44 protein-coding genes, 1 tRNA gene and 1 pseudogene (2 of these 46 running past the window's edge) are annotated in these 57671 nt (G+C 44.7%); 15 read left to right on the top strand and 31 right to left on the bottom strand.

Annotation, left to right across the window (positions count from 1 at the left end; genetic code table 11):
• The 4 genes from ACYX4M_RS09060 to ACYX4M_RS09045 all read right to left on the bottom strand — a co-directional run.
• Positions 1-714, bottom strand: the 5' portion of a protein-coding gene (locus ACYX4M_RS09060; RefSeq protein WP_476082740.1) for an energy transducer TonB. It extends 486 nt beyond the left edge of the window; only the first 714 of its 1200 coding nucleotides appear in the window; the start codon lies at positions 712-714; its stop codon lies off the left edge, out of view.
• A 45-nt stretch (positions 715-759) separates the two neighbouring features.
• The gene (locus ACYX4M_RS09055) at positions 760-1842 is read right to left on the bottom strand and encodes a CNNM domain-containing protein (protein ID WP_476082739.1); all 1083 of its coding nucleotides are present in this window, start codon (positions 1840-1842) and stop codon (positions 760-762) included.
• Between the two features lie 148 nt (positions 1843-1990).
• Positions 1991-3151, bottom strand: coding sequence for an SO_0444 family Cu/Zn efflux transporter (locus ACYX4M_RS09050; protein ID WP_476082738.1), 1161 nt, complete (start codon positions 3149-3151; stop codon positions 1991-1993).
• 269 nt (positions 3152-3420) lie between these two features.
• Entirely contained in the window at positions 3421-5106 is a 1686-nt protein-coding gene (locus ACYX4M_RS09045) for a carbon starvation CstA family protein (RefSeq protein ID WP_476082737.1), read from the bottom strand.
• 312 nt (positions 5107-5418) lie between these two features.
• Between ACYX4M_RS09045 and ACYX4M_RS09040 the strand changes: the two genes are divergently transcribed.
• Positions 5419-5937 carry a hypothetical protein gene (locus ACYX4M_RS09040; protein WP_476082736.1) on the top strand — a complete coding sequence of 173 codons (519 nt, stop codon included), beginning with the start codon at positions 5419-5421 and terminating at the stop codon, positions 5935-5937.
• A 70-nt stretch (positions 5938-6007) separates the two neighbouring features.
• On the opposite strand, the gene ACYX4M_RS09035 is transcribed toward ACYX4M_RS09040, so the two are convergent.
• Positions 6008-7048, bottom strand: a complete 1041-nt coding sequence (locus ACYX4M_RS09035; RefSeq protein WP_476082735.1) for an alpha/beta hydrolase — start codon at positions 7046-7048, stop codon at positions 6008-6010.
• A gap of 318 nt (positions 7049-7366) precedes the next feature.
• Between ACYX4M_RS09035 and ACYX4M_RS09030 the strand changes: the two genes are divergently transcribed.
• A complete protein-coding gene (locus ACYX4M_RS09030; protein ID WP_476082734.1) occupies positions 7367-8254 on the top strand; it encodes a TraB/GumN family protein in 888 nt (295 codons plus the stop codon).
• Between the two features lie 172 nt (positions 8255-8426).
• Positions 8427-8897 carry a type II secretion system protein gene (locus ACYX4M_RS09025; RefSeq protein WP_476082733.1) on the top strand — a complete coding sequence of 157 codons (471 nt, stop codon included), beginning with the start codon at positions 8427-8429 and terminating at the stop codon, positions 8895-8897.
• A gap of 527 nt (positions 8898-9424) precedes the next feature.
• On the opposite strand, the gene tuf is transcribed toward ACYX4M_RS09025, so the two are convergent.
• The 10 genes and pseudogenes from tuf to rplK all read right to left on the bottom strand — a co-directional run bounded on the left by tuf (position 9425) and on the right by rplK (position 25032).
• The gene (tuf, locus tag ACYX4M_RS09020) at positions 9425-10609 is read right to left on the bottom strand and encodes an elongation factor Tu (RefSeq protein WP_012519826.1); all 1185 of its coding nucleotides are present in this window, start codon (positions 10607-10609) and stop codon (positions 9425-9427) included.
• 63 nt (positions 10610-10672) lie between these two features.
• Positions 10673-12775: an elongation factor G gene (gene fusA, locus ACYX4M_RS09015; protein ID WP_334060627.1), complete on the bottom strand. Its 2103-nt coding sequence runs from the start codon at positions 12773-12775 to the stop codon at positions 10673-10675.
• A gap of 27 nt (positions 12776-12802) precedes the next feature.
• The gene (gene rpsG / locus ACYX4M_RS09010; protein WP_014980519.1) at positions 12803-13273 is read right to left on the bottom strand and encodes a 30S ribosomal protein S7; all 471 of its coding nucleotides are present in this window, start codon (positions 13271-13273) and stop codon (positions 12803-12805) included.
• A 75-nt stretch (positions 13274-13348) separates the two neighbouring features.
• On the bottom strand, positions 13349-13723 hold the full coding sequence (rpsL, locus tag ACYX4M_RS09005) for a 30S ribosomal protein S12 (RefSeq protein WP_025257518.1): 375 nt from the start codon (positions 13721-13723) through the stop codon (positions 13349-13351).
• Positions 13724-14032: 309 nt separating this feature from the next.
• A pseudogene (gene rpoC, locus ACYX4M_RS09000) lies at positions 14033-18208 on the bottom strand (DNA-directed RNA polymerase subunit beta').
• Between the two features lie 81 nt (positions 18209-18289).
• Complete coding sequence (rpoB, locus tag ACYX4M_RS08995; RefSeq protein ID WP_474872384.1) at positions 18290-22318, bottom strand: DNA-directed RNA polymerase subunit beta; 4029 nt, start codon at positions 22316-22318, stop codon at positions 18290-18292.
• Between the two features lie 325 nt (positions 22319-22643).
• Positions 22644-23021 carry a 50S ribosomal protein L7/L12 gene (gene rplL, locus ACYX4M_RS08990; RefSeq protein WP_015068303.1) on the bottom strand — a complete coding sequence of 126 codons (378 nt, stop codon included), beginning with the start codon at positions 23019-23021 and terminating at the stop codon, positions 22644-22646.
• 57 nt (positions 23022-23078) lie between these two features.
• The gene (rplJ, locus tag ACYX4M_RS08985) at positions 23079-23597 is read right to left on the bottom strand and encodes a 50S ribosomal protein L10 (protein ID WP_014951041.1); all 519 of its coding nucleotides are present in this window, start codon (positions 23595-23597) and stop codon (positions 23079-23081) included.
• Positions 23598-23903: 306 nt separating this feature from the next.
• Entirely contained in the window at positions 23904-24599 is a 696-nt protein-coding gene (gene rplA, locus ACYX4M_RS08980; protein ID WP_020744434.1) for a 50S ribosomal protein L1, read from the bottom strand.
• 4 nt (positions 24600-24603) lie between these two features.
• On the bottom strand, positions 24604-25032 hold the full coding sequence (gene rplK, locus ACYX4M_RS08975; protein ID WP_014951043.1) for a 50S ribosomal protein L11: 429 nt from the start codon (positions 25030-25032) through the stop codon (positions 24604-24606).
• Positions 25033-25495: 463 nt separating this feature from the next.
• On the opposite strand from rplK, the gene ACYX4M_RS08970 reads away from it, so the two are divergent.
• Complete coding sequence (locus ACYX4M_RS08970) at positions 25496-26023, top strand: methanogen output domain 1-containing protein (RefSeq protein WP_476082732.1); 528 nt, start codon at positions 25496-25498, stop codon at positions 26021-26023.
• On the top strand, positions 26007-27044 hold the full coding sequence (locus ACYX4M_RS08965; protein WP_476082731.1) for a GGDEF domain-containing protein: 1038 nt from the start codon (positions 26007-26009) through the stop codon (positions 27042-27044). Before ACYX4M_RS08970 ends, ACYX4M_RS08965 begins: the two co-directional genes overlap by 17 nt.
• 234 nt (positions 27045-27278) lie before the next feature.
• On the opposite strand, the gene nusG is transcribed toward ACYX4M_RS08965, so the two are convergent.
• The 4 genes from nusG to ACYX4M_RS08945 form a co-directional block, all read right to left on the bottom strand.
• Entirely contained in the window at positions 27279-27830 is a 552-nt protein-coding gene (nusG, locus tag ACYX4M_RS08960; RefSeq protein WP_179984807.1) for a transcription termination/antitermination protein NusG, read from the bottom strand.
• Between the two features lie 4 nt (positions 27831-27834).
• Positions 27835-28212, bottom strand: coding sequence for a preprotein translocase subunit SecE (secE, locus tag ACYX4M_RS08955; RefSeq protein ID WP_014951045.1), 378 nt, complete (start codon positions 28210-28212; stop codon positions 27835-27837).
• Positions 28213-28293: 81 nt separating this feature from the next.
• Positions 28294-28370 (bottom strand) — tRNA-Trp (locus tag ACYX4M_RS08950).
• Between the two features lie 167 nt (positions 28371-28537).
• Complete coding sequence (locus tag ACYX4M_RS08945; RefSeq protein ID WP_476082730.1) at positions 28538-30379, bottom strand: ABC transporter ATP-binding protein; 1842 nt, start codon at positions 30377-30379, stop codon at positions 28538-28540.
• Between the two features lie 356 nt (positions 30380-30735).
• On the opposite strand from ACYX4M_RS08945, the gene ACYX4M_RS08940 reads away from it, so the two are divergent.
• On the top strand, positions 30736-33201 hold the full coding sequence (locus tag ACYX4M_RS08940) for a carbohydrate binding family 9 domain-containing protein (protein ID WP_476082729.1): 2466 nt from the start codon (positions 30736-30738) through the stop codon (positions 33199-33201).
• A gap of 11 nt (positions 33202-33212) precedes the next feature.
• On the opposite strand, the gene ACYX4M_RS08935 is transcribed toward ACYX4M_RS08940, so the two are convergent.
• Entirely contained in the window at positions 33213-33836 is a 624-nt protein-coding gene (locus ACYX4M_RS08935) for an RraA family protein (protein ID WP_476082728.1), read from the bottom strand.
• Between the two features lie 261 nt (positions 33837-34097).
• Here ACYX4M_RS08935 and ACYX4M_RS08930 point away from each other — a divergent pair, with 261 nt between their 5' ends.
• Both ACYX4M_RS08930 and ACYX4M_RS08925 read left to right on the top strand, forming a co-directional pair.
• On the top strand, positions 34098-36164 hold the full coding sequence (locus ACYX4M_RS08930) for a M13 family metallopeptidase (protein WP_476082727.1): 2067 nt from the start codon (positions 34098-34100) through the stop codon (positions 36162-36164).
• A gap of 137 nt (positions 36165-36301) precedes the next feature.
• Positions 36302-36970, top strand: a complete 669-nt coding sequence (locus ACYX4M_RS08925; protein ID WP_476082726.1) for a lysoplasmalogenase — start codon at positions 36302-36304, stop codon at positions 36968-36970.
• Positions 36971-36991: 21 nt separating this feature from the next.
• Here ACYX4M_RS08925 and ACYX4M_RS08920 read toward each other — a convergent pair whose 3' ends face one another.
• The 5 genes from ACYX4M_RS08920 to ACYX4M_RS08900 form a co-directional block, all read right to left on the bottom strand.
• Positions 36992-37390, bottom strand: a complete 399-nt coding sequence (locus ACYX4M_RS08920) for an ACT domain-containing protein (protein WP_476082725.1) — start codon at positions 37388-37390, stop codon at positions 36992-36994.
• Positions 37391-37427: 37 nt separating this feature from the next.
• On the bottom strand, positions 37428-38807 hold the full coding sequence (gene dbpA / locus ACYX4M_RS08915; RefSeq protein ID WP_476082724.1) for an ATP-dependent RNA helicase DbpA: 1380 nt from the start codon (positions 38805-38807) through the stop codon (positions 37428-37430).
• Entirely contained in the window at positions 38807-40117 is a 1311-nt protein-coding gene (locus ACYX4M_RS08910) for a substrate-binding periplasmic protein (protein ID WP_476082723.1), read from the bottom strand. The genes dbpA and ACYX4M_RS08910 overlap by 1 nt, the downstream gene beginning before the upstream one ends.
• The gene (gene pyrC / locus ACYX4M_RS08905; protein ID WP_476082722.1) at positions 40087-41133 is read right to left on the bottom strand and encodes a dihydroorotase; all 1047 of its coding nucleotides are present in this window, start codon (positions 41131-41133) and stop codon (positions 40087-40089) included. Before pyrC ends, ACYX4M_RS08910 begins: the two co-directional genes overlap by 31 nt.
• Positions 41134-41228: 95 nt before the next feature.
• On the bottom strand, positions 41229-41771 hold the full coding sequence (locus ACYX4M_RS08900) for a lipocalin family protein (protein ID WP_476082721.1): 543 nt from the start codon (positions 41769-41771) through the stop codon (positions 41229-41231).
• Positions 41772-42048: 277 nt separating this feature from the next.
• On the opposite strand from ACYX4M_RS08900, the gene ACYX4M_RS08895 reads away from it, so the two are divergent.
• Both ACYX4M_RS08895 and gloA2 read left to right on the top strand, forming a co-directional pair.
• Positions 42049-42999, top strand: coding sequence for an aldo/keto reductase (locus ACYX4M_RS08895; RefSeq protein WP_476082720.1), 951 nt, complete (start codon positions 42049-42051; stop codon positions 42997-42999).
• A 19-nt stretch (positions 43000-43018) separates the two neighbouring features.
• A complete protein-coding gene (gene gloA2, locus ACYX4M_RS08890) occupies positions 43019-43402 on the top strand; it encodes an SMU1112c/YaeR family gloxylase I-like metalloprotein (protein WP_476082719.1) in 384 nt (127 codons plus the stop codon).
• Between the two features lie 69 nt (positions 43403-43471).
• On the opposite strand, the gene ACYX4M_RS08885 is transcribed toward gloA2, so the two are convergent.
• Both ACYX4M_RS08885 and ACYX4M_RS08880 read right to left on the bottom strand, forming a co-directional pair.
• A complete protein-coding gene (locus ACYX4M_RS08885; RefSeq protein WP_476082718.1) occupies positions 43472-44287 on the bottom strand; it encodes a mechanosensitive ion channel family protein in 816 nt (271 codons plus the stop codon).
• Between the two features lie 409 nt (positions 44288-44696).
• Positions 44697-45914 (bottom strand): MFS transporter, encoded by a 1218-nt coding sequence (locus ACYX4M_RS08880; RefSeq protein ID WP_476082717.1) that lies wholly within the window; start codon positions 45912-45914, stop codon positions 44697-44699.
• Positions 45915-46269: 355 nt separating this feature from the next.
• Here ACYX4M_RS08880 and ACYX4M_RS08875 point away from each other — a divergent pair, with 355 nt between their 5' ends.
• Positions 46270-48219: an alpha-amylase family glycosyl hydrolase gene (locus ACYX4M_RS08875; RefSeq protein WP_476082716.1), complete on the top strand. Its 1950-nt coding sequence runs from the start codon at positions 46270-46272 to the stop codon at positions 48217-48219.
• Positions 48220-48889: 670 nt separating this feature from the next.
• Here the strand turns inward: ACYX4M_RS08875 and folE are convergent.
• Complete coding sequence (gene folE, locus ACYX4M_RS08870) at positions 48890-49573, bottom strand: GTP cyclohydrolase I FolE (protein ID WP_334060657.1); 684 nt, start codon at positions 49571-49573, stop codon at positions 48890-48892.
• Positions 49574-49734: 161 nt separating this feature from the next.
• On the opposite strand from folE, the gene folM reads away from it, so the two are divergent.
• The 3 genes from folM (at position 49735) to ACYX4M_RS08855 (ending at position 52527) form a co-directional block, all read left to right on the top strand.
• Positions 49735-50442 (top strand): dihydromonapterin reductase, encoded by a 708-nt coding sequence (folM, locus tag ACYX4M_RS08865; RefSeq protein WP_476082715.1) that lies wholly within the window; start codon positions 49735-49737, stop codon positions 50440-50442.
• A gap of 140 nt (positions 50443-50582) precedes the next feature.
• Positions 50583-51647 carry an agmatine deiminase family protein gene (locus ACYX4M_RS08860; RefSeq protein ID WP_476082714.1) on the top strand — a complete coding sequence of 355 codons (1065 nt, stop codon included), beginning with the start codon at positions 50583-50585 and terminating at the stop codon, positions 51645-51647.
• Positions 51634-52527 (top strand): carbon-nitrogen hydrolase, encoded by an 894-nt coding sequence (locus ACYX4M_RS08855; RefSeq protein ID WP_476082713.1) that lies wholly within the window; start codon positions 51634-51636, stop codon positions 52525-52527. The genes ACYX4M_RS08860 and ACYX4M_RS08855 overlap by 14 nt, the downstream gene beginning before the upstream one ends.
• A 107-nt stretch (positions 52528-52634) precedes the next feature.
• Here ACYX4M_RS08855 and ACYX4M_RS08850 read toward each other — a convergent pair whose 3' ends face one another.
• From ACYX4M_RS08850 to ACYX4M_RS08840, 3 genes are all read right to left on the bottom strand, one after another.
• Positions 52635-53684: a Gfo/Idh/MocA family protein gene (locus ACYX4M_RS08850; RefSeq protein WP_476082712.1), complete on the bottom strand. Its 1050-nt coding sequence runs from the start codon at positions 53682-53684 to the stop codon at positions 52635-52637.
• A gap of 127 nt (positions 53685-53811) precedes the next feature.
• Positions 53812-54516: a ligase-associated DNA damage response endonuclease PdeM gene (gene pdeM / locus ACYX4M_RS08845; protein ID WP_476082711.1), complete on the bottom strand. Its 705-nt coding sequence runs from the start codon at positions 54514-54516 to the stop codon at positions 53812-53814.
• Between the two features lie 187 nt (positions 54517-54703).
• The gene (locus ACYX4M_RS08840) at positions 54704-57214 is read right to left on the bottom strand and encodes a ligase-associated DNA damage response DEXH box helicase (RefSeq protein ID WP_476082710.1); all 2511 of its coding nucleotides are present in this window, start codon (positions 57212-57214) and stop codon (positions 54704-54706) included.
• Between the two features lie 255 nt (positions 57215-57469).
• On the opposite strand from ACYX4M_RS08840, the gene ACYX4M_RS08835 reads away from it, so the two are divergent.
• Positions 57470-57671, top strand: partial view of a DUF418 domain-containing protein gene (locus tag ACYX4M_RS08835; protein WP_476082709.1) — the 5' portion only. It continues 977 nt past the right edge of the window; 202 of the gene's 1179 nt are visible here — the first part of the coding sequence; its start codon is at positions 57470-57472; its stop codon lies off the right edge, out of view.

The following is a 57671-nucleotide window of genomic DNA, read 5'->3' as shown; positions in this document are numbered from 1 at the left end:
CGTTAGGCTTCTCGCTTCTCTTTCAATGTCGCCTTGTGCTCCTGCAATCTGTGACTCCAAGTTGAGCAACCAAGTATTCTCGTAACGATTTAGCGTATCCCAACTTGATAGCTCTTTGAAAGCTTCGTCTGCCGCTTCAACATTACCCGCTTTAAATATCTCATCTACGTTTTTATACGCTTTGATAAACTTCCGGGTGGCGCCAGTTTTTCCGCCCATGGAAAAATCCATTTGAACAGCTTGGTGACATTGCTGAGTTGGTTCACCGTCTTTTATTGCTGGGTCATACTGCCATTTTTTAACGGCTGATAGGGCACTGCGTTTGAAAGAAGAGCTTCCGAAAAAATCCTCTACCACAGGATCTTTCACTCTACCTTCTTCATCAATAACGTAGCTCAGCCTAACCCAGCCTTCACGGCCTTTTCTCGCCGCTAGAGATGGGTAAATAGGGTCAACGCGATCTAACGGGGTTGCAGGCTTGAATGCACTTATCCGCGTAACTTCATTGGCTTTCGCCTCTGCTAGGGCTTTCTCTTCAGCTTCATCGCAGGGAATGCTTAATTCTTGCGCCGCTGCCCCAATGGTATAGCCAGAAGTAAGTAACACGGATAAAGCTAATGCCAGCGTCTTTTGCTTAGCTCTTTGACCGTGTAATTCTTGGTGTATTTTTCGAGCCTTATTCCATTTCTCTGTTTTCGATGTTGTATTAATCATCACGATCATCCTTAATAACGTTGCAGCCTACTGCTGGAATATAGGTTATTTTTTTCTCGATGAGTTTTCAAGCGATGCATCAGGCACATTTTTGATCATCATCTGCTCTTTGCGCTTTGTCATCATTCTAGCCAGCCTGCGCATGCTCACTGTTGTATCCTTTTCGTCCACTATATCGACGCCCAATAAGCGTTCCAGCAAATCTTCTAAAGTCAAAACGCCTTCTAAGCCACCATACTCATCTACTACCAGCAACATGTGTACATGCTTATTGATAAAGTGCTCAAAAGTAACCGATAAAGGCATGGTGTTTAATACTGTGACCATGTCTTTGGCATACTCAGAAAGTGGCTTGTCGGTGTTTCCTCTCGCCTGCGCGACCAACAAGTCAGAGCGCATAACATAGCCGGTAATATTCTCAGAATCACTCTCTTCAAACACAGGTATACGTGAAAACTCAATATTGGCGTGCTTATGGAAAAACGCCTCCACCGTCATCGACTCTGATACTTTAAACAGCGCTGTGCGGTGGGTAATTGCATCTTTTACTTTAAGTTCGTGCAAACTCAATAAGCTTTGCAAAAACGCCGCTTCATGATTAGCTAACTGCCCTTCTTGGCCTGACAATTCAGCCATAGCGTGAAGTTCACTGCGGCTCAGTCCGCGAAGTGGGCTGTCTTCCTTAAATCCCTTAGTCATGAGTTCAGACATTTTTACGAACGGCAGAAGTACGATTGAAAGGTATTTAAGAAAGTATGCCGTTGCAGGGGCAAGTGTGCGCCAATAGGTAGCACCAAGTGTCTTTGGAATAATTTCTGAAAAAATAAGAATAAGCAGAGTAAGGACTGCTGAAATAATACCTAAATAGGCATCACCGAATACGGCCGCCGCTTGCGCACCTGCGCCTGCAGCCCCCATAGTATGGGCAATCGTGTTAAGCGTTAAGATAGCAGATAGCGGTGTATTAATGTTGTCGGTTTGCTTACGAAGCAATGCACCGCTGGCTTTACCATCTTTTTCCAATACTGAAATATACGCAGACGAAACACTCAGAATGACAGCCTCGGCAATGGAGCACAAAAATGAAAAGCCCAGTGCTATGAAGATGTACACAATAAGTAAAAGCATGTAATTATTCCAAGCGTCCCTGTAGGTTTAAACGCGTTTTAATTTAAAAAAGTTGAGCGACTATTATGGATAATAGAGCGGGAGATACAAGCGCTCTGTAAATATCATTTGAGCGCTTAAGTAAGGAAAAGCAATCGCAGAGTTACAGTTAACCACAGCATGCCGAATGCTGCTCGTGGTTGTCGCGATAGTGCTGCAGCTTTTTCACGCCCAACCTCACCATTAGTCCAGCCAACAGGATTGCACATAATCCGTAAATTATCTGAACACCTGCGCCGTGCTCATGAACATGGCTCGTGGTTTTTATCATTGAAGATAATGAAAACGAGGACACTAAGTAGTTTAGTGCGTAACCAAAACCAATACTTGCAGAGATAACGCTGAACAAATACAGCGCAAGAGTTCGAACACCCATTTCTTGTTTTATCATGCCCATGGTCGACACATTAGTGGCAGGCCCTGCCATCAAAAATACTAGCACGGCACCCGGTGATAGCCCGGTAGCCAGAAAGCCGACCGCTAGCGGTGTAGACGCGGTGGCACATATATACATAGGAATGCCTATAAGTGCCATAACAAGCATGGCGACGACTCCATCACCCCATTGGGTAAGAAAGTCGGTAGGCACCCAGGTTTTAATGGCGGCGGCGAGCGCTAAACCAATTAGTAGCCACACCACAATATCTTCGAGCAGCTTGCCACTTGCATAAGACAATACCTTAGCCACCTGAGATGATTTACGCGGTAGATTGTGATCATGCTGATGTGTAGAGTCGCTGTCACAGCATTGCGGTTTATCCTCTGATGTCATCGCAGCCTCTGGCTTTGCCTTGTTGCTGCAACACGACGATGCAGCTGAGGCAGGTAAAGATTCACTCTGTACCGCTGGACCGTTGCGCTCTGCAAAAAAACGCACCATCAAACCTGCGTAGATTGCACTTATCACAGCTGCAATAGGTCTCACGATAGCATACAAAGGTCCTAACAAAGCGTAAGAAACTGACACACTATCTACACCCGTCTCCGGTGTAGACACTAAAAAAGATATCGTTGAAGACTTAGAAGCACCACTTCGGCGCAAACCGAGCGCGGCAGGAATAACGCCACATGAACAAAGTGGCAAAGGCGCGCCGATAATAGCAGCTTTGCTAATAGAGCCAAATGATGCGCTACCCATATGCTTTTCAAGAAAAGAGACAGGCACTAGCTCATGCATCACTCCTGCGACGAGTAAACCCAATAGCAGCCATGGCGCTGACTCCATGAACAGCGCTAAAAAGTTTTGCCCTAGTAAAATGATATCTGACACATAGCCTCTCTTGTAACCGTGCTTCAAGCTTCAATGCTCGTAGACATGCTCTGCTTGCAGACAAAGTTACGTTATCTTAAACACTACAGATACTAACAGATATAAGGTATGACAGAAAATCAACAAAACTGATTAGATCAATTGAAGAGGCATAAAAATGGCCAGTACAAATGTACTGGCCGAATGTTGACTATCTCGAGAGTGTGCTTTTTACGCTCAGAGGCCAACCATGAAAAATCGAATCCGTGCTCATTTAACGAATGAGCCGCTTATTCTTGTGTGGCTTTGTGTTGCGACTCCTTTTTAAGCTTAGACACCACAGAGAAAGCCTCTAGCATTACGAGCACTGAAACCACCAGCACTACCGCGTCTAAAAAGACCAGCAAATAATTTCCTTCTACGTAGTACTCTTTAAGCTTTATCAGCCCAGCAAAGAAAGCCATAATCAACACAAAGACCATGGGTATTAGCGTATACCTTGCAGGTCGGCCTAGCTTTATCAACATAACCGATATAACTAACAAAGTAAGGCTAGCTAAGATTTGGTTAGTCGAACCAAATAGCGGCCAGATGATCATACCGCCACTACCTGACGCTCCGCCTGCACCAAACGCAAGTAGTAAACAGCAGCCAACCGCAACAAGCGTCGCTATTACGCCGTTTTTCAGTGCACCGATAGAATAAATATCGCCCCACTCTTGTATGATGTAGCGCTGAAGACGTACACCAGAGTCCATAGTTGTACCTGCAAACAGTACAACCATTACCGCAAGAATCGTTGAAGAGAAATCTACCGGCAATCCCCAACCTTGCTGAATTAGGTTCGCACCACCTGTGATAAATGCACCCACGCTACCCGCACCCAAGTGGCTGTAGACTTCGTGCCATTCTTCAGGTGAAGCAGCAAACGCGACGCCGCTTACTGCGACTATGGTAATAAGCGCAAGTGAACCTTCACCAATTGCACCTAAGTAACCTACAAAGCGCGCGTCTGTTTCTTTGTCGAGTTGCTTAGAGCTTGTACCCGATGAAACTATGCCGTGGAAGCCAGAAACCGCACCACACGCAATAGTAACGAACAGCAATGGGATAAGGCTTGGTGAATCTACCGCAGTTTGCGTGTTAAATGCTGGCGCTGTGATATCAGGCATAGCAAAGAAGACAGCACCGTAAAGCAAGAATAAACCAACAAGCAACTGCATACCGTTAATGAAATCACGAGGCTGTAGCAACATCCAAACCGGTAGCAGTGATGCAATGGCAGCATAAACAAAAAGAATAATTATCCAATTCGCTTTATCGGCCAATCCAAACATGGTTTCTGGCAAGCTCAGTGGAATATAGCTGCCCGCATATACCGAGGCGTAAAGCACGATGATGCCGACAAGACACAAAGGAATAAGACTAAAGTTACGCTTTAACAGCTGTCCGATAATGAGTGCAACAGCAATTGCCATCCATGCAGGAAAAACCGCATTAGGCTGAGAAACAAAAGAGTTTGCGATAACCACGCCGAAGACAGCATTAACCATCAAGAGTACAAGGAAGATCACTATCATGAAGAGAGAGCGAGAACGTTTACCGATGACACTCTCAGAAAGTGCGCCCATAGATTTCCCTTTATGACGAGCACTCGCCCACAAGGCTCCCATATCGTGCACACCAGCAAACAGAATAGTGCCGAATACAACCCACAGAACAGCGGGAACCCAGCCCCAGTAAACGGCAATTGCGGGGCCTACTATCGGTGCAGCACCGGCTACCGAGGTAAAATGGTGACCCCATAACACTACCTTGTTGGTAGGAACAAAATCGACACCATCTTGCATGGTATGGGCCGGGGTTACAAAACTATCATCCAACTTGAATATGCGGTTCGCAATAAACTTCGAATATACGAACCAACCGAGCAACATTCCAATGATGCCCAGTATCACTATGGCAATAGACTGCATTTTATTATCCTAATATTTTTTTAAGGCCTTTAAAATTTTAACGTTTATTAAAGATTAGAAGACCCTAGTCTGTCTTTTAACATTAAACCATTTGTCGCCATGGTTTAGCGCTATTGTAAGACTAAAGTCTAACTCGGACGTAGTTTTTTCCGACTCTTCATACCACTTAGCGTTTATTGACTATACGAAGCCTGTACAAAAGAGAGAAATAATGCTGTTAATCTCAAATTTTCTAGCAAACAATAAGACAGCACTTTAAATAAGATGCATTCTCGTTTATAAATACGCCTCTTTTTATTAGCAGGCAAAACAATGGCATCACCTAAATTCCACATGGCGTTTCGTAAATATCACCGCTGGCTTGGATTTTTTCTCGCGGGCATTATGGGCGTATATGCTATAAGTGGCATTCTTTTAATATTTCGCCCTACCGATATTTTGAAGTATGAGCAAACCCACACTAAGCAACTTGAGGCGAACTTAACAAAAGAAGAACTGCTGCCCTTGCTAAAAATGAGAGGGAGTAAAGTGACAAGCGAAAACGCAGATGAAATTGTGCTTAATGTAGGAAACTACGATAAAGCTACGGGCGAAGCGACTGTCACGAAGAAAGACTACCCAATCGTTTTGTCTAAAATGGTGAAGCTTCACAAAGCGACCAATAACAGCCCTCTATTTTGGCTTAACATAAGCTTTGGCATAGGCTTGCTGTTTTTTGTGATTTCCGCGTTTTTGATGTTTGTTCCCAAACTACCCATGTACAAAAACGGACTTAAAATTGCTGGTATCGGAGCCATCGTTACCGTGTTGACCGTAATTTTCGGTTCGTAATTTTTGCTTAGATAGGTCTGTGTTATGATGTTCTTAGTACGCATACTAAATTGTATGCGTACTAGGCCAATTAAATGGTAGAAAGGAAAAAGGATTTCATCGACCTATAGGTGGTTTCCGACTCTGGCGTTTTATAAAAAATCAAATATTCGGCATGAGATAGTCCTTCAAAAATCTCTATCTGCGTAACCCCGCCGCTATCGCGTATTGCACGACTTACTCTTACCGTGTCGCTTAAAAACATATCTCGCGTCCCTGTTACCAATAAAGTTGGTGGGAATGCTTCGAATGCTCCATAAAGTGGCGATATAGCCGGGTCTGTTAGTGCTTTTTTGCCAGCATACAGTTTGGCGGATGCTTCAAGCATCCCATCGTAGGTCACCAACACTTCGTCTATATTCTCGTTTGTATAAAGACTGTCACCGGTTTTAGTAAGGTCGGCCCAAGGCGTACCTGCATACACCCCTTTGGGTAAAGGACTTTTACTGCTGATAAGAGACTGGACTAGTGAAAGCACCAAACCACCGCCTGCCGATGTCCCTCCTACAAATATATTTCCTTCACCAGCTTGGTCAAGTAGAGCATTGTAAACTGCAACTACGTCATTCAGTGCTGCGGGAAAAGGAAACGTTGGTGGCATTCTGTAGTCGACACTGTATACCACAATGCCCAACCTTTCTGCGACAAGCAGCCCTTCTTCTATGCTAGGCAGACCTCCAAAAAGAACGAACGCCCCACCATGAATATCAAGATAAACCATGTCCTTAAATTCAGGGGTAATCTTTTTAGGTGTCAACTTGCGCACTACCACATCATTTAAATTAATAAGCTCAACATCCACGTTAAACTCTTTCTTCATCTTTTTGATTTTTTTCTTTTGCTCGCTATTTCTAGCGTGAACATAGTTTCTCCACGCTTCATTGGTACGAGGCGTACTCGCTATCACATCTTCTTTGGTGAAGTGGGGAAATGTTGAAATGCTCGCTATCAACGCCTCACTGGCTGCTTGGGGTAATGGGGGATTATTATTGTGCATAGGGCTTGTAGTAGCTAATGTAGTAGGAGTAAATAACAATGCAAGTACGTACATCAGTAGGTATATTAATTTCATATGAATAAACGCCTTACGTAAATGTGTAGCTTTCTATAAGAGTTAAGGTACGTGAACAAAGCTGTAATACCAATCCGCATAAATGTAAAGCTTAGTCTGATTTGCGGCTTCAATTGCTAGCATTCACCTAGACCTAGATGCGCCTTTTCTAGGTAGTCTGAAAAACTGCACTAAGTACAAGTTATATCTAGATTGCATTTTGCTATGCTAGCTTATAATTTACTCACTACCGTTGAAATAATTACGACTTTTTAAAAGCGAAAGGATACTAGATCGCACGCTTTTACTGAAAATAAGTACATAACCTTAAGGATGAAGATGAAAAGCTTTTCTATACATAAATTACTGTTCTCATTAGGGCTCGCTGTATCTACAGTAACAACTGCTATTGCCGACGATGATAGCCAAACGTCAGTTTGGAAAGTGTCGAAAGGCGATGATGCGGTTTATGTGGGTGGTACGATACATATTCTGCCAATCTCTGAATTTCCGTTGCCTGCTACGTTCACTGAAACCTATGAAAAAAGTGACACATTAGTTTTTGAAGTAAAAATGCCAGATCCCACAGACATTGAAGGTCAACAGAAAATGATGGCAGGGCTCGCGTATGCAGAAGGCAAGTCGCTTAAAGATGATGTATCAGAAGAAACCTATCAAGCCCTTAATGCTTATTTAGCTAACTTCGGCGCTACTGCTGATCAGTTAGCTCGATTTAAGCCGGGTATGGTTGCATCAATGCTAGTTGCTATGGAAGCACAGCGCTCTCAAATGGCTGGGCAAGGGGTAGATGCCTATTTTATGCAGTTAGCTGTACGTGACGGTAAAACAAGTGAATACTTAGAATCACTAGATTTTCAAATCAACATGCTTGCGAACATGGGCGCGGGTGAAGAAGATCGCCTTATTTCTGAAACGTTAGAAACCTTACCAGAGCTAAAAGACATGCTACAAAGCACTATTAAAGCATGGAGAAACGGTGACACTGATCAAATTGATGAGTTGGTGGTAGACACATTCAAACGTGAATCTCCCGCTTCGTACGACGATGTTTTTACTAAGCGCAACCAAAACTGGTTACCTCAAATCGAAGCCATGTTTGGCGATGATGACCAAGAGTTTGTTTTAGTGGGTGCAGGACATTTAGTGGGTGATGACAGCGTGATTGCCCTATTAGAAGCTAAAGGTTACAAAATAGAACAAATGTAATTCGCCTTTGGCACAGAGTTAACAAAGCTAAAGCTAGGCAAATGCCTAGCTTTTTTATATCAACATTTGGTTAAAACTAGACTTAGGCTTATGTCTAAATTGAAACGTCTATTCAATGGTATACACTTAAACTAGATCGCAAACGGTTTTAGGCTTCCAAGTACAGTAAGGTATGCACGTCAAGAATAAAGGCTTCACTTTAATAGAGCTAATTGTAGTAATCGTTGTGCTTGGCATACTAGCTGTCACTGCTGCGCCTAAGCTTCTAAACATTCAAAAAGACGCGCAAGTGGGCGCGCTTCAGGGCTTAAAATCTGCCCTAGTCGCTTCTTCAGATGTTGTCTATGCAAAATCACTCCTTGAGGGTGTTGAAGGCAGCGCTGATACCACCCTAACTTCAGGTATTCGTGTACGCTATGGCTACCCTTACGCAACACAAACAAATTTAAAACTCGTAGCAGACTTCACCGAGGACGATTGGAAATTAACAGGCTCGGCCCCTGAAGTTATCTTCACTCTAGAAAGAAAAACTAGCGGCTTTAGCAATGACGAGATTGAAGAAGACGACGTATGTAAGCTTACCTATCGTCATCCCAATCAAGGTGACAAACCCACTATAACCGTCAATAACTGTAATGCCTAACACAACCTTCGCGCAGTAATAGCAGAAACTTCTCGCGCTTGCACACTCTCTTCTAGAAGCTTTCATTTCACGCAGAATAACGGACGTGAGTGAATGCTCTCTGCCCGCCGGCATCGCAGGAATGTGGTGTCGTACCTCTTACTTAAAGCCGGAATGGGTTCACGGCGAGCTTTCTCCTCACCCCAAAGCTTTCTGCTTTGCAAATTGTGAAGGAAGTGAAGCCCCATCGAAAACTGATCGTAGCAGGGAGGCTGCTGAGAAGCCGCTATGAATGGTTTTACGGCGTGTTCCCCTTCCTCCTCTCAAGCTATTTACTATGCCGATTAAGGAGGGAGTGAAGCCCCATCAAACACTGATCGCAGCAGGGACGCTGCTGCGAAGCCGCCATGGATGGTTTTACGGCGTATCCCCCTCTCCTACAAAGTCTTATTTAAAGCATAGTAAGGGCATACGCTCACGCACTTTCCAAAAGGCATAAAAAAAGCGCACCTAAGTGCGCTTTTTTGGCTTCTGTTGCTAAGTCTAGATTAGTCTAGGATCTTAGATACAACACCAGCACCTACTGTACGACCACCTTCACGGATTGCGAAACGAAGACCTTCTTCCATCGCAATCGGAGCAATTAGCTCAACTTTGAATTTAAGGTTGTCACCAGGCATTACCATTTCTACGCCTTCTGGAAGCTCTACAGCACCAGTTACGTCAGTTGTACGGAAGTAGAACTGTGGACGGTAGCCTTTGAAGAATGGAGTATGACGACCACCTTCATCTTTAGACAGTACGTATACTTCTGCTTCGAAGTTAACGTGCGGAGTGATTGAACCAGGCTTAGCTAGTACTTGACCACGTTCAACTTCATCACGCTTAGTACCACGTAGAAGAACACCAACGTTCTCACCCGCGCGGCCTTCGTCAAGAAGCTTACGGAACATCTCAACACCAGTACAAGTAGTCTTAGTAGTGTCTTTGATACCTACGATTTCTACTTCTTCACCAACCTTGATGATACCTTGCTCAACACGACCTGTTACAACAGTACCACGGCCTGAGATTGAGAATACGTCTTCGATTGGAAGGATGAACGGCTTGTCGATTGCACGCTCTGGCTCTGGGATGTATGAATCAAGCGCTTCACCAAGCTCGATGATTTTCTTTTCCCACTCTGCGTCGCCTTCAAGCGCTTTAAGAGCTGAACCTTGGATAACTGGTAGGTCATCACCTGGGAATTCGTATTCGTTAAGAAGTTCACGAACTTCCATTTCTACTAGCTCTAGAAGCTCTTCATCATCAACCATGTCACACTTGTTCATGAATACGATGATGTAAGGAATACCAACCTGACGACCAAGTAGGATGTGCTCACGAGTCTGTGGCATAGGGCCATCAGTCGCAGCTACTACTAGGATACCACCGTCCATCTGAGCAGCACCAGTGATCATGTTTTTAACGTAATCAGCGTGTCCTGGGCAGTCTACGTGTGCGTAGTGACGAGTAGGAGTGTCATATTCTACGTGTGAAGTAGAAATGGTGATACCACGAGCTTTCTCTTCAGGCGCGTTATCGATTTGATCGAAAGCCTGAGCAGAACCGCCGTAAGTTTTAGAAAGAACTGTAGTGATAGCTGCAGTTAGGGTAGTTTTACCGTGGTCAACGTGGCCGATTGTACCCACGTTTACGTGGGGTTTCGTACGTTCAAACTTTTCTTTTGCCATTTTTCTCGTTTCCTAAGTTAAAAGTCCGACCCACCAATAGACCGGACCGAACCTTCATTTAGATTAAATTCTAGATTCAATAATAGCCTGCGCCACATTGTTCGGCGCCTCAGAATAATTGAAGAACTCCATTGAGTATGAAGCACGACCTTGTGTTTGTGAACGCAAATCAGTTGCGTAGCCAAACATTTCTGAAAGCGGCACTTTTGCACGTATTATTTTAACACCTGCTACGCCATCTTCCATACCTTCGATCATGCCGCGGCGACGATTAATGTCACCAACTACATCACCCATCCAGTCTTCTGGAGTAGTCACTTCAACTTTCATTGTGGGTTCAAGCAACACCGGATTTGCTTCTGCGGCGCCTTTTTTGAAACCCATAGAGCCGGCGATCTTAAACGCCATTTCAGAAGAGTCAACATCGTGGTACGAACCATCAAACAAAGTAACCTTTACATCTAGTACCGGGAACCCTGCAAGAACACCACTTCGCATCTGCTCCTGAATTCCTTTATCGACCGCTGGAATGAACTCTTTTGGTACAACACCACCGACGATTTCGTTCACAAATTCGTAGCCTGAACCTTCTTCCTGAGGCTCAATGCGCAGCCATACATGACCAAATTGGCCGCGGCCGCCTGACTGACGAACGAACTTCCCTTCCACTTCAACAGATTTACGAAGGGTTTCGCGATAAGCAACCTGTGGGTTACCTACGTTACATTCAACTTTAAATTCGCGCTTCATGCGGTCGACAATGATATCAAGGTGTAGTTCACCCATACCTGAGATAATTGTCTGCCCCGTCTCGTCATCAGTTTTAACTTTAAACGACGGATCTTCTGCCGCAAGCTTGCTAAGGGCAATGCCCATTTTCTCTTGGTCAGCCTGAGATTTAGGCTCAACCGCTATTGAAATAACAGGGTCGGGGAATTCCATACGCTCTAACGTGATAACGTTATTAGGATCGCAAAGCGTATCACCCGTGGTTACATCTTTAAGGCCGATAGCAGCGGCAATGTCACCTGCGCGTACTTCTTTAAGCTCTTCGCGGTCTTTCGCGTGCATTTGCACGATACGCCCGAATCGCTCACGTTTACCCTTAACAGGGTTGTAAACCGTATCACCCGTGTTTACTACACCAGAGTAACAACGGAAGAAGGTTAGCGTACCCACAAATGGGTCGGTCGCTATTTTAAATGCTAGCGCTGAGAACGGCTCATCGTCGCTTGAATGACGCTCTGCTTCTGTCTCGTCTTTGTCGTCAAGTACACCTGTGATGGCCTTAACTTCTGTTGGAGACGGAAGATAATGAATAACAGAGTCTAGTACTGCCTGAACACCTTTGTTTTTGAAGGCACTGCCACAAGTGGCAAGAACAATTTCGTTGTTCAGTGTACGCGTACGAAGGCCTAAACGGATTTCTTCTTCAGTAAGCTCTTCGCCTTCTAAATACTTATCCATCAGCTCATCAGACGCTTCTGCAGCCGCTTCGATCATTTCGGTGCGGTACTGCTCAGCGGTATCAAGATATTCAGCTGGAATGTCTTCATAGGTAAATGTCATACCCATGTCGTCTTCATTCCAGTTAATGGCTTTCATCTTCACAAGGTCGATGACGCCATGGAAATTCTCTTCAGCGCCCATGTTGATTTGAATCGGAACACAGTTTGCGCCTAAACGCTTGCGGATTTGCCCCACAACGCGCTCAAAATCAGCGCCAGCCCGGTCCATTTTATTAACGAACACTAGGCGTGGCACTTGATATTTGTCAGCCTGTCGCCAGACTGTCTCTGATTGAGGTTCTACCCCAGAAGACCCACAGAACACAACTACTGCACCGTCTAGTACACGTAATGAACGCTCTACTTCTATAGTAAAGTCTACGTGTCCAGGGGTGTCGATGATGTTAATTCTGTGCTGATCGAACTGTTGCTCCATACCAGACCAGAAGCAAGTCGTTGCAGCAGACGTGATAGTAATACCACGCTCCTGCTCTTGCTCCATCCAGTCCATGGTAGCAGCACCATCGTGCACTTCACCGATTTTGTGAGACAGTCCTGTATAAAACAGGACTCGCTCTGTGGTCGTGGTTTTACCCGCGTCCACGTGAGCCACAATACCAATATTGCGATAACGCTCAATCGAGGTCTTACGAGGCATAAATCTCTCTCAGTTAAATAACGTTGATTACCAACGGTAGTGAGCAAACGCTTTGTTTGCTTCGGCCATACGGTGAACGTCTTCACGTTTCTTAACCGCTGAACCTTTATTATCTGCTGCGTCTAGCATTTCAGCCGCTAGGCGTTGTGCCATAGACTTTTCGCCACGTTTACGTGCAGCTTCTACCATCCAACGCATACCTAGCGCGTTACGACGAACTGGACGTACTTCAACTGGAACCTGATAAGTTGAACCACCAACACGACGAGACTTAACCTCTACTGTTGGGCGGATGTTATCAAGCGCTTCCTCGAAGATATCTAGGTGTGCTTTGCCGGTTTTTTCAGCAACAATATCAAGCGCACCGTAAACGATTCTTTCAGCGACTGACTTTTTGCCGTCGAGCATTACGACATTCATGAATTTCGCAAGCAGTTGTGAACCAAATTTTGGCTCTGGTAGGATTTTACGTTGACCTACGACTCTTCTTCTTGGCATTTTCTATTCTCCGTATGAATTCAGGGAAAACCCAAAACTCTTAAACTTCAGTTTGGCCTTACTAACGGAGAACCGTTAAGATTTAGGCTTCTTCGCGCCGTACTTAGAACGGGCTTGTCTACGATCGTTTACACCTGCGCAGTCAAGAGTACCGCGAACTGTGTGATAACGAACACCTGGTAGATCTTTAACACGACCACCACGGATAAGTACTACACTGTGCTCTTGTAGGTTGTGACCTTCACCACCGATGTATGAAGAAACTTCAAAACCGTTAGTTAGACGTACACGACATACTTTACGTAGTGCAGAGTTTGGTTTCTTAGGCGTAGTAGTATATACACGAGTACATACACCACGTCTTTGTGGACAAGCTTGTAGAGCAGCTACGTTGCTTTTTTCAACGGGCTTTCTACGCGGCTTGCGCACTAACTGGTTAACTGTTGCCATTAACTAGCTCCTGATTAAAAACTACGAAAACCCAATCACTGTGATTGGGTCCATATTAATGCGATTAATTGTTTAATCGCGCTTGTTTGTGAACATTGTGCTCGTCAATATTCACTGAGCGCTGATACGAAAAACCGCGACCGTTTATCGAGCCATTTGATGGCTATCCAAAATCGGGTCGCGGAATATTAAAGATCATCGCTCTGACTGTCAAGGTGTACAAAGCTTAAGCAGTTAATTTATCTGCAATCTGTACAACTTGACTGCCAAATTGTTAGGAGTACGTTAACGTACTCCTATGATCATGCCTTATTCGGCAGTATCTTCGTCTGCACCTGCATTAAGCGCTTCGGTTAGTGCCTGTTCTGCTTCAGCAGCAGATACTGACATTTCTTCGATTTGCTCTTTGCGTTTTTGTGCACGGCGTTCATGGTAAGCGAAACCGGTACCCGCTGGAATTAGACGACCAACGATTACGTTTTCTTTCAGACCGCGTAGGTCATCTTCTTTACCTTGAACCGCAGCTTCAGTTAGAACACGTGTTGTTTCTTGGAACGATGCAGCTGAGATAAATGACTCAGTAGACAGTGACGCTTTAGTGATACCAAGCAGTTGTGTTTCGTACTGCGCTGGGATCTTTCCGTGTTTTTCAATTTCACGGTTAGCCACTTTAACGTTCGATACTTCAACCTGTTCGCCTTCAAGGAACTGCGTATCGCCTGGATTAGTGATAATGCACTTACGTAGCATCTGACGGATAACTACTTCGATGTGCTTATCGTTAATCTTAACACCCTGTAGACGGTATACTTCCTGAACTTCGTTCACGATGTAGTTTGCCACTGCTGAGATACCACGTAGACGTAGGATATCGTGCGGAGACTCTGGACCATCAGCGATAACTTCGCCTTTTTCCACTTTCTCACCTTCGAACACGTTAAGCTGACGCCACTTAGGAATCATCTCTTCGTATGCGTCACCCTCAGCAGGCGTAATTACAAGACGCTTCTTACCTTTGGTCTCTTTACCGAAGCCGATAGTACCTGAGATTTCTGCAAGAATTGCAGGCTCTTTAGGCTTACGTGCTTCAAATAGGTCCGCAACGCGCGGTAGACCACCGGTGATATCACGAGTCTTCGAGCTTTCCTGAGGAATACGTGCTAACACGTCACCTTCGTTAGCCACTTTACCTTCTTTCGCTTCGATTGTGGTGAAGCTTGGAAGACGAATTTCTTGAAGACCGAACTCGTCGCTTTCAAGAATTAGCTTAGGCTCTTTCGCGTTAACTTTCGCAAGGTCTTTAACAACGATACGTGTTAGACCAGTAAGCTCGTCTTGCTGCATTTCGGTGTTAGAGTCATCAATGTCTGCGAAGCTTAATCTTAGCTGCACGTTCAGTGATGATTGGGTGACTATGCGGGTCCCAGTTAGCAACAATGTCGCCAGCTGCAATCGTTGCGCCGTCATCCACGCTAAGTACAGCACCGTAAGGTACTTTATAGCGCTCTTTCTCACGGCCTTGCTCGTCGATAACAGTAAGTTCTGTTGAACGAGAAACGATAACCACTTTGCCGTCAGAGTTACGTACGAATTTCGCGTTGTGTAGCTTAAGGCTACCCGCCGTCTTAACTTGTACGCTGTTCTCAGCAGATGCTCGTGATGCCGCACCACCGATGTGGAACGTACGCATGGTAAGCTGTGTACCTGGCTCACCGATTGACTGTGCTGCAATAACACCAACAGATTCACCGCTACCCACCATGTGACCACGTGCAAGGTCACGACCGTAACACTTAGCACAAACACCGAAGTCGTTGTCACAAGTGATTACCGAGCGAACCATGATTTGGTCAACTGAGTTAGCTTCAAGCATGTCTACTAACGCTTCGTCTAGAAGAACGTTACGCTCTACTAGTACTTCGTTAGTACCTGGCTTAAGTACATCTTCTGCTACCACACGACCTAGTACGCGCTCGCGTAGTGGCTCAACTACGTCACCACCTTCGATTAGTGGTGTCATTTGAACACCTTCGAATGTGCCACAGTCGTCGTTAGTGATTACCAAGTCTTGTGCAACGTCTACTAGACGACGCGTTAGGTAACCCGAGTTAGCTGTCTTAAGTGCGGTATCCGCTAGACCTTTACGAGCACCGTGAGTTGAGATGAAGTACTGTAGTACGTTCAGACCTTCACGGAAGTTCGCCGTAATTGGGGTTTCGATGATTGAGCCATCTGGCTTAGCCATGAGACCACGCATACCTGCTAGCTGACGAATCTGAGCGGCACTACCACGAGCACCCGAGTCGGCCATCATGTAAACAGAGTTAAATGATGATTGCTCTTCTTCTTCGCCATCGCGGTTAATTACGATGTCAGTCTTAAGGTTATCCATCATGGCCTTAGCAACTTTTTCGTTGGCATTTGACCAGATATCGATAACTTTGTTGTAACGCTCACCCGCGGTAACAAGACCGTTTTGGAACTGTTCCTGAATTTCAATAACTTCTGCTTCCGCTGCATCGATGATGTCTTTCTTCGCAGCAGGAATAACCATATCGTCGATACCAACAGACGCACCCGCGATCATCGCGTAGTGGAAACCGGTATACATGATTTGGTCAGCAGCAATTACTGTATCTTTCAGACCTAGCGTACGGTAACAAGCATTCAATAGTTTTGAAATTTAGCTTCTTGCCCATTGCTTGGTTGATGATTTCAAACGGCAGACCCTTTGGAAGGATCAATGAGAAAATTGCACGACCAACAGTAGTGTCAGTTAGCGTTACTTTCTCAGTTTTATTGCCATCTTCATCGATGTCATATTCAGTAATACGTACTTTAACGCGAGAGTGAAGCTCAGCATTACCTGTACGGTACGCTTTTTCTGCTTCATTCGGGCTGGTAAATACCATGCCTTCGCCTAAGCCGTTTACTTTGTCACGCGTTAGGTAATAAAGACCTAATACAACGTCCTGTGAAGGTACGATGATTGGCTCACCGTTCGCTGGAGACAGGATGTTATTCGTTGACATCATAAGTGCACGCGCTTCTAGCTGTGCTTCGATTGTCAACGGTACGTGTACCGCCATTTGGTCACCATCGAAGTCGGCGTTGTACGCTGCACACACTAGCGGGTGAAGCTGAATCGCTTTACCTTCGATTAGTGTAGGTTCGAATGCTTGGATACCCAAACGGTGAAGTGTAGGTGCACGGTTAAGTAGTACCGGGTGTTCGCGGATAACGTCGTCTAGTACGTCCCAAACCTCTGGTGCTTCGCGCTCTACTAAGCTTCTTAGCTGCTTTAATTGTTGTCGCAAGACCACGACCTTCAAGCTTACCGTAGATAAACGGCTTAAATAGCTCAAGTGCCATCTTTTTAGGAAGACCACACTGGTGAAGACGTAGCGTTGGACCAACGGTAATTACAGAACGGCCTGAGTAGTCAACACGCTTACCAAGAAGGTTTTGACGGAAACGACCTTGCTTACCTTTGATCATGTCTGCAAGCGACTTAAGTGGACGCTTGTTAGAACCGGTAATTGCACGACCACGACGTCCGTTATCTAGAAGCGCATCAACAGACTCTTGAAGCATACGCTTTTCGTTGCGTACGATAATGTCTGGAGCAGCTAGGTCTAGAAGACGCTTAAGACGGTTGTTACGGTTAATTACACGACGGTATAGGTCGTTAAGGTCAGACGTTGCAAAACGGCCGCCATCTAGTGGTACTAGAGGACGTAAATCTGGTGGAAGTACCGGAAGAACCGTCATGATCATCCACTCTGGCTTGTTGCCAGACTGTTGGAATGACTCAAGTAACTTAAGACGCTTAGTAATTTTCTTACGCTTAGTTTCAGAGTTGATTGAAGGCAGTTCTTCACGCATAGCCGCTACATCTGCGTCTACGTCAAGTACCGTTAGAAGATCGAATACTGCTTCAGCACCCATCTTCGCATCAAACTCGTCACCGTGCTCTTCAAGTGCATCCAAATACTCTTCTTCGTTAAGAAGTTGGCTGCGCTCAAGTGTAGTCATACCTGGCTCTGTAACCACGTATGATTCAAAGTAAAGTACACGTTCAATATCACGAAGTGTCATATCAAGCATAAGGCCGATACGAGACGGTAGTGATTTAAGGAACCAGATGTGTGCAACCGGGCTAGCTAGCTCGATGTGACCCATACGCTCACGGCGTACTTTAGTCAGTGTAACTTCAACGCCACACTTTTCACAGATAACACCACGGTGCTTAAGGCGCTTGTACTTACCGCAAAGACATTCATAGTCTTTAACCGGACCAAAGATACGCGCACAGAACAGACCGTCACGCTCAGGCTTGAACGTACGGTAGTTAATTGTTTCAGGCTTTTTAACTTCACCAAATGACCATGAACGGATCATGTCAGGTGAAGACAGACCAATTCGAATATTATCGAATTCTTCGGTCTTGTTTTGTTGCTTTAGAAACTTTAATAAGTCTTTCACATTACTCTCCCAGCGGAGTCAGTCTCTAGAACCCGGCGCAAGCGCCGGGCCATCTCATAACATTACGCGGCGATTGCCGTATTACTTTTCTTCAAGCTCGATGTTGATACCCAACGAGCGAATTTCTTTAAGTAGTACGTTGAATGATTCTGGCATGCCAGGTTCCATTCTGTGGTCGCCATCGACGATGTTCTTGTACATCTTGGTACGGCCGTTAACGTCATCTGACTTAACAGTAAGCATTTCCTGAAGGGTATATGCTGCACCGTATGCTTCAAGTGCCCACACTTCCATCTCACCGAAGCGCTGACCACCAAACTGTGCTTTACCACCAAGAGGCTGCTGTGTAACAAGGCTGTAAGAACCAGTAGAACGCGCGTGCATCTTGTCGTCTACTAAGTGGTTCAGTTTCAGCATGTACATGTAACCAACCGTAACTGGACGCTCAAACTCGCGACCTGTACGACCGTCGAACAATGAAATCTGACCGCTTTCTGGAATATCAGCAAGCTTCAGCATTTCTTTGATTTCAGATTCACGAGCACCATCGAACACAGGCGTTGCAATTGGAACACCCTTACGAAGGTTTTCCGCTAAGCGACGTACTTCGTGGTCTGTGAAGTTATCGATGTCAACTTCTTGGTGATTTTCACCAAGCTCGTACACCTTCTTCAAGAACTCACGCAGTTCAGCCAGCTCACGCTGCTCTTTAATCATGCGATCTATCTTCACACCAAGACCGTGTGCAGCCATACCCAAGTGAGTTTCTAGGATCTGACCGATGTTCATACGAGACGGTACACCTAGTGGGTTAAGAACGATATCTACCGGCGTACCGTTAGCATCGTATGGCATGTCTTCTACAGGCTGGATAGTCGAGATAACACCTTTGTTACCGTGACGTCCGGCCATCTTGTCACCCGGTTGGATGTGACGCTTAACCGCAAGGTAAACCTTAACAATCTTAAGTACGCCAGGCGCTAGGTCATCGCCTTGTGTGATCTTACGACGCTTAGTTTCAAACTTCTTATCGAAGTCTAATTTGATTTCAGCATGTTGATCAGCGATTTGGTCAAGCTCTAGCTGTGCATCTTCACTGTTAAGTGCGATTTCAAACCACTTTTCACGCGGCAGGCTGTCAAGCTTAGCTTGGTCAACACCAGCACGTAGAAGTGCAGTTTGTGCACGGGCAAAGATACCGTCTGCAAGAATTTCGAATTCGTCAGTAAGGTCTTTCTTAACCTGACGTAGCTGCATATCTTCAATTTCTAGCGCGCGCTTGTCTTTCTCTACACCGTCACGGGTAAATACTTGAACGTCGATTACGGTACCGTGAACAGAGTTAGGTACACGTAGAGACGTATCTTTAACGTCAGACGCTTTTTCACCGAAGATTGCACGTAGTAGTTTCTCTTCTGGCGTAAGCTGAGTTTCACCTTTAGGCGTTACTTTACCTACTAGGATGTCACCGCCTTTCACTTCCGCACCAATGTAAACAACACCTGATTCATCAAGTTTGCTTAGTGCAGATTCACCCACGTTCGGGATATCAGAAGAAATCTCTTCTGGCCCAAGCTTAGTATCACGAGCGATACAGCTAAGCTCTTGAATGTGGATTGTAGTGAAACGGTCTTCCTGCGCTACACGCTCAGAAATAAGGATTGAATCCTCGAAGTTGTAACCATTCCACGGCATGAACGCAATACGCATGTTCTGACCAAGTGCAAGGTCACCTAGGTCTGTTGAAGGACCGTCAGCTAGCACGTCACCAGTAACAATCGGGTCACCAACGCTACAGGTAGGCTTCTGATTGATACAAGTGTTCTGGTTAGAACGCGTGTATTTAGTCAGGTTATAGATATCGATACCCGCTTCACCTGGAAGCATTTCATCTTCGTCTACTTTAATTACGATACGGCTGGCATCAACATAGTCAACCACACCACCGCGCTTAGCAACTACAGTAACACCTGAGTCAACCGCGATAGTTCTTTCCATACCGGTACCAACTAGCGGCTTATCAGCGCGCAATGTAGGTACTGCCTGACGTTGCATGTTCGCACCCATAAGTGCACGGTTTGCATCATCGTGCTCTAGGAATGGAATAATGCTCGCAGCAATTGAAACGATTTGCTGTGGTGAAACGTCCATGTATTTGATGTCTTCAGTTGGCATCAAAGTAGTTTCACCACGGTGACGACATGGAATTAGGTCGTCTACCAACTCGCCATTTTCAGTCAGCGCAATGTTAGCCTGAGCGATTGCGAATTGACCTTCTTCAATTGCAGATAAGTAATCGATTTCGTCTGTTACCACACCATCAACAATGCGACGGAAAGGTGTTTCAAGGAAACCGAAGTCATTGGTACGCGCGAAGCTTGCCAATGAGTTAATAAGACCGATGTTCGGGCCTTCCGGCGTTTCGATTGGACATAGACGACCATAGTGAGTCGGGTGTACGTCTCGAACCTCGAAGCCTGCACGTTCACGTGTAAGACCACCCGGGCCTAATGCAGAAATACGACGCTTGTGCGTTACTTCTGATAGCGGGTTGTTTTGGTCCATGAACTGAGAAAGCTGAGATGAACCGAAGAACTCTTTAACCGCAGCCGAGATAGGCTTAGCGTTTATTAGGTCCTGTGGCATTACGTTGTCTAGATCGCCTAAGCTTAGACGCTCTTTAACTGCACGCTCAACGCGTACAAGACCAACGCGGAATTGGTTCTCTGCCATTTCACCAACAGAACGGATACGACGGTTACCTAGGTGATCGATATCATCTACTTCGTCTTTACCGTCACGAATCATTATTAGCTGCTTCATTACAGAAATAATGTCTTCTTTATCTAGTGTGCCCGAACCAATAAGTTCTTCACGGCCTAGACGGCGGTTGAACTTCATGCGGCCAACAGAAGAAAGGTCGTAACGTTCGTCAGAGAAGAATAAGTTATCGAACAAGGTTTCCGCTGCGTCTTTTGTTGGTGGCTCACCAGGACGCATCATACGGTAGATTTCAACTAGTGCTTCTAGGCGGTTAGTTGAAGAGTCGATACGAAGTGTATCTGAAATATATGAACCGTGGTCAAGCTCGTTGATGTAAAGCGTTTCGAACTCTTTGATACCCGCTTGGCTTAGTGCCGCAAGGTTCTCAAGGGTAAGTTCTTCGTTCGCGCTTACAATAACTTCGCCAGTATCTTCGTTTACGTAAGTAGCAGCGTATACGCGGCCAATTAGGTAATCAGCTGGAACTTCTAGCTCAGTAAGACCTGCTTTCTCTAGTGCACGAGTATGACGTGCTGAGATACGACGACCAGTTTCAACAACAACGTTGCCTTCACCATCGATAATATCAAAAGCGGCAGTTTCACCACGAAGGCGATCTGGAACCACTTCCATCATCAACTTGTCTTTATTGATACGTATGCCAACTTTGTCGAAGAAAGTATCAAGGATTTCTTCAGACGTCATTTCAAGTGCGCGCAAAATAATGGTTGCAGGCAATTTACGACGACGGTCAATACGTACAAATAGGTTATCTTTCGGGTCAAACTCGAAGTCTAACCACGAACCACGGTAAGGAATTACACGTGCGTTATAAAGCACTTTACCTGACGAGTGGGTTTTACCTTTGTCGTGATCAAAGAATACACCAGGTGAACGGTGTAGTTGTGACACGATAACACGCTCAGTACCATTGATAACGAACGTACCGTTCTCAGTCATCAACGGGATCTCGCCCATGTACACTTCTTGTTCTTTAATATCTTTTACGGTACCTGGGGCAGCGTCTTTATCGAACAACACTAACCGTAGTTTTACTCTTAACGGAGCAGAGAAAGTTACGCCACGAATTTGACATTCTTTAACGTCGAAAACTGGCTCTCCCAGGCGGTAGCTTACATATTGAAGCTCTGAACTACCTGAGTAGCTTTTAATTGGAAAAACGGAACGAAATGCTGCTTCCAAACCGTATTGAGCTTCCGGATCGGTCTCAATAAACTTTTTGAAAGAATCAAGCTGAATTGAAAGAAGGTATGGAATTTCCAGTACCTGTGGGCGTTTGCCAAAATCCTTACGGATACGTTTCTTTTCGCTATAAGAGTAAACCATGGGTTCCTCAGCCTGCTGATTTATGACCCAACCTGCTGCAAAATGCTTTAAAACGCGTGCTATGGGCTAAAAGCTGCGTTTCAAATGGCGCACTAAGCAACAAACTTCCACAACCCTTTTTCGGGCAGATACACCAGCATACAACAAAATTTAACCAATTATTAGTTAACTTGTTGGATTTTTATGCTTTTTATGGGTATTTCCGAATGGCGCTTTAAGTAGTGTAACCAAGGGTTAGTTTCTACACACTATACAGCGCAAAAAGGCTGGTGGTTCAAAAAACCACCAGCCTTGCCGTCTCAGGCAATAATCTGACTAGGTCAGATTACTTGATTTCTACTTCTGCACCAGCTTCTTCAAGCTCTTTCTTAAGTGCTTCAGCTTCATCTTTGCTTACGCCTTCTTTGATAGCTTTAGGAGCAGACTCAACTACTTCTTTAGCTTCTTTAAGACCTAGGCCAGTCGCGCCGCGAACTGCTTTGATAACTGCAACTTTGTTGCCACCGAATGAAGTCATTACAACGTCGAATTCAGTCTTTTCTTCTGCAGCAGCAGCGTCGCCGCCAGCAGCTGGACCAGCAACAGCAACAGCAGCTGCAGCAGATACGTTGAATTTCTCTTCAGCCGCTTCAATTAGTTCTACCAGTTCCATTACCGGCATTTCAGCGATTGCGTTTAAGATATCTTCTTTAGTTAGAGCCATGTTCTCTAAACTCCTGGGTATAAAATGTTAAAAAAATCAATATGCCAAAAACGCCAATTACTTGGTGTCTTTGACCGCCGCCAATACGCGCACAAACTTGCCAGGAACTTCGTTGATTGTTTGAACGAATTTCCCAACTGGTGCTTTGAAGGTTGCAAGTAGTTTCGCAAGCGCTTCGTCGCGGGTAGGTAGTGCTGCAACTGCGTCCAATTTCTCTGGACCAAGAAGACCGCTACCAATAGATAGTGCTGTAACTTTAAGCTTATCGTTAGTCTTACCGAAGTCTTTGAAAAGACGTGCCGCACCGCCTGGTGCGTCGATAGAGAAACCATAGATAAGCGGGCCAGTTAAGGCGCTGTCTAAGTCTGCAAATTGACTGTCTGCTAGAGCACGCTTTGCAAGAGTGTTACGTACAACCTTTAGGTATACGCCTTGCTCACGAGCTTTAACACGTAGGTCAGTCAGTTCTGCAACTTCCATCCCACGGTATTCAGCAACGGCTACGGATAGAGCGCGAGACGCAACTTCAGAAACTTCTGCTACGATCTCTTTTTTTGCTGCTAAACCTAGTGCCACTGAGTTCACCTCTTTGTATCTGACTTTGAGTGTAGTTACCTACTCACGCCGTCAGGGTTCACAGATTGATACCAACCCTCATGGTTGATACCGCTCTACGGTGTTTGTTACCCCAGAGAGTCTGAGTCAAACCACCGTCTGCGCAGGTTGTTGTATTAAGCAGTGTGTTGACTGTGAAAGTTCTCTTACCTCTTTCACCACACCGCACCTGCGGTCTTGGACGGGAGCTGCTTATTAGCACTGCTAATTGCCACAGCTCCAACCCATAACCTTTAAGAGATTTCGATGAGCGTTAGCTCAGCGAAATTAAAGACCTACAGAAGCCTTATCAAGAGCAACACCAGCACCCATTGTAGTGCTTAGGCTGATCTTCTTGATGTATGTACCTTTAGCAGAAGAAGGCTTAGCTTTCTTCAGTGCTTCAAGTAGCGCTTCAAGGTTTTCTTGAATTTGGTTCGCTTCGAACGCAATCTTACCGATGCTAGCGTGGATGATACCGTTCTTATCGTTACGGTAGCGTACCTGACCAGCTTTAGCGTTCTTAACTGCAGTTGCAACGTCAGGCGTTACAGTGCCAGTTTTAGGGTTAGGCATAAGGCCACGTGGACCTAAGATTTGACCTAGTTGACCAACAACACGCATCGCGTCTGGGCTAGCAACTACTACGTCAAAGTTCATTTCGCCTTTCTTAACTTGCTCAGCTAAGTCGTCCATACCAACGATATCTGCACCAGCTTCTTTAGCTGCTTCAGCATTTGCACCTTGAGTGAATACTGCAACGCGAACGTCTTTACCAGTACCGTTAGGTAGTACAGTTGCACCACGAACGTTTTGGTCAGATTTCTTCGCATCGATACCAAGGTTTACAGATACGTCAACGCTTTCTGCGAACTTAGCAGTTGCTAGTTCTTTAAGAAGCGCTACTGCTTCGTTGATTTCGTACTCTTTAGTAGAGTCAACTTTGTCGCGTACTAGGCGAGCGCGTTTAGTTAATTTAGCCATTCGATTAGTCCTCTACGTTCAAGCCCATTGAGCGAGCAGAACCCGCGATAGTGCGTACCGCTGCATCTAGATCAGCTGCAGTAAGGTCTGGCTCTTTAGTTTTAGCAATCTCTTCCAACTGAGCGCGAGTAACTTTACCCACTTTTTCAGTGTTAGGACGGCCAGAACCGCTCTTGATGCCCGCTGCTTTCTTAAGCAGGTAAGACGCAGGAGGAGTCTTAGTTTCGAATGTGAAAGAGCGATCTTCGTATACAGTAATTTCTACTGGAACTGGAGCGCCTTTCTCAAGACTTTCAGTTTTCGCGTTGAAAGCCTTACAGAATTCCATGATGTTTACACCGTGCTGACCTAGTGCAGGACCAACCGGTGGACTTGGGTTAGCAGCGCCAGCTGCAACCTGAAGCTTGATAATACCGCTTACTTTTTTAGCCATTTTACATGCTCTCTTGTTTGGGTCTAACGCCTCGCAAATACAGAGATTATTTGCTCAATCGGCTTCCCGTTTCCGTTTAAAAGGGCGCGCATTATATAAGGTGATTAATTACTATGCAAGGGCTAATTAGAATAAAAAACCATCGAAAGGTCAGTATTTTTTTATCGCAAAAGTGATTCAAAGTTTACATAGCTTCAGACAGGGGCGCAGAGTCAGTTATATTCATTTAGGTAAGGATTAATTAACAATGGAAGAACTAACTAAGTTAAACAATGATGAGATACGCCCTCTGCCCCACGATATATTCGCAAATAGCATTTTCCAAGCACGAATAAAGTTCTTCTCACATTTTTTGTATTAGGACGAGCTCACTTAACTAGTTAAACACTGTGGACTGCGATAGCTGATTGTTGATTATTTAATCACCATGTTCTACAACTAAAGTATAAGTTGAGGAAATGACATGACAGAGCAAAATATTGCAAATCGAATAGCATGCAAGAATATCGATATTGACGCTAGTTCATTCCATCAAACTATCTTGCTAGAGCTTGAAAAGCTTTTAGAGGACGTTATTGGATATGAAGAGTCGAAAAGCTTCATCAGTATGGTTGCAGATAAAGTGGGAGAGTTGCTGTACAACAAATACAAGGTTGAGATAAATGATGAGGCCATGACTTTAGATACTATTGCCCATGTTTTAGTTGATTTGAAGCGAAGAATAGGGGGACGGTTTCGGGTGTCTGAGGTTTCTAAAAATGCGATTGTTTTGCTCAATACCAAATGTCCATTTGGTGTAAATGTAGTAGGCAAACGTCCGCTTTGCTCAATGACGGCGAATGTCTTTGGAAAAATTGTGTCAACGCAATTTTCGTATGCCGCTGTTGAATTGAAAAAGACGATTGCAAACGGAGATGGCCACTGTCACATAGTTATTCATTTAGAGCCAAGCAGCGATGATACTGGAGCACTTAATGAGTATTTCGGTTGACCACGCCAAGATTGTTGATGATGTGAGTCTTCGTTCTTTACTGGACAATATTACTGAGCCTGCTGTTATTGCAGCCATGGATGGAGAGATACTTAATTACAATCGCCAACTTTACTATAAAGTGCCAAAAATCATTATCAAAGACAATATTCAACAAATTTTTTGCCTCACATCTAATGTCTACGATACTGAAAATATTCTGGAATTAGCGACAATAGCAACAAAGAGAACTGGTTTATTCCCAGTTAAGTTGAAGTTGGAACTTGACAGCTGCGGTGTTCAAAAAAGCGTACCAGGCTATATATCCGCTCTGCGTTATAAAGAGTCTGGATTACCAGCTGCAATGCTTGTGCAGCTTGATGAACATTTACTTAAAATTACATCCCGCTTTAGGGAGATGCAAGAGGCTGAAATTAATCACGCTAGAAAGGCACGTATTGCCTCCCTTAAAGCAACAACAGATGAACTAACAGGGCTAAAGAACCGCCGTTTTTTAAACACTTCTCTAGAATATCAATGGCATTCGACCAAAAGAAGTAGTGAAGATGCAGTAATAGCCCTTTTTGACATAGACCATTTCAAAAAAATTAACGATGTTTATGGTCATGACTCGGGTGATATAGCTTTGAGGGTATTTGCATCTTGTCTAGAAGGTGAGGCTCGTGCTGCCGATATTGTAGGCCGCTGGGGGGGAGAAGAGTTTATGGTCATTCTTAGCAACTGTACAGAAGATGAAGCGGTGCTGTTTCTCTCTAGAGCAATGAAAAAATTACGAGAAAGCGTAGTTAAAACCAGTAGAGAAACTATTAGAATGACCGCCAGCGCTGGGTACTGTTCACTATCAAAGGCTTTATCGCCTGAAGATGCCATAGCCAAAGCTGATAAGGCACTTTACAAAGCAAAGAGCAACGGGCTGATCAATTTATCAAGTACACACGAAACTAAAGATAAATCACCAAAGTTTATAGATGTAGTGGAAGCCGTTTCATACTGTCTACAGGCTCTGAGTGATAGGTTTTAGCTGAAGAGACCGCACGCCAACAATGAACTTTAACTGTGTTAGTGAATGACTATTCACTTTCATCTCGCTAAACACTCAGCGCCTCACTTCTCAATCGCCTGCAATACACAGTCTGCCTATTTTTGTTGTTTTGCTAGCAATATAGTAGAAGACGAAATTCAATTAACTTATTCGACAAATAAAAAAGCCCCTATGTAATAGAGGCCTTTTCAAAATTGCAAGTTGTTGTTAGCTTTAGCCTTTTTCTACCTGACCAAATTCTAGGTCTACTGGAGTAGAACGACCGAAGATAAGTACCGATACTTTTACGCGGCTCTTTTCGTAGTCTACTTCTTCTACTACACCATTGAAGTCTGCAAATGGACCGTCGGTAACACGAATAACTTCGCCTGGCTCGAACAAAGTCTTTGGTCTTGGCTTATCAACGTTTTCTTCAAGACGATTTAAGATAGCATCAGCTTCTTTTTGCGTGATAGGCATCGGACGGTCAGACGTACCACCGATGAAACCAAGTACACGAGGAACGCTTTTCACCAAGTGCCACGATTCTTCAGTCATCGCCATTTCTACCAAAACATAACCAGGGTAGAACTTGCGCTCAGATTTACGCTTTTGACCCGCACGCATTTCTACCACTTCTTCTGTTGGTACTAGTACCTGACCGAAGTAGTCTTCCATGTTGTGCATTTTGATGTATTCAAGCAGGGTCTTCTTTACGCGAGACTCATATTGCGAATAGGCTTGTACTACGTACCATCTTTTCTTTACTGCTTCTTCTTCAGACATACGTTTATGCTCCTATTCCAGTAATAAAGCCAACTACACGAACGATGATGCCGTCTAGTCCCCATAAAATTAGTGCCATGATTAACGTCGCTGCAAGCACGATAAGGGTAGTCTGGTTCGCCTCTTGGCGAGTAGGCCACACAACCTTGCGAACTTCTGTGCGAGACTCTTTAGCAAAGCTCAAGAAGGTGCTACCTTTTTCGGTAGTTGCCGCGATAAAACCAGCTATACCAACTACTACAACAATAGCGATAGCACGGTATAGTACCGAGATCTCACCGTACATTGTATTAGCGGTTACTAAACCGGCAAGTAGTGCAAAAACCACTACCCATTTAAACATGTCCAATGCATTGGACTGATTTTCCGTCTTTTCGCTCATGTTACGATCCTAGCACTACAGCGTCGTTGTTTTACGCACTCATTAAATGCGCAATTTAAAAATTCTTAGTTTAAGTAAATTTGGCAGGGGTGGAGGGACTCGAACCCCCAACCATCGGTTTTGGAGACCGCTGTTCTACCAATTCGAACTACACCCCTGTGGTGTCTAAAAGACAAAATTTACTTACACTGCCCTTGTGAGTTGTGCGTCTTTTCTAAGGAAAGTGCGGTATCGCAAGGGAGGGACGCGTATTATACTTAACCACTTTCAAGATACAAGCGGTTTATCCATCCCATCTGCGATTGAACACTATTTCGCGCTTTACCTACTCAACGCCAATAAATCCGCCCGTTTGATGTGACCAAAGCTTCGCATAAATACCATTTTTCGCAATAAGCTCAGCATGTGTACCCTGCTCTACAATATTACCCTTATCTAAAACGAGTAATCTGTCCATTTGAGCAATGGTGGACAGTCGATGTGCAATCGCTAGCACAGTCTTGCCTTCCATGACTTTATCTAAGCAGGCCTGAATAGCTGCTTCAACCTCTGAGTCTAGTGCCGATGTCGCCTCGTCTAGTATTAGCACAGGAGCGTCTTTCAGTAATACCCGCGCGATAGCAATACGCTGACGCTGCCCGCCTGACAGCTTCACGCCACGCTCGCCTACGTGAGCGTCATACCCTGTCCTTCCGTAGCTATCGGTGAGTGTCAGAATAAAGTCGTGAGCTTCGGCTTGTTTAGCCGCGCGGATCATATCGTCTTCTGTCGCATCCGTACGGCCATATAAAATATTGTCTCGCACAGAACGATGCATCAAAGAGGTATCCTGCGTCACCATGCTGATTTTGGCGCGAAGGGTTTCTTGGTCTACTTCAGTGATATCTTGGCCATCAATAACAATACAACCGCTCTGGGTGTCGTAAAAACGCATTAATAAATTCACTAAGGTCGATTTACCCGCGCCAGAACGCCCTACTAATCCTACTTTCTCGCCTGGCTGAATGTTCAAATCTAGTTTTTTAAACACATCAATAGGTTGGTCGTCGGCCCCAGAATAAGAAAAGTTCACCTTGTCGAAGTTAATCCCACCGCCATTTATTTGTAAAGCGCGAGCCTCAGGCTTGTCTTTGACTGCAATTGGCTGCGCTAAGGTATTCATACCATCTTGCACAGTACCTAAGTTTTCAAACAGTCCAGAGACCTCCCACATTACCCAGTGGGACATGCCATTTAAACGAAGACACAAACTTATAGCAATGGCGATGTCACCGGGGCTCGCGATGTTTTCCATCCACAAGTACACAGACAGCGCGCCAATGGTAAAGATAAGTATGGCATTAGCCATTTCCACACAAAATTCCAGTACGGTCACCAAACGCATTTGTGGGTAAACCGTTTTAAGAAAGCCATCCATGCTTTCTTTTGCATAATCCGCCTCACGTCGACTATGTGAAAACAGCTTAACTGTAGTGATATTGGTGTAGCTATCCACAATACGCCCAGTCATCATCGAGCGCGCGTCCGCTTGCTTTTGCGAAACTTCTTTTAGCTTTGGCACCAGCACTTTCAAAATACCAATATATACAAAAAACCACACAATAAGCGGCATGGCCAAGCGCCAGTCTGTGCTAAAGATAAGCACAACCATAGAGATAAAATAAACGCTAATGTACACCAGCAAATCAAGTACTTTGGTGACGGTTTCTCGTACAGAAAGCGCTGTTTGCATTACCTTTGTAGCAACTCGCCCTGCAAACTCATCGTGGAAGAAAGTTAAACTTTGACCAAGCAAATAGCGGTGCGCCTGCCACCTAATGCGCATAGGATAATTACCCATCAAAGACTGACGAGAAAACAGTGAACGAAGCAAAATAAACAAAGGAATAAAAACAAGAACCGTTAAGCCCATGCCTATCAGCGTGAATTTTTGGTCTTCTAAAAAGGTTTCGCGGCTTTGTTCAGAAAACCAGTCAACTAACTGGCCTAGAAAACCAAATAGCGCCACTTCTAACATGGCCACAATGGCACTAAGTACGGAAACAGTAAGTATCACGCCCCACATGCCTTTCGTATAGTACTTACAAAAGGCAACGATACCTGTTGGCGGTTGGGTAGGCGGCGTGTCAGGGAAAGGCTGGGTTAGCTTTTCAAAAAATGAAAACATGTAGAACTCGTTAGTTATTCAGTGACAGATGACTAATGCGTGTTGCCAATGCTAGATAGCAATGGCGTGACTAGCGTGTACTTAACATTGCGATATATTTTTTAATACAAGGGTTAATGCACTCTTACTAGGTACGCAATTCTACACTAAATGTTCATGCGTTGTCGGTGTTACCTTGGTTTGTTACGTGCAATTTCTTCGCTGCAGTTTACCGGTCGTTTTGCTGCAATTTCACTTAAGCAAAAATTTAAAACACGTTAAGCATCCGTTTATTTGCGATTAGGCTGCTTTTTGTCTTCTTGCCTTTTATCCATACTTAACGCGGAAAAAATAATAACGATAACACAAACATTATTATGGATAATTTTTTATTAAAGCCTTGCGATACTGCGCTTAAGTGCGCACGTATGGTCGTGGTATCTTGTGCCGTTGTGGGTTGTATCTTTTCTGGCGCCGCCTTTGCAACACCACTACAAGAAACACCACTCGAGCAACCTCAAGCAACAAAAACTTCCACACCTCCCACTATCGTTACAGAGCGGTCGGAAAATACGATTACAGAAACGTCTGATGACCATATCGGCGATTCTCTGGTTGTACCTTTCATCGCAGGCACAGTAGAACTTGATGGCATTATCGACGAAGCAGTGTGGGAAGAAGCGACTAAAGTACCGCTTACTTTTGTTACCCGTCCTTTTGAGAATACAACACCTCCCGTGCTCACAACGGCACGCATATTTGAAAACGGCGAAAACATATATATTGCGTTTACTGCGCAAGACGATGACCCATCGCAATTACGCGCCTTATTTCGAGATAGAGACAACGTATGGGATAACGACTTAGTTGGAATAAAAATAGATACGTTTGGCGACAGCCGTCTGTCATATCAGTTCTTTGTTAACCCACGTGGCATACAGTCTGATGCCATCGAAAACCAAATGACGTTAAGTGAAAGCGATAGTTGGAATGCAATTTGGGACGCACAAGCACAAATAACACAAGACGGCTATACCGTTGAAATCGCATTGCCTTTTCGCATTATGAACTTTCTCGATAGTGATGGCCCAAAGAGATGGCGAGCTGAGTTTGTACGTTTCTACCCGCGAGAGAACAACCTTCGAATTTCTAATAGGCCCGTTGACAGAAATAATGCATGCGGGTTATGCCAGATGGGAGATATGGAGGGCTTCGCCACGGCAAAGCAAGGCCAAAACTTATCCATTACGCCCTATGCGGTAGCGGGTTATGCCCGTAACCGTGAAGCTGTACCCTCGCAAAATGCGACAGACTGGCAGTATCAAGATAACCAAGAAATAGGTGTTGATATAAACTGGGGCATATCATCTGACATGCTACTGCAAGCCACACTTAATCCCGACTTTTCTCAAGTGGAAGCCGACGCTGGACAACTCGGCATCAACAACCCGTTTGCGCTATTTTTCCCTGAACAGCGCCCCTTCTTTCTTGAAAACGCCGATTTTTTCAGTACTCAATACGATCTTGTTTATACCCGTAATATCGGCGCACCTGACATCGGCACAAAACTTACTGGGCGGGTGCACAACCATACTTTTGGTATTTTGGCTGCTAACGACGAAAGCACCACGTTTTTAGTGCCTGGAAATCTGGGCTCTAGTGTAGCAAGGCTTAACGAAGAAAGTACGAATATAGCCGCCCGATACCGATATGATATTTCAGATGACCTTTCCGTGGGCGCAATAATAACTGGTCGTCACTCAGAGGATTACCACAACATTGTTACCGGCCTAGACAGCCGTTATCAAATAACGCCAAGCGACACGTTACGTGTGCAAGTACTGCGCTCACAAACGCAATATCCCCAAACGTTGTTCTCTGATTTTTGCAGTAATGACTGTCGTGCCGATGATGATATCAACGAAATCACGCTACGAACGCGCAAAAGCGATACTTTCTCGGGCAGTACCTACAAGATTGACTACCGTCACGAAGTTCGCGACTGGTATGTTTATGCCAATCGCACCAGCACTCAAGCGAATTTTCGTGCTGACCTAGGCTTTGAAAGCACCGTAGATAGGCATAAAAGCGTGCTGGGCGGCGGCTATATCTGGTGGAATGAGAATGCATGGTGGAATCGCTTTGAGTTCGGCGGTGATTGGGATATCACCCACAACGATGACGGTGAACTTATTGAACGCGAAATGCAGGCACAAGTAGAGTTAAATGCTGCTTACCAGTCTTATTTTAATTTTCAGTGGGTAAAAAGAGATACTGTTGGATTACGCCACAATGGTGCGAGTTTAGCCATAGATGGCAATGCCACGCGCTTTACCGAAGAACAATATTCCTTCTATTTTGAAGCCCAGCCAAGCCGTACCCTCTACTTTGAAAATTTTGCCCGTATTGGTGACAGAATCGACTTAAGAAACGACCGGTTGGGCGATCAGGTGTTACTAGAGCCTTCAATTACCCTCAATTTGGGGCAGCATTTGGAAGCGTCGCTGAGTCATGAATACAATCGTATTGATGTAGACGATGAAATGCTCTTTACAGCCAACCTATCTGATTTGCGACTAAGTTATCAGTTTAGTGCAAAACAGTTTATCCGCGTTGCACTGGTTTACGCCGATATCAAGCGCAATACCGATAATTACCTAATGCGCGTAGATGCTCGAGATAGAAGCCTAGGCACGCAAGTGGTTTATTCTTACATGATAAACCCACTTTCGCGCCTATTCATTGGCTATGGCGATTCAGCGTTTGCCGATGATGAAAACCCTGGCCTATTGCGCACCGAGCAAGCAGTCTTTATGAAGTTCAGCTATGCGTGGCTTTACTAAGACATCTATTTTTAATCAGTGAAACCTAATTTTGCGAGCGTAGCCTCTACTTTGTATTGATGCTGCGCTTGCCATTTACTGAGTGACATTGCCGCATCTTTATCACCTCTCGCCTTGGCGATCTCAAAAGCATGCTGCGCTTGTTCACGAGGAATAACCGCTATCCCCTCTTCATCCGCTACTATAATATCCCCTGCATTGACGGTGACACCGCCACAACGCACTGGTTGGTTGAGTGGAGAAATACATTTTTTTGCGCCGGGTTTTGGCACGACACCACGCGCAAACACAGGAAATTGATTTTCTCTGGTTTCTGCAATATCGCGAATAACGCCGTCAATCACGAACCCCTTAATACCGCGTGATTGAGCGATTGCACAGACATTGCCCCCAGCAACCGCATACTTATCATCGGCTTCAACCACAATAATGTCGCCAGCATTCGCTCGATAAATAGCTGCATGTAGCATGAGGTGGTCGCCTGGGTCGCACTTTACGGTAAAGGCTGGCCCAGCAATCCGCGGAATACCTGGCCACAAAGGTTTTATGGCATAGTCAATAAACTGCTCTTTGGGCAACGCATCGGCATACTCGCACGGGGAAACACTATCAAACGGAATTTCATTGGTTTTCATACACCACTCCTTTTAACTGAATAACCTGCATCCAAACTGCTTCCACTATAGCCAATTGTGTATTACAAGTTGTTACAAGCTGTGTATTTTCACTATAAACACTTTTTCTATCCCCCCCGTCATGCTAAGAATTAGTAAAAAAAACGTGCATGCAATACGCCATACCATTCTTTCGAAGGGATGCACAGGTTTCGCAACGCACTAAAAACAATAAGCGGCAAGTTCAGATATTGCCCATAAAAACGAAGAGGAAAACTCGACATGTTACGCAGCGTTTTAAGCTTAAGCGTGGCACTGGCCTTAACGGCTTGTAGCCCGCAAAATTCATCCACAGAACAACAGACACAGAGCGCGGCTACCGAAGAGGCTCAACAACAGCTTTCGTCAGGTGTCATTAAAGAAAATATGGATCTATCTGTTGACCCGGGTGATGACTTTTTCCTCTACGTAAACGGTAAGTGGTTTGATAATTTTGAAATACCGGCAGATAAATCGAGCTACGGTTCTTTTGTGATTCTTCGCGATGAAGCACAAGATCACGTTATGGATATTATAAAATCGTCTGCCGAAGGCGACTTTAAAGCGGGCAGCGACGAGCAAAAAGTCGGTGATTTTTACCGTGCCTATATGGACATGGAAACCCGCAACGAACTTGGTATGACGCCGTTAAAGCCCGAGTTAACTAAGATTGATGCCATTGATGACTACACCGACCTTGCTGAGTATTTTGCTTATGCTGCTCGCTATGGCTACGGTACACCGTTTAGCCTGACCCAATACCCAGATCTAAAGTCGCCCAAAGAATATTTAATGTATACGTGGCAGGCCGGTCTTGGACTGCCTGAGCGCGAGTACTACTTCAAGGACGACGAAACATCACAAACCATTCGCGATGCCTACGTTAAACATATTCAAACCATGTTTGAGTTGGCGGGTTTCGACGCGCCTAAAGAAAGTGCGGATATGCTGTTCGCACTTGAGACTAAAATTGCTCAGCTACATATGAAAAAAGAGCAGGCCCGAAACTTTGCTGCCAACTATAACAAACTGACAATTGAAGAACTTAAAGCGTTAATGCCTAAGTTCGACTGGGACGCTTATCTAGCTCAAGCTGATGTAAGCGACATTCCTTCGCTAGGTATTTTGCAAAAAGACTACATGCAAAACATTGATGGTGTTATTGCAGAAACCTCACTGGAAGATTGGAAAACGTTCCTTAAGTGGGGCTTGTTAAATGCTTCAGCCAGTCGCTTAAATGCCGAGCTTGATGAAGCAAACTTCAATTTCTACAGTAAAGTGCTGCGCGGTGTTGAAGAGCAACAGCCACAATGGCGTCGTGCGGTAAGCCTTTCAAACGCTCATGTGGGCGAGCTTATCGGTAAGGTTTATGTAAAACAGCACTTCCCGCCTGAAGCGAAAGAGCGCATGATGGAAATGGTTAATAACCTGCTGTTAGCTTACAAAGAAAGTATCGAAAATCTTGATTGGATGACAGATGAAACTCGTGCACAAGCACTAGACAAGCTGTCTAAATTTACCGTTAAAATTGGTTACCCGGACCAGTGGCGAGACTATTCAGCTCTGACAGTTAATGCCAGTGACCTGTTTGGAAACCTTAAGCGTTCATCTGACGTGCTGTATGAAGAAATGCTTAAAAAACAAGGCGGCCCAGTGTGGACCCATGAATGGGGCATGACACCACAAACTGTTAATGCTTACTACAATCCGCCGCTTAACGAAATTGTATTTCCTGCCGCTATCCTTCAGCCTCCGTTTTTTGATATGAACGCAGAAGATGCGGTGAACTACGGTGGCATTGGCGCAGTAATCGGACACGAGATTGGCCACGGGTTCGATGATGCAGGTTCAACATTTGATGGCGATGGTGTACTCAGAAACTGGTGGACCGATGAAGATCGCAGCGAGTTTGAAGCACGCACTGCAAACCTCATAGAGCAATATAATCAATTTGAGGTTCTAACTGACTTGCACGTAAACGGCGAATATACCTTAGGTGAAAACATTGGCGACCTCGGCGGTATTAGTATTGCGCTTAAAGCTTACCACCTGTCTCTTAATGGTGAAGAAGCCCCTGAACTAGACGGTTTCACCGGCGATCAGCGCGTGTTTATTGGGTATGGCCAGGTTTGGGCGAGTAAATACCGTGAGGAAGCGTTGCGCAGCCAAGTGCAGACCGACACGCACTCTCCTACTAAATTCCGTACCAACGGCGCTGTGCGCAACGTACCTGAATTTTACGAAGCGTTTAACGTAACCGAAGACGATGCGTTGTATCTGCCGCCAGAAGAGCGTGTGAAAATTTGGTAATTCGTGTTCTCTAATCACAGTACATAAAGAGTCGCGTACATAAACAAAACAGCTAAGGCCCCATGTTTGCTTCATCAAACTGGGGCTTTTTTTGTCGTGTTGAAGTACATGACTGAGCAGTTTCAAAAAGGCTAAATATGAATGTAAGAACAACTATTGTCTTTAGCAGCTTAGCGTTGATTTACTTGGCGACGCTGCCGCTTACCCCCTACGTGGCGCAATTCTTACCCAAAGCCCTGCCTATTGTGGTACTGGCAGTTTTCGCCTATACAAAACTTAGCGCCATGCCGCGATACATGGTGTTGACGGCGTTACTTTTTAGTCTTGCCGGAGATGTTAGTCTGGCCTTGCCCTTTGCTGATAGCTTTATTACCGGCTTGGCGTGCTTTTTTGTTGCCCATTTAACGTATGCTATGTGTTTTGCGTTGCTGCATCGCCGCCTACAAGAAACGCCCAGCGACCATATCATTTCGCGCAAACCAAAGTGGTTCATTAGTATTATTATGGTTAGCTTTGCCGTAATGATGGCAGTGCACATTCTGCCAGCGTCGAAAGCCTTATTTTACCCTGTAGTCGCCTATATTAGCGTAATCACACTGATGGGTTTAACCGCAGTGTGGTTGGCTCAAACTAAGCTAATCGTAATCGGTGCGTTACTTTTTGTGATATCAGATGCCATTCTCGCCCAGTCGGTTTTCAAAAACCCGCTTCCACTATCTACCTTTTGGGTAATGACAACTTACTATGGTGCCCAATATTGCTTAACCATGGGGCTGGTTGATGGTTTTTTTGAGAAAAGAGAATAGGCAGGAAGAGAATGGTCAGGCCTAGTTAGACAACGACGTTAAAACGTCTATCGCCAAGTCGACTTTTTCAGCTGGCACGAAAATATGGTCGTGATAATAAGCGGCCACCACGTTAGCGCTAATTCCTGCCTTACCCAGCGCAGTGGACATAGCTGCAGTCATGCCTACCGCTTCCAAACTAGAATGCACTTCACAGGTTATACAGCGGTAATAACCTTCAAATGGCAGGTGAGCTTTCTCAGCTGCCGCAACCGGAAGAATAAGCGTGGTGCCCTCGCGTTCCTGAAACATACCCTTAGCTATTGAAATTAACGTTTTGGTTAATCTGTCAGCAGGCAAAGTAGTAAAAACGTAATTTTCACTACTTGCCACAGGATTCAAATTTTTCAGTAACACGCTCAAGTCAGTTTCAGCGATCACACTCAACCTTCCTTTGTATAACGTCAACACATATCTATTAAAGCTTTCGGGCTCTAATACGCTTTCCTTTGATCTTTCCTTCTCTAAAGTGCGCCATGGCTTTTTTCACGCTTCGCGTTTTCACTGCGACAAAACTTATGCTGTTTTGCACTTTAATTTTGCCTAAGTCGTCGCCAGGAATGCCCGCATCTTTGGTAAGTGCACCCACCAGATCGCCTGGGCGAAGCTTTTCCTTTTTACCCGCGCTTAGTGAAATACAAGTGAATTCAGGCTGAGTGATTTTGTTTTTATGAAAACGTAAGCTTTGCGCGCCTTTAAGCGGAATATCGCTTTCTTGCAATACTTCTATTTTTCGCAAAAAGTGCTCTTCGTCATCGCTGACTAGCGTGACCGCCATGCCCTGTGCGCCTGCTCGCGCCGTGCGACCAATGCGGTGAATATGGGTTTCCGGCTCTTCACTTACTGTGTAATTAATTACGCAGGCAACATCATCAATATCCAGCCCTCGCGCAGCTACATCGGTGGCAACAAGTACTTGTAGCGCATCGCTGGCGAACTGCATTAGCACCGATGTGCGTTGATGCTGTTCCAAGTCCCCCTGAAGCCCAGCTGCGCTAAAGCCATCTTCGATAAGCTCCTCAACCACTTCATTTACCTGAACCTTGCGGTTGCAAAATACAATGGCATTTTTAGGTTGGTAGTGAGTAAGTACCGCTTTAAGCGCCTGAGTGCGTGTGTGCGGGAGCACGTTGTAGCCCAACTGGGTAATTGCCGGCTTGCTTTCTTGCGCTTCTACTTTACAGGTTACGGGGTTGTGCAAGTACTGCTTGGCTACACGCTCAATTTGCTCGGTGAACGTTGCAGAAAACAGAAGTGTTTGCACTTGCGTTGGTGTCTGTCCGAAGATAATACGCAAATCGTCTTCAAAGCCCATATCTAACATACGGTCCGCTTCATCAAGCACGCGTAGTTTTACACTGCTTAAATCAATACGACGCTTTTCCACATGATCCATTACGCGACCCGGCGTGCCCACAATAATATGAGGGCTATGCTTCAATGACTGAATCTGCGGCCCCATAGGCTGGCCACCACATAACGTGGTTACTTTAATATTACCAATGTTCTTAGCCGCCATACGGCACTGTTGAGCCACTTGATCAGCAAGCTCTCGGGTAGGACAAAGTATGATAGCCTGCGTGGTAAAATCATTCACTTCTACGTGCTGCAAGGCAGGAATTACAAAGCACAGAGTCTTGCCGCTGCCCGTCTGCGCTTGGCCTATCACATCTTTCCCCTGCAACGCCTCAGGGAGCGACTGCGCCTGTATTGGAGAAAGTTGGTAAATGCCTTGGGAGTCTAGCGCCTTGGTGATGGCAGGGTTTATATCTAAATGCTTAACTGTTTCAACTGTCATTAATTTGGGTTCCAAAGGTGCACTACACCATATTCGGTATGATGAGCTATGCCGTATTCTTGGGACACCATGTCACTCCAGGAAGAAAGCTGCTCATTAAACTTGTCACTCATTTTCACACCGGCCGCCGCTAACTTTAGCTTTTCGAGTACTAAAACACAGGTGTCTTTCTTTGATAGTGCTAGGTAGGCCGTTGAAATATCGTATTTGCTTGTAAGGCGTATTGTCTCACATTTAAATTGTTTTGGGTTACATCCAAAGTCAATTGCTCCTTGAGAGCCGAAAATAGTATCAATCTCGTTGTTATTAAGTGCCTCAACTAACGCTTGCCATGAATCATATGCCTTTACTTTAAAGCCACGTTCTATTGCAATGTTGAAGCGATAGTCTTGCAACAAAGTTCCTACTCTATAAGTTTTCGGAACATCGGCGAATGAATCAAAGTAGGGCTTATTTATGCCGTAAAGACCGTGAAGATTTCTTGATACTGGAGTTACCCAGTGAAACACGCTTTCTCTTTCCTCAGTTCGAATAACCGAAAACACTAGTACATTAGATTTGGTTGTGGCTTCTTTCGCAATGCGTGTCCAGGGTGCAGAGAGAATATTCTGCTCTAGTGCCATTTCGTCTAAAATATCATTGACCAAATCGGCAGCAATACCTTTAAGTTTTCCTCTCTCCCCCTTTTCCGAGAAAAGTGGAACTATGTCAGCGATAACCCACAGGTTGTCAGAGTTCGCATGTAATTCGCCCGCTAGGCTTAAGACGCCAAAAGTAAGTATCGTAGCGGGAAATGATGGTTTGAGTTCATCTTTTAAAGCATTAGCGAGTAATGCGAAACCATCTGAACCTTTGTACTGTGCGAAGAGTTCAATAAAACGCTCTGCTATATCGGCAGAGCCTTCGCCTCTGGCAAGTGCGATATAGCTCACGGCTATTCTTGTAGCCTGGCTACCTGCATTCGGCGTACAGCGAATATTCTTTTTGCACTCAAAAGCAAATAACGGCGTTATCCAGTGATAACTATCTTCGTTTTTTTCATCTCTGATCAGGTTTATTACTAATTGATATTTATTGCCTGCAGTATTCGAAGCGGGTGCAAAATTGACGTCTTTTTTAGATAAAGTGTTTTTTAAAATACTGAGTGAGTAAGATTCAATACTCCGCTTTTGATGAGAAGATATGGCGTTCGGCAGGTCTTGGGCGTGAGAATAATAGAAAACTTGTGCCCAAGTGGATAAGCTCCACAGGGCACACATAAAAACAATAACAAATAAGCCTACGCTTGAAATGCCTTTTCTAATTTCCACTGCAACGTTTGTCCCGCAAAAAATGGAACCATATCGGTACCGTCAGCTAGGGTTACTTGTTCTGGTACCGTCCACGACTCTTTCACTAATGTCATTGTAGTCGTATTTCGCGGTAAACCATAAAAGTCTGCGCCGTAATGGCTCGCAAAGCCCTCAAGCTTGTCTATTACACCCAGCTGTTCGAACACTTCAGCATAAAGCTCAATAGCAGACCATGCGCTGTAACAACCTGCACACCCGCATGCATTCTCTTTTTTATGCTTAGCATGAGGTGCAGAATCAGTACCTAAAAAGAACTTCTTGTTGCCACTTGCCACCATATCGCGTAAAGCTTTTTGATGGGTGTTGCGCTTAAGTACTGGTAAGCAATAGTTATGAGGGCGTACGCCACCAACAAGCAAATCGTTGCGGTTAAGCAATAAATGTTGAGGCGTAATAGTGGCGCCTACAAATTCGCTCGCGTTCGCTACGAAACTTGCCGCATCTGCTGTGGTAATGTGTTCGAACACCACTTTCAGCTTAGGAAATGCTTCAACTATGGGGCCTAGATGTGTGTCTATGAACACTTTTTCACGGTCAAAAATATCAATGTGATGCTCGGTTACTTCACCGTGAATTAACAAGAGTAAACCTTGCTCTTGCATGGCTTGAAATACTGGGTACAAAGCCTGAATACCTTTTACCGCTGCGTCTGAATTTGTCGTCGCACCTGCTGGATAAAGCTTGCATGCGGTTACGCCTGCTTGCTTTGCATCGACAATGTCTTGCGCAGTAGTTTGGTTAGTCAGAAATAGAGTCATTAATGGCTCAAAATTACTGCCTTGAGGTCGCGCAGCCTCAATTCGCCCTTTGTATGCCATCGCCATTTCAGCATTAACTACTGGTGGTACTAAATTCGGCATAACGATAGCGCGCTGGAAACAACGTGCCGTTGCTGGCACTGTTTCAGCAAGCATTTCGTTATCGCGAAAGTGAAGGTGCCAATCATCTGGCGTGGTAATGGTGAGCGTTTGCATGCCTTGTCTCTCTTAGTACTTATTCAAACAGAGGGGAATGCGCGCAATAATAACACAATTCCCGCTGCGCGCGCAGAACATCCCCTTTGAAATCACTACGAGTTTGACTGCTCGTGCTCAACCCAAATAAGCTTGTTAGTGTCGTACCCAGCTGCACTCGCCTTTTCTAGCAAACGGGCACGAACCTCATCTGAAATGGTAGGCGTTCTTGCTAATATCCAAAGGTAGTCTTTATCTGGCCCTGTAATTAGCGCATATTGGTAACCTTTTTGGTCTAACTCCATAATCACATAGCTGGCGTAGAATGGACCGAAGAAAGATACCTTTAGATGCCCTGTAGTTTCAGACTCTACAAAGTATGCTTTCCCTTCGGCTTCATCCCACCTACCGTCTTCTTTTGAATAACCGCGATTGATAACTTTTACGCCACCATCATCGCGCATACTGTAAGTTGCTGTGACTTCGCTTAACCCTTCTTCAAAGCTGTGGTCGAAGCGCGCGATTTCGTACCACTCTCCTAAGTATCTAGGAAGCTCGAAACCTCTAACTGGCTTTACGTTTTCCGGTACTCCGGTACAGCCAGATAGCCCAACAAGTAGTGCACTTGCCATTGCAATTAGAAACCATTTTTTCAGCATAAACCCTCTTTTCTCTGCAATGATGCGCAGTGATGAGTACTCACTACATTATTAATATGCTCACACCGGCAATTTTGCTCTTCTTGACCCTTTGCACATAAGAAAAAGTCTGAGGTGTTAACTGTCGACAGTAAAAATACACTCGCCTAATCAAGCTTTTATTATCAGCATAGTCATACTAGAGTACCGCTTTGTTACAAATAAAAATAAGCGCCAAAGCTTTTACTGAGTGCATGAATACTTTTGTTCACTCACACTTTTAAGAAGAGATAATCATATGAATGCACACTTTCCACATGCAAGCCGCCTAATTTATGGATGCATGGGCTTAGGTGGGGGCTGGAATAATAACCCCGTTACTAAAGCCGATGTTACCCAAGCAAGATCAATCATCGACGCAGTACTAGACTTAGATATTAACGTTTTTGACCATGCTGATATTTACACATTCGGTAAAGCAGAAACTGCCTTTGGTGAAGCGCTTAAGCAAGCCCCAGAACTCAAAGACAAAATGCTTATTCAATCTAAATGTGCAATACGCTTTGAAGATGATTTAGGACCAAAGCGTTACGATTTCTCGGCAAAGCATATTCACACATCTGTTGAAGGTATTCTTTCTCGTCTAGGTATAGAGCAACTTGATATACTACTGCTACACCGCCCCGACCCGCTAATGGAATTAGAAGAAGTGGCTGGCACCTTATTGCTGCTACAGCAACAGGGAAAGATTAAACACGTGGGTGTGTCTAATATGCACGGACACCAAATAAACTACCTTCAATCAGCACTCTCGACACCTATTGTTGCCAACCAACTTGAAATGAGCCTTGGTTTTAGAGATTGGCTAGAAGACGGCATCACTAGCAATAGTGCGGCTAATCGCAATATAGGTTATGCGCCAGGCACTCTTGAATATTGTATGATGAATAATGTTCAGCTTCAGGCTTGGGGAAGCTTGGCTCAAGGAAAATATACAGGGGCAAAAACCGAAACTAACTCAGACGCTGCTACCGCAGATTTAGTAGCGCAACTTGCAAGCGAATACCAAACAACTCCTGAAGCCATTGTTCTAGGGTGGTTAATGCGACACCCTGCCAATATTGCGCCGGTTTTAGGCAGCACTAATATAGAACGAATCAAGTCAAGCCAGAAAGCGGTGGACGTTCACCTGTCTCGCGAACACTGGTATAAATTATTTGAAGCTGCTCGCGGTCTAGAAATGCCGTAGGCACATAAAAGGAAATACTATGCTTAAAGGCTTTCACCATGTAGCTATTATTTGTAGCGACTATCCACGTTCAAAAACGTTTTACACGGACGTACTAGGTTTTTCCATCATTGACGAAAATTATCGAGAAGCCAGGGATTCATATAAATGCGACCTTGGTTTACCAGATGGAAGTCAAATTGAGTTATTTTCGTTTCCAGGGGCACCTCAGAGGCCATCCCGTCCAGAAGCACAAGGGCTGAGACACTTGGCGTTCAAAGTAGACGACCTAGATGAAATGATTGACCAATTAACGAATAAACGTGTGGAATGTGAGCCGGTAAGAACTGACGAATATACAGGCAAGCGCTTTACGTTCTTTCAAGACCCTGATGGTTTACCGTTAGAGCTTTACGAACTTTAAAAATAATGCCGAATAGCTAAGTAGCGATTCGGCATTTATTTAACAATAAGCTTGTTGAAAAAACTACCTCTAGTCCAGCATTCTAACTTCTCGTTGCGGGAATGGAATATCAATATTGTGCTGTTGGAGCGCATTAAAAATGGCCTGGTTTAGCGCATAGCGAACTTCGAAATGCTTCACGGCCGGTGCCCAAACCCGAACTCCAAAATTTATACTACTGTCGCCAAAATTATCGACACCAATAGCAGGTGTTTTTTCTGCACTAACACCGTCAACAGATGCAACTGCATGTCGAATGACTTCAATGACATTATCTATATTACTAGAGTAAGCAACGCCAATATCTAGTTCTATAAGCATGTTTTCAGCCGAGTTATGCAAGATCTCCCCTACAATGAGCTTATTGGGAATTTGGATTTGTACGTTATCTTCATCGATAAGAATGGTATAAGGCAGCATAACCTGATCAACAACTCCGGCAACGCCACGAACCCGAATAGTATCTCCTACTACAAACGGGCGGGTAATGATTATAGTAAAACCTGCGGCGTAATTTGCCAGCATGCCCTGAATTGCGAGACCAGCCCCTAAGCCAACAGCACCAAGCGCCGCAATTAATGGAGTAACGCTGATCCCCACGTTCCCAAGGGCGATGATGATTACTATTCCAAGCACCACAAGCTTGCATATACCACCGGTAAACCGGCTTAGCGTAACGTCAATTTTTTTGTTTACCATGAGGTTTTCAACCACATGGCCTATTTTATTGGCAACCCACCAACCAAGCAGGAAAATGATGATGGCACCTACAATTTGGAAGCTGTAGGTCACTGCGAACTCCACGAGGGTGTCGTAAAGTGCTTGGGCTTGTTTTAATTCATCCATTGAGCGTGAGTACAATTAGCGGTGATACTTGAATAAGTGAAGAGTATACCACTCCGCATAGAAAAGTGCCCACTCAGAAGGTGCTGGCAAGTTTCCTAGCGAAGCGTGGGAATGCAGGAATGGCTGGTCCCTTTCAAATTCCCAGAATGAAGCTAGGAAGCTTGCCAGGCCTTCCCGAAGGGCGAGTTTAAAATGTCCGTACTCTTTGTTGTGTCACCTTGATGTAGAACCACTATACCTGCGGTAACACGTCGCGACTACGAACATTTTAACTCTCGCTGAGTGGGTAATTGTCTATGCGGACTGGTATTGAACAACAATGATAAGAAAAACCAGTGCCGGAACTTAGCCCAGCACTGGTTAAGGGGAAGTAAGGCCTGCTGATGACAAGCCTAAGAAAAAACGATGATTAGTTAGCGTATTCACTTGCTTCTATTTCAGCCAAACGCGCCTTTGTAGGATTCTTGACATAGTTATATACCAAGCCCACAAATAGCAGCGCCGCAAACCCTGTTGCCACCATAAAACCGTATTTGGCATCGCCCCCGTTAGCATCACTTACAAGGCCCATAATAAAAGGACCAGCCGCAGCGCCAGCAGCGGTAAAGAACAAGATAACTCCTGCCACGCTGCCGTGCTGGTGTTTAGGGAAGCAGCTTATCCCTTTCGAATTAAACGTAGGGTAAATGACCGACATGAAGATACCTGTTAAAGGGAACAAGTAAAGCGCGACTTGCTTTCCACCCCATAACCCTAAACCAAAGCACAATACAATCGCGCCAGTGAACAACATCAGTACTAGTGCCCAGTTAAAGCGAGACATCATCCAAATACCTACAAATCGTCCTGCAGCTCGGAGAATAAAGAAAGCGGTGACTGAATATATGGCCAACGTTTGTGAAAAGCCTTCTGTGTAACAATCATAGGTAGCCCTAAGTGTGGTTGCATCGCACACTAAATAGCTCGGCATCCAAACATAAATTGCGCTTTCTGCCGCAACATAGAGAAATGCGCCTATTGAGAAGCCCAATGCGTAGGGATTTTTAACCAGTTTCAGACTTTGCGCTATTGATACCTTTTCTTCACCGTTTCCTGTTTTCCTAGTATAAACAGGATATTTAACTAATAACGCCCCCACAATCAGTATGGTACAAACCCCACCTGCAATGACATAAAGCCACTGCCAAGCAACGCCTTGATGAATAAGGTATGCAACGATTAACGGGCCGATGATTGCACCTACGCCAAAGAATGCTTCTGCGCCGTTCATAGTAGCTGTGTGCTGTTTTGTAGATGACGATATGTCACCAATTAACGCGAGCGCCCCCGTTTTGAAAATACCAACGGCTACCCCTGATAAGCTCATCAAACTAACGATCAACAAGAAGTCATTAGCGATTAGAAAGCTGTAACAAGCTATCCCAAACAATGCTAAACCAATGATGATTGTTGGCTTACGGCCTAATTTATCTGCTAAAAAACCTAAGAATAAACCAGATAGCGCAATACCCAGCATAGGCAAAGAATGCATTAGACTCGCTTGTGCATTAGTGACAGAGAACGCCACTTTAACTTCTTTAATGATCTCGCCCACTGAATCTGATGTCATAGCAAACATCATGAACATGAGGTAGGTTAACCACCTAATAACTCTACTGCTACGGTCTTGGCTTGGCATAGTCGGTCTCACAACATCGGTATGAAGGTGTTTTACGTCTACATACTCTTAATCAAAGCATGTGGGCGATAGCAGACAAAGAAATCTGAAGCACCCACTTTTCATAATCTAATCAATAAAAGAACGATGTAAAAAGTTTGATAACAAATAATGCTATTGCGCATGGTATCAAAACTTTAGTCTAACTTGGAAAACAGCACTTAATCGTTTAAGATAAAAGTTAACAGAATTTAAAAAGCCTGTAAACCTGTCAATTAGGATAGGGTTATTAGACGCGCAGTCGCGTTATACTTTGGAGTTTTTTATGAGCTATGCTGCCGATAGTAGTTTATGTTTGGAGCGCATCCTGGCATCCACTGATTTATCAGGCCTTTCAAAGAAAGATGCGGCCACGTTTACTAAGCGATTAAAAGTTCACTTTCCTCGCCTTTTCACAAACTATACTTATGTTTATGGACATCAGTACGACTGCTATTTCCATTTACAAAAACTCATTGAAATATTAAGAGATGGGTTGAAAAGTCGAAAGCCGGCGCTCAAAAAGCTCGATAATGAAAGGCTTAAATCTCCTCTATGGTATCGCGATCAGCAACAGGTCGGTATGGCTTGCTATGTGGACTTAATGGGGCCTACGCTGAATGACTTACACGATAAAATCCCTTACTTCAAAGCTCTCGGTGTAACTTATGTCCACCTAATGCCTTTATACGATGCACCTAAAGGAGACAGTGATGGCGGTTATGCAGTATCGGACTATCGCAAGGTAAATTCCTCGTTAGGCACTATGAAAGATTTAGAAAAGCTTGCGTCGGCTCTCCAAAAGGAAGGAATTAACCTTGTGCTCGACTTTGTTTTTAATCACACATCTGACGAACATGCGTGGGCAAAAGCTGCACTTAAAGGCGACAAGCAATTCCAAAACTATTATTACTTGTTTGATGACAAGACCATTCCCGACCAATATGAAGAAACGCTAAGAGAGATTTTTCCTCAAGTAAGAAGGGGCAGCTTTACCTACAATGAGCAGGTTAAAAAGTGGGTTTGGACAACCTTCAATAGCTTTCAGTGGGATCTAAACTACAGCAACCCTGAAGTATTCAACGCAATTACCTCTGAAATGCTATTTTTGGCTAATGTTGGTAGCGCGGCTCTGCGTTTAGACGCATTGGCATTCATTTGGAAAGAACTTGGTACAAATTGTGAGAATCAAGAGAAGGCTCACGTGCTTATTCAAGCATTTAATTGTTGTTTGCAAATTGTTGCGCCAGCGGTGGTATTCAAATCAGAGGCTATCGTTCATCCGGATGAAGTGCTCAAGTATATCGATAAAGACGAATGTCAGCTGTCCTATAACCCCTTGTTAATGGCGCTACTCTGGAACTCATTGGCAACACGCAAAACCCGCCTGCTCACACAGTCGATGAAAAAGAGCTTTGCTATTTCAGACGAGTGTACGTGGGTGAACTACGTGCGCTGTCACGATGACATAGGTTGGACTTTTGACGATGCTGTCGCTGATGAATTAGGTATAAACCCGTTCGATCATCGCTATTTTCTGAATCAGTTCTACACCGGTCGTTTTGAAGGAAGTTTCGCAAACGGTGTGCCGTTTGCAGAAAACCCGAGCAACGGGGATTGTCGTGTATGTGGTTCACTGGCATCTTTGTGCGGGCTAGAAGGCGCACTGCAGGCTAATGATACGAAAGGCATTGAAGAAGCGGTAAAGCGTATGCTGCTGTTATATGGGATAACGTTCAGCATAGGCGGAATCCCATTACTATATTCAAGCGATGAAATTGGAAAGCTTAATGACTATAGCTATCGATTCGACGAAAGTAAAAAGCATGATGATAGATGGGTAAATCGTATCGCGGTTAATAATGAAGACACCGCTTTAGCGCTTGGTCAAACAGCACCTGCAAGCTTGGCGGAAATGGCAAGCCTTCGTATATTTTCAGGCTTACAGAAAATGATTGGAATTAGAAAGCAGTACGCCATTTTCGGGCAAGCTCAAACACATATACTAGATTCTGATAATCAACATTGCTTTGTTTTCATGCGAGAAAATACCAAAGGTGAAAAACTCCTCGTCGTTTGTAATTTCAGTGAACACGAGCAGCAGCTTCCGCGTTCCCTTTTGACGACAGTAGACTGCATATCAAGCGTGGATTTGCTATCAGGCGATAATGTGTCGACGGAATCAACACCTATTGTACTTACTCCCTTTCAGCAGCTATGGCTATTAGCTGACTAATAAAACCTCTTATACGCGGTAACCCACCTGTTGCTAGCCCCGTGACTGGTGAGTTACCGCCGACAAATTTAATTACCTTCGTCGCCAACTACTTACTAAGAAAGCAGTGAATTACAAAGGCAGTAAAAGAATTACCGACTATACTTTGGTAGTGGGTGACAATATTCCCAATTTATCGTGAGACAATTTCGCAAAAGCGGTGACTCGACGCAGCTTACAGATTGTTTAGCACGAAAATAGCGCTTTATCTATGTGTGTGGTTTGTATCTTGCTTACTATTAGCTTTTTTAAAGCTTATGGCAAAAGCAATACCAGTCATTTTTTCACACACTGGATTTAGACTTACGTCATATGGATATGTAAAACATGGTAACGGATAGAACGATGCAAAGTGAAAGTATGTTGGAATACATGTGCCCTTATTGCGGCGCAATCAATGATTTTCAATTAAACACCACTCGCGATATGTATCACGAACAACATGAGTCTTGTAATTGTTGTAACAAAATACTCAGTCTTACTGCCGCGGATGGTATTGGCGGTCGGATTAATCTCATTGTAGATGCTTTAGATAGCGAACACCTCATCAAGTAATAAATGATATAAGAGACGAAAAAGCCGCATTTAAAGCGGCTTTTTTTGTGTAGACGTGAAAGTTTTTACATCTTAGTTAGCGAAAGAACTCTCGTTTCAATTCGCTATCTGTTAAAAAACGACCGCCTAATGCAGATGTTCTTGTGAAAGAATTAGTGTCTCGAATTCCTCTCGCCTTTACGCAATAGTGAGTTGCATTAATGCTTACAGCAACGTCCTCTGTATTCGTTAGTGTTTGCAGCGCAACTAACACCTGCTGTGTTAGGCGCTCTTGTACCTGAGGGCGCTGAGCAAAAAAGCCCACAAGACGATTTATCTTGGAAAGACCAATCACCGTATCTTTCGGTATATATGATACTGTCGCAGTACCATCGATAGTCACAAAATGATGTTCGCAGGTGCTCGTTAAGCTGATGTCAGACACCTGAACAGGCTGGTCAATCTGCATCTTGTTTTCGATAGCAGTAATCTTAGGAAACTTCCGGTAATCCAAGCCACCAAAGATTTCATTAACGTACATCTTTGCAATACGGCTGGGCGTATCACACAAGCTGTCGTCAGTGAGATCAAGGCCAAGCGTGTCCATTACGTCACGCATCGCGCTTTCAATTCGTTTGCGCTTTTGTTCGTCAGAAAGGCCATTAACTACCATAGGAGTTTCTAGCCCCTTGGCTTCTAATGCTTCTCGTACACGTTGTGCTGGCTCTGATATAGAGGGGTCTAGTGCATCACGCACAATTACCGCTTCTTTTGCTAACATTGTTTTATCCGTTGTTACTGCTTTTTTGAACTGATACGCCTGTAAAATCGTAAAAGTTCCATTATACGACAACATGACTTTTATTTAATGTTGTTGTTTCCTCGCGTGCTTTTAGCACGGAATAATAAAACTGATACCTCTTAGAAAAGAAGGACGCTATCTTGAATTCACCTGTACTAATAACAGGCGCGAGTCAACGTTTAGGCTTAGCGATGGCTGACAGGTTACTCGAACAAGGCCATCACGTTGTCGTGACTTATCGAACACATCGCTCCAGTATTGCAATGCTTAAGGATAAAGGCGCTACAGTCTTACAGGCAGATTTTAGCACTGAGGCGGCTATTGATCGAGCAATTGATGAGATTAAGGCAATCAGTAAAACCTATCGAGGGATAATTCATAACGCATCGGATTGGGCGCAGGAGAAAGATTACAGCAACAAACATAACTTAATAGAGCGCATGATGATGGTCCATGCTGTTGCTCCTTACCGCATAAACTTGGCACTTGAAGAGGCGCTGCAAGACTGTGAAGTGCAAGCTGACATTATTCATATGACTGATTACGTACAAGAAACAGGTAGCGAGAAGCATATGGCTTATGCGGCAAGCAAGGCAGCGCTGCACAATCTAACCTTATCATTTGCTAAGAAATTAGCTCCAAAGGTGAAAGTAAATAGCGTGGCCCCAGCTTTGCTTATGTTCAACGAAGGTGATGACGAAGCTTATAAACAAAAGGCAGTAAAGAAGTCGTTACTTGAAATCGTTCCAGGCGCGCAAGAGGCTGTGAAAGCCATGAACTATTTATTTGACAGTGACTACGTGACGGGGCAAACCCTTCACCTCAACGGTGGGCGACATTTAAAGTGAAATTACAGACTTTAAGCTTAGGTTTTTAGTATTTTAAATTAATCGTCACCGTCAATTAATTTCATCGCCGTTAGCCTTGGTCTGGTGCCGAGGCATGGCTATAATCCACTCCCTATTTTAAAGCGATTTGGAATCCTACTATGCACGGCAACCGTATTATGGCGCCTGAATGGCATAACATTGATGCAGTTATGTTGGCATGGCCACATGCACAAACCGATTGGGCTCCGTGGTTGGAAGAGGCGCGAGCGACCTATTTAAACGTAATTGCTGCAGTAAACCGTAATCATGCGGGCGTGATTTTATTATGCGCGCCAAGCGATGTAGACGGTCTTAAATCACGTTTACCAGAGAATGCCCAAGTACTTATTGTTTCCGCATCCTTTAATGACACCTGGATGCGCGATTACGGTTTTATCACTTGCAAAGACTGTGATGGGAACGGCTCGCCTGTAGAGTTTCGCTTTAACGGTTGGGGCAATAAGTTTAATGCCGATGAAGATAACCTGGCTAATCAGCGTTATCTTGCTGCCATGTGCAAATCTGTGCTTCGCAGCAGCCCTGTGGTGGCTGAAGGTGGCGCGCTGGAAATTGATGAAAACGGACACCTATTAAGTACCGCTCAGTGTTTACTTAACCCTGAACGCAACGGTGACATGTCGCTAAGTGCTTATGAAGATGCATTTAAAGATATGCTGGGCTGCAGCAAGGTTACTATATTGCAGCATGGTCATTTAGAAGGCGACGACACTGACGGTCATATCGACACATTAGTGCGCTTTACCCCGAATAAAGGCCTTGTAATTCAAGCGTGTAACAACCGCCCTAACGACAGTCACTTCGAAGGGTTAAAAGCGTTATGTGACGAATGCGCCCTTGAATTGCCTGAGCATGCACAATTTCATTTACCGCTACCTAATATTGTTAATGATGAAGGGGATCGCTTGCCGGCATCGTATGCTAATTACTTAATTTGTAATAACGCGATTTTATTGCCCGTGTATGGTGAAGAAGAAGATGCCGAAGCCATAGAGACGGTGCAAAAAGCACATCCCAATCATATTGTTGAACCAATTGATTGCAGTGTACTCGTAAGACAATACGGCAGCTTGCATTGTATTTCTATGCAAGTACCCACAAATACGCTAAAAGACTCGATTATCGCCACCTTAAAGAAAGGAGTGTCATTACATGCGCCCAGCTAAGCTAAAAGTTGGCCTGGTACAACAGGCCGTTGCTGACAACGATAAAGCAACGAACTGGAATAAAAGTGCCGAGCAAATCGCCAAATTAGCGGCTGAAGGTTGCGAGTGTATTTTGCTTCAAGAACTGCACAGCACCCTTTACTTTTGTCAGCAAGAAGATACTGACGCCTTTGATTTGGCTGAACCAATCCCTGGACCAGCGACAGACTTTTTTGGTGAACTCGCCGAGAAGCACAATATCGTTTTAGTGACGTCGCTTTTTGAAAAGCGCGGTTCAGGTTTATATCATAACACCGCCGTAGTATTTGACCGCAGTAAAGAAATTGCGGGCAAATACCGAAAAATGCATATCCCTGACGACCCGGGTTTTTATGAGAAGTTCTACTTCACGCCGGGCGATATGGGCTTCACACCTATTGAAACCAGCGTAGGTAAACTTGGCGTATTGGTATGTTGGGATCAATGGTACCCAGAAGCGGCACGCCTAATGGCAATGGCAGGTGCAGACTTGTTGTTCTACCCTACTGCTATTGGCTGGGACTTAACTGACACAGAAGAAGAGCGTACCCGCCAGCACGGCGCATGGGAAACCATCCAGCGTTCTCATGCGGTGGCAAACTCAGTACCGGTTATCGTAGCCAACCGTACTGGTTTTGAAGCGTCACCAGTTGAAGGCGACCCAGGCATTCAGTTTTGGGGGCAAAGCTTTGTTGCAGGCCCGCAGGGCGAGATCTTGGCAAAAGCCGAAGCTGAAGGTGAAACCACGCTGTCAGTAGAGCTTGATATGGAACGTACCGAGCAGGTTAAGCGCATTTGGCCTTATTTCCGTGACCGCCGCATAGACGCCTACGACGAGTTAACCAAACGCTGGCGCGACTAACCCAGATAAATGGGGTCAGAGTACATTTTAATAAATGCAAATAAATAGGGGTCAGAGTACATTTTTTCTAAGCAGCAATAACTGTGAAATGTACTCTGACCCCATTTTTACACAAGTTCTTTTTCACCGCCGTTTTTCGCTGAGCGATAAATAGCGTTTAGTAGCGCAATCGATCTACGTCCTTCAAATCCATCTACAAGTGGTTTAGTGCCGTTATCAAGGGCATTTAGTACATCTTCGAAGTTTCTTTGATGCCACACGAAATCGATGGCAGATGGATCAGCTGCTCCAGCTCCCGCTTCATTTTCAGAAGGCCCATACTTGCATCTAATCTCTTCGTCTTCTTCGCTTTCTTCAGCAAACTCCCAGACTCGAAATTTATCATCGCTCATAAAAACAGAGCCCTTAGAACCAGTGATTTGTATCTCTGCCGGATGACCGCTTTTAGACCAGCAAGCTGTTGAACCTTGAATAACGCCTAATGCTCCGTTTTTAAACTCGAGCATCGCAATTCCAACATCTTCCACTTCTATACCATCATGGGCCACCAGCCTAGTTTCTGCTCTAACAGATTTTACATCCCCCATTACATAAAGAAGTAAATCTATAGTATGAATTGATTGGTTCATCAACGCGCCGCCACCGTCAAGTTTCCATGTACCACGCCACGCACCGCTTTCATAATACTCTTGAGTTCGCCACCATTTAATATAGGCATCAGCCATGGCAATATTGCCGAAGCGCCCAGCGTTTATAGCTTGCTTAAGTAACTGTGAAGAGGCGTTAAACCGACGAGGAAAAATACCCGCTAGCATCACATCGTTTTCAGCACACACCGCAATCATTTCATCGACTCTGTCAGATGTAACTTCCAGCGGCTTTTCACAAATTATATGCTTGCCCGCTTTTGCGGCGGCGGATATAGGCTCTAAATGAAAGCCTGAAGGCGTACATATAGTAATGATGTCAATATCAGGAGACGTTATAAACGACGTATACTCGTCGTAAGGTTTACAGCTATGCTTTTCAGAGAATGTGTTGGCTTTTTCAATTGAACGTGAATAAATCCCTGTTAATTCTGCATTGGGAATAGCGTGGATGGCCTGAGCATGGAAATCCGCAATCATGCCTGCGCCGACAATTCCGAATCGATACATTTTCCTGTTCCTTTTTTGTTCAATTGAAAAAGTATATGGGAACTCAGCGCACTAAACTAGGCTTAAACAATGAGGGGGTCAGAAGGAAGGTTAATGTCACGCTGACTCTGACCCCATTTTTTGTGGGCTATATTTTGAAGATAATGCCGTCGCAGAGCATGAAAACTTGACGGGTCGGCTTGGGAAGAAGCCTTAGCATTACGTCTTCGTCTATATCTAACCCACCGGTAAATTGCCCGAAGGCGGGCATTACAAATAGGCTTTTGTTGTTAGTAAAGCATTTACCTGAGTAACGACGGCGTGTAATGGTGGTGCGCTTTTTGGGATGGTAGTGACCAATAGCCTGAGCACGAGTTTCGCTCATTTCTGGTTCATGTCTGAACACCATATTATCAAGCACTATTTCAAAACATGCCGTGCCTGGAATGCCTTCTGGCAGATCTGGGTCATGGTTACCTTCCACCCACATCCACTCTTTAACTCTATCAACAAGCCTACATAAGTGCTGACGGTCTTCATTGGTCATACGAGACATGCTGTGTTTATCGTGAAAACTATCTCCTAAACTTATTACTCGCTTGGGCTGGTAATCATCAATAATGCTTTCCAGGCGTTTGAGTGTGGCGGCTGAATCTAAACTGGGTAACGGATTGGCATAACTGCGTAAATAACTGCCTTTTTCTAAATGAAGGTCAGAAACAATTAGCCAGTCGCATGCAGGTAAATAAGCCACGCCACGTGCGTCTAATAACCACAGATAGTCTGCGTATTTCGTAATAGTAATGTGGCGCTGACTGACTTTTTCAGTCAACCACGCGTCGGTTATTGCCAAATTATCCTCTTTATTTTTCGTTTGTGAGTTTTTATTACCTGGGTAACGCTGCACGTTTATTTAACGAAATACTATTTAGCTTTCCTGTTTAAAGACTTTCCGCAAATGTTTATTAAGTAAAGCGTCAGGCGTGAGGTACACCGTTAATATGGGAAAGCAAAGTATGAATATTCTGTTTAGTCTCACCCTATTCAACGCTAGCCCCTGAGAGTAACGCGCGAACTTCGTCTAACATGGTTTCAGCTTCGGCGTACAAATTAGCTTGCTCGATAATGGCCTGTGCACCAGCGCCTTTAACTTGTTCACTGCGTACATCAAGGACAATGGGTATGGCCATAGGCGACGGTTTTTCAAGATTAACTAATGTCGCTGAATCTACGTAGCGAATAAGTAAGTTAGCGAGTCGCCTTAAGTCGAGTAACTCTCGTTCAGCATCCGCCCGTGCTACTTTCAGTAGAATATGATCGCGGTCGTGTTCACGCAGCGTATCGTAAATAAGATCCGTAGAGAAGGTGACCTGCTTCATGGTTTTTTGGCTGGCGTGATAACGCTGCTCGGTCAACCCGCTCACTACCGCTACTTGCCTGAACGAGCGTTTAAGCATTGGCGCTTGTAACATCCAGTCTTCCAACTCGTCACCCAGAATATCCGGCTGAAACAGCTGCTGTAACTGCCTTTGGGTGATGGCGTTCACTGATGCTACCGACAAACCATAATCAGTCACACTGAAGCTTAACGGCTTTATGCCCATTTTTTCCATTCGCCGCGTTAGTAACATACCTAAGGTTTGGTTCGCTTTGCGTCCGTCGAAGGTGTAGTACAAGGTATATTGCGCTTGTCTAAATGGAAACTGCTCCACCAGCACCTTTTCAGGGCTAGGTAGCTGAGAGAACGCCTGCTGAAGCTTCAGCCACTCTTGTACCTGTATCGGCAAAGCTTTCCACGACTTTTGAGTAGCCAAAATCGCTCTCACTCCTTCCGCTAAATAAGTAGATAGCGGCATTTGCCCACCTGCGTAGCTTGGTATTTTAGGCTCTTTCGCTTTGGCCGGCTTGGCGTGAAGCTGCATGTCGCGAATAGCTTCAAAGCGCAGCACTTCTCCACCAAAATAAAAGGTATCTCCGGGCGTTAACTGCTGGGCGAAATATTCTTCTACTTCACCGATGATCTTGCCCTGGTTTCCTCTTCTAATGCGCTTTACTTTAAGCCGTCCTGCCTCAACAATTGTGCCTATGTTTTGCCTGTGTCTTTGTATAACCCGACGATTTGCCGGCGAGTACGTGCCATCATCATTTCTTGTCAGGCGTTGATACCGCTCATAGGCGTTAAGTGCGCTGCCACCGTCTTGAGTGAAGCGCCACAGTTTATCGAAATCATCTCTATCCAACCCTTGATAAGGCGTGGCGGTAAGGATCTCTTGGTACAAGGTATCCGGGCTATCAGCTTTGCTGCATAAACAGTTCAAGATAAACTGCGGAACGATGTCTAGAGCGCCTGGCTGAGGGCTTTCGCCATCAAGCTCACCTTTTTCTATAGCAGTAATGGCCGCTTGGCATTCCAGCGCTTCAAACCGGTTTGCTGGGACAAGTAACGCTTCGCTAGGTTCATCTAACCTGTGGTTCGCTCGACCTATCCTTTGCAGCAGCCTGCTTACGCCTTTAGGCGCACCTACTTGAATGACTTTGTCGACGTCGCCCCAGTCGATGCCTAGCTCTAACGCAGAAGTACACACAATAGCTCTAAGCATACCACTTGCCATCATGGCTTCTGTTTTTCGCCTTTGCTCTTTACTTAAACTGCCGTGATAAAGCGCTATAGGAAGCGCAGCTTTGTTTGCTTCCCACAACATTTGAAATAAAAGCTCAGACTGAGCACGAGTATTAACAAAAACCAGTGTAGTCTGCGCTTTCTCTATGGCCTCATAGATATCATCAATGGCGTAACGGGCCATAAAGCCTCCAAAAGGCATGCGTGCTTTAGAATGCAGCATCTCAACTTTTGGCTTCTCGCCCGCTTTTACTTTAATGATATTAGCAACACTGTCACTGCCCGCTAGCCACGCGCCCAATGTTTCTGGAAACGCCACGGTCGCTGACAAGCCTATGCGTTTGCAGCGTGGTGAAAACACGCTTAATCGCGCTAGGGCGAGTGATAAAAAGTCGCCGCGCTTATTCGCCATTAAACTGTGAGTTTCATCGATGATCACCCGTTTTAGCTTACCGAAAAGCTTATCGGCATCGGCGTAGCTTAACATCAGCATGAGGGACTCGGGGGTAGTAAGTAGAATATTAGGCGGCTTTTTACGCTGTCGCTGACGTTTATGAGAAGGCGTATCGCCAGTGCGGGTTTCCGCAGTGATAGGCAGCGACATTTCTTCAATAGGCTGCAACAGATTGCGATGGATATCTTGAGTTAACGCTTTAAGTGGAGAAATGTATAAGGTATGTAAACCATTAAACTCACTCTGATTACCCTTGTTTTCAGCTGAGTTTTTAGCTGATTCATTTACTTCATTTAACTCACTAAGCTCTACTAAACTCGGAAGAAAACCTGACAAGGTTTTACCCGCCCCTGTCGGTGCTATCAGTAATGTACAGTCATGTTTATCTTTTTCCACCAACATGTTCTGTTGATAATCACGTAGTTGCCAGCCTTTTTGCTTAAACCACTTAGCGAAAGCGCAGGGAAGTAATGTCATTTACAGTATCTGTTATGCCTTTTCGGTTTTATACGCCAAATTCTTCGTTAAGTTTATTTACACCAATGCCCTACTTGGTGCCTTTTCGATAACGTTTGAGACTCAATGCAGTCTAACTTTATTGAAAAAGTAAATATCTCCCGTAATTTAATGATATTAGTAATGGTTAATATTTGACTACACTTTAAATATCGACACCACGAAAACGAGACACTACACTCGATATTCAACTAAAAATTGTTACAGGGAACGTAAATGCGAATTCAATCAATAGATGCCATTAGAGGTTTAGCAATCCTTGGCATACTGTTTTTAAACATTGCATACCATCAAAATTTTCACACCGGCTACGCGTTTTTTGAAGAGCCACTTTTATCTGATGAGATTATCTCAACATTTAGCGCGCTTTTCTTAGATGGAAGATTTCGCACCTTATTTTGCCTGTTGTTTGGAGCAG

Source organism: Alteromonas sp. ABV4_150, from assembly GCF_056311745.1.
The sequence above is the reverse complement of the archived record's forward strand: the minus strand, read 5'-3'. Positions and strand labels throughout refer to the sequence as shown.

What these genes read in the sequence shown, in the direction of transcription:
- ACYX4M_RS08935 (WP_476082728.1), bottom strand. Translation starts at nt 33,836, where the DNA reads ATGAAAACCAATGAAATTCCGTTTGATAGTGTTTCCCCGTGCGAGTAT.
- ACYX4M_RS08875 (WP_476082716.1), top strand. Translation starts at nt 46,270, where the DNA reads ATGAGCTATGCTGCCGATAGTAGTTTATGTTTGGAGCGCATCCTGGCA.
- rpsL (WP_025257518.1), bottom strand. Translation starts at nt 13,723, where the DNA reads ATGGCAACAGTTAACCAGTTAGTGCGCAAGCCGCGTAGAAAGCCCGTT.
- ACYX4M_RS08940 (WP_476082729.1), top strand. Translation starts at nt 30,736, where the DNA reads ATGGATAATTTTTTATTAAAGCCTTGCGATACTGCGCTTAAGTGCGCA.
- ACYX4M_RS09025 (WP_476082733.1), top strand. Translation starts at nt 8,427, where the DNA reads ATGCACGTCAAGAATAAAGGCTTCACTTTAATAGAGCTAATTGTAGTA.
- folE (WP_334060657.1), bottom strand. Translation starts at nt 49,573, where the DNA reads ATGTTAGCAAAAGAAGCGGTAATTGTGCGTGATGCACTAGACCCCTCT.
- ACYX4M_RS08970 (WP_476082732.1), top strand. Translation starts at nt 25,496, where the DNA reads ATGACAGAGCAAAATATTGCAAATCGAATAGCATGCAAGAATATCGAT.
- secE (WP_014951045.1), bottom strand. Translation starts at nt 28,212, where the DNA reads ATGAGCGAAAAGACGGAAAATCAGTCCAATGCATTGGACATGTTTAAA.
- rpoB (WP_474872384.1), bottom strand. Translation starts at nt 22,318, where the DNA reads ATGGTTTACTCTTATAGCGAAAAGAAACGTATCCGTAAGGATTTTGGC.
- rplL (WP_015068303.1), bottom strand. Translation starts at nt 23,021, where the DNA reads ATGGCTCTAACTAAAGAAGATATCTTAAACGCAATCGCTGAAATGCCG.
- nusG (WP_179984807.1), bottom strand. Translation starts at nt 27,830, where the DNA reads ATGTCTGAAGAAGAAGCAGTAAAGAAAAGATGGTACGTAGTACAAGCC.
- fusA (WP_334060627.1), bottom strand. Translation starts at nt 12,775, where the DNA reads ATGCCTCGTAAGACCTCGATTGAGCGTTATCGCAATATTGGTATTGTG.
- gloA2 (WP_476082719.1), top strand. Translation starts at nt 43,019, where the DNA reads ATGCTTAAAGGCTTTCACCATGTAGCTATTATTTGTAGCGACTATCCA.
- ACYX4M_RS08850 (WP_476082712.1), bottom strand. Translation starts at nt 53,684, where the DNA reads ATGTATCGATTCGGAATTGTCGGCGCAGGCATGATTGCGGATTTCCAT.
- ACYX4M_RS08880 (WP_476082717.1), bottom strand. Translation starts at nt 45,914, where the DNA reads ATGTTCATGATGTTTGCTATGACATCAGATTCAGTGGGCGAGATCATT.
- ACYX4M_RS08945 (WP_476082730.1), bottom strand. Translation starts at nt 30,379, where the DNA reads ATGTTTTCATTTTTTGAAAAGCTAACCCAGCCTTTCCCTGACACGCCG.
- rpsG (WP_014980519.1), bottom strand. Translation starts at nt 13,273, where the DNA reads ATGCCAAGAAGAAGAGTCGTAGGTCAACGTAAAATCCTACCAGAGCCA.
- ACYX4M_RS09040 (WP_476082736.1), top strand. Translation starts at nt 5,419, where the DNA reads ATGGCATCACCTAAATTCCACATGGCGTTTCGTAAATATCACCGCTGG.
- dbpA (WP_476082724.1), bottom strand. Translation starts at nt 38,807, where the DNA reads ATGACAGTTGAAACAGTTAAGCATTTAGATATAAACCCTGCCATCACC.
- tuf (WP_012519826.1), bottom strand. Translation starts at nt 10,609, where the DNA reads ATGGCAAAAGAAAAGTTTGAACGTACGAAACCCCACGTAAACGTGGGT.
- ACYX4M_RS09045 (WP_476082737.1), bottom strand. Translation starts at nt 5,106, where the DNA reads ATGCAGTCTATTGCCATAGTGATACTGGGCATCATTGGAATGTTGCTC.
- ACYX4M_RS08925 (WP_476082726.1), top strand. Translation starts at nt 36,302, where the DNA reads ATGAATGTAAGAACAACTATTGTCTTTAGCAGCTTAGCGTTGATTTAC.
- ACYX4M_RS08855 (WP_476082713.1), top strand. Translation starts at nt 51,634, where the DNA reads ATGCGCCCAGCTAAGCTAAAAGTTGGCCTGGTACAACAGGCCGTTGCT.
- ACYX4M_RS08895 (WP_476082720.1), top strand. Translation starts at nt 42,049, where the DNA reads ATGAATGCACACTTTCCACATGCAAGCCGCCTAATTTATGGATGCATG.
- pyrC (WP_476082722.1), bottom strand. Translation starts at nt 41,133, where the DNA reads ATGCAAACGCTCACCATTACCACGCCAGATGATTGGCACCTTCACTTT.
- rplK (WP_014951043.1), bottom strand. Translation starts at nt 25,032, where the DNA reads ATGGCTAAAAAAGTAAGCGGTATTATCAAGCTTCAGGTTGCAGCTGGC.
- ACYX4M_RS08965 (WP_476082731.1), top strand. Translation starts at nt 26,007, where the DNA reads ATGAGTATTTCGGTTGACCACGCCAAGATTGTTGATGATGTGAGTCTT.
- ACYX4M_RS08930 (WP_476082727.1), top strand. Translation starts at nt 34,098, where the DNA reads ATGTTACGCAGCGTTTTAAGCTTAAGCGTGGCACTGGCCTTAACGGCT.
- ACYX4M_RS09055 (WP_476082739.1), bottom strand. Translation starts at nt 1,842, where the DNA reads ATGCTTTTACTTATTGTGTACATCTTCATAGCACTGGGCTTTTCATTT.
- ACYX4M_RS08860 (WP_476082714.1), top strand. Translation starts at nt 50,583, where the DNA reads ATGCACGGCAACCGTATTATGGCGCCTGAATGGCATAACATTGATGCA.
- ACYX4M_RS09030 (WP_476082734.1), top strand. Translation starts at nt 7,367, where the DNA reads ATGAAAAGCTTTTCTATACATAAATTACTGTTCTCATTAGGGCTCGCT.
- ACYX4M_RS08885 (WP_476082718.1), bottom strand. Translation starts at nt 44,287, where the DNA reads ATGGATGAATTAAAACAAGCCCAAGCACTTTACGACACCCTCGTGGAG.
- rplA (WP_020744434.1), bottom strand. Translation starts at nt 24,599, where the DNA reads ATGGCTAAATTAACTAAACGCGCTCGCCTAGTACGCGACAAAGTTGAC.
- ACYX4M_RS08900 (WP_476082721.1), bottom strand. Translation starts at nt 41,771, where the DNA reads ATGCTGAAAAAATGGTTTCTAATTGCAATGGCAAGTGCACTACTTGTT.
- ACYX4M_RS09035 (WP_476082735.1), bottom strand. Translation starts at nt 7,048, where the DNA reads ATGAAATTAATATACCTACTGATGTACGTACTTGCATTGTTATTTACT.
- ACYX4M_RS08840 (WP_476082710.1), bottom strand. Translation starts at nt 57,214, where the DNA reads ATGACATTACTTCCCTGCGCTTTCGCTAAGTGGTTTAAGCAAAAAGGC.